48 protein-coding genes (1 of these 48 only partly in view) are annotated in these 57671 nt (G+C 64.8%); 19 read left to right on the top strand and 29 right to left on the bottom strand.

Annotated elements, in window-relative coordinates; genetic code table 11:
- Positions 1 to 618: 618 nt before the first annotated feature.
- From IF809_RS03580 to IF809_RS03590, 3 genes are all read right to left on the bottom strand, one after another.
- A complete protein-coding gene (locus IF809_RS03580) occupies positions 619 to 834 on the bottom strand; it encodes a hypothetical protein (RefSeq protein WP_462836833.1) in 216 nt (71 codons plus the stop codon).
- A gap of 136 nt (positions 835 to 970) precedes the next feature.
- Complete coding sequence (locus IF809_RS03585; protein ID WP_462836834.1) at positions 971 to 1186, bottom strand: hypothetical protein; 216 nt, start codon at positions 1184 to 1186, stop codon at positions 971 to 973.
- A 185-nt stretch (positions 1187 to 1371) separates the two neighbouring features.
- Complete coding sequence (locus IF809_RS03590) at positions 1372 to 2268, bottom strand: LysR family transcriptional regulator (protein ID WP_462836835.1); 897 nt, start codon at positions 2266 to 2268, stop codon at positions 1372 to 1374.
- A gap of 141 nt (positions 2269 to 2409) precedes the next feature.
- On the opposite strand from IF809_RS03590, the gene IF809_RS03595 reads away from it, so the two are divergent.
- Both IF809_RS03595 and IF809_RS03600 read left to right on the top strand, forming a co-directional pair.
- Positions 2410 to 2811, top strand: coding sequence for a (R)-mandelonitrile lyase (locus IF809_RS03595; RefSeq protein ID WP_462836836.1), 402 nt, complete (start codon positions 2410 to 2412; stop codon positions 2809 to 2811).
- 9 nt (positions 2812 to 2820) lie between these two features.
- The gene (locus tag IF809_RS03600) at positions 2821 to 3816 is read left to right on the top strand and encodes an aldo/keto reductase (RefSeq protein WP_462836837.1); all 996 of its coding nucleotides are present in this window, start codon (positions 2821 to 2823) and stop codon (positions 3814 to 3816) included.
- 148 nt (positions 3817 to 3964) lie between these two features.
- Here IF809_RS03600 and IF809_RS03605 read toward each other — a convergent pair whose 3' ends face one another.
- Positions 3965 to 7735: a vitamin B12-dependent ribonucleotide reductase gene (locus tag IF809_RS03605; RefSeq protein WP_462836838.1), complete on the bottom strand. Its 3771-nt coding sequence runs from the start codon at positions 7733 to 7735 to the stop codon at positions 3965 to 3967.
- A gap of 766 nt (positions 7736 to 8501) precedes the next feature.
- Between IF809_RS03605 and IF809_RS03610 the strand changes: the two genes are divergently transcribed.
- The gene (locus IF809_RS03610; protein WP_462836839.1) at positions 8502 to 9398 is read left to right on the top strand and encodes a DMT family transporter; all 897 of its coding nucleotides are present in this window, start codon (positions 8502 to 8504) and stop codon (positions 9396 to 9398) included.
- Here IF809_RS03610 and IF809_RS03615 read toward each other — a convergent pair.
- The 3 genes from IF809_RS03615 to IF809_RS03625 form a co-directional block, all read right to left on the bottom strand.
- Positions 9364 to 11640, bottom strand: coding sequence for a CHASE3 domain-containing protein (locus IF809_RS03615; RefSeq protein WP_462836840.1), 2277 nt, complete (start codon positions 11638 to 11640; stop codon positions 9364 to 9366). The genes IF809_RS03610 and IF809_RS03615 overlap by 35 nt on opposite strands.
- Complete coding sequence (locus tag IF809_RS03620) at positions 11637 to 12056, bottom strand: response regulator (protein WP_128965985.1); 420 nt, start codon at positions 12054 to 12056, stop codon at positions 11637 to 11639. Before IF809_RS03620 ends, IF809_RS03615 begins: the two co-directional genes overlap by 4 nt.
- Before the next feature lie 338 nt (positions 12057 to 12394).
- Positions 12395 to 13000 (bottom strand): BA14K family protein, encoded by a 606-nt coding sequence (locus IF809_RS03625; protein WP_462836841.1) that lies wholly within the window; start codon positions 12998 to 13000, stop codon positions 12395 to 12397.
- 249 nt (positions 13001 to 13249) lie between these two features.
- On the opposite strand from IF809_RS03625, the gene IF809_RS03630 reads away from it, so the two are divergent.
- Positions 13250 to 13657 carry an NADH:ubiquinone oxidoreductase subunit NDUFA12 gene (locus IF809_RS03630; protein ID WP_128965987.1) on the top strand — a complete coding sequence of 136 codons (408 nt, stop codon included), beginning with the start codon at positions 13250 to 13252 and terminating at the stop codon, positions 13655 to 13657.
- A 512-nt stretch (positions 13658 to 14169) separates the two neighbouring features.
- Here the strand turns inward: IF809_RS03630 and IF809_RS03635 are convergent.
- Positions 14170 to 14856: a DJ-1/PfpI family protein gene (locus IF809_RS03635; RefSeq protein WP_128965988.1), complete on the bottom strand. Its 687-nt coding sequence runs from the start codon at positions 14854 to 14856 to the stop codon at positions 14170 to 14172.
- Between the two features lie 91 nt (positions 14857 to 14947).
- Here IF809_RS03635 and IF809_RS03640 point away from each other — a divergent pair, with 91 nt between their 5' ends.
- Positions 14948 to 15886, top strand: coding sequence for a GlxA family transcriptional regulator (locus IF809_RS03640; RefSeq protein ID WP_453979122.1), 939 nt, complete (start codon positions 14948 to 14950; stop codon positions 15884 to 15886).
- A 15-nt stretch (positions 15887 to 15901) separates the two neighbouring features.
- On the opposite strand, the gene bla is transcribed toward IF809_RS03640, so the two are convergent.
- The gene (bla, locus tag IF809_RS03645; RefSeq protein WP_462836842.1) at positions 15902 to 16786 is read right to left on the bottom strand and encodes a class A beta-lactamase; all 885 of its coding nucleotides are present in this window, start codon (positions 16784 to 16786) and stop codon (positions 15902 to 15904) included.
- A gap of 101 nt (positions 16787 to 16887) precedes the next feature.
- On the opposite strand from bla, the gene IF809_RS03650 reads away from it, so the two are divergent.
- Entirely contained in the window at positions 16888 to 17790 is a 903-nt protein-coding gene (locus IF809_RS03650; RefSeq protein ID WP_462836843.1) for a LysR substrate-binding domain-containing protein, read from the top strand.
- A 42-nt stretch (positions 17791 to 17832) separates the two neighbouring features.
- Here IF809_RS03650 and IF809_RS03655 read toward each other — a convergent pair whose 3' ends face one another.
- Complete coding sequence (locus tag IF809_RS03655) at positions 17833 to 18846, bottom strand: Na+-dependent transporter (RefSeq protein WP_462836844.1); 1014 nt, start codon at positions 18844 to 18846, stop codon at positions 17833 to 17835.
- Between the two features lie 191 nt (positions 18847 to 19037).
- Here IF809_RS03655 and IF809_RS03660 point away from each other — a divergent pair, with 191 nt between their 5' ends.
- Positions 19038 to 20087: a DUF2155 domain-containing protein gene (locus IF809_RS03660; RefSeq protein WP_462836845.1), complete on the top strand. Its 1050-nt coding sequence runs from the start codon at positions 19038 to 19040 to the stop codon at positions 20085 to 20087.
- Positions 20088 to 20122: 35 nt separating this feature from the next.
- Here IF809_RS03660 and aat read toward each other — a convergent pair whose 3' ends face one another.
- The 10 genes from aat to IF809_RS03710 all read right to left on the bottom strand — a co-directional run bounded on the left by aat (position 20123) and on the right by IF809_RS03710 (position 29990).
- Complete coding sequence (gene aat / locus IF809_RS03665) at positions 20123 to 20803, bottom strand: leucyl/phenylalanyl-tRNA--protein transferase (protein ID WP_453979119.1); 681 nt, start codon at positions 20801 to 20803, stop codon at positions 20123 to 20125.
- A gap of 60 nt (positions 20804 to 20863) precedes the next feature.
- The gene (locus IF809_RS03670) at positions 20864 to 21967 is read right to left on the bottom strand and encodes a sensor histidine kinase (protein WP_462836846.1); all 1104 of its coding nucleotides are present in this window, start codon (positions 21965 to 21967) and stop codon (positions 20864 to 20866) included.
- A complete protein-coding gene (locus tag IF809_RS03675) occupies positions 21964 to 22404 on the bottom strand; it encodes a response regulator (protein WP_462836847.1) in 441 nt (146 codons plus the stop codon). Before IF809_RS03675 ends, IF809_RS03670 begins: the two co-directional genes overlap by 4 nt.
- The gene (locus IF809_RS03680; RefSeq protein WP_453979117.1) at positions 22401 to 23927 is read right to left on the bottom strand and encodes a sensor histidine kinase; all 1527 of its coding nucleotides are present in this window, start codon (positions 23925 to 23927) and stop codon (positions 22401 to 22403) included. Before IF809_RS03680 ends, IF809_RS03675 begins: the two co-directional genes overlap by 4 nt.
- Before the next feature lie 105 nt (positions 23928 to 24032).
- Positions 24033 to 25391, bottom strand: coding sequence for an acetyl-CoA carboxylase biotin carboxylase subunit (gene accC, locus IF809_RS03685; protein ID WP_128965998.1), 1359 nt, complete (start codon positions 25389 to 25391; stop codon positions 24033 to 24035).
- 31 nt (positions 25392 to 25422) lie between these two features.
- A complete protein-coding gene (gene accB, locus IF809_RS03690) occupies positions 25423 to 25905 on the bottom strand; it encodes an acetyl-CoA carboxylase biotin carboxyl carrier protein (protein WP_128965999.1) in 483 nt (160 codons plus the stop codon).
- 38 nt (positions 25906 to 25943) lie between these two features.
- Positions 25944 to 26411: a type II 3-dehydroquinate dehydratase gene (gene aroQ / locus IF809_RS03695; RefSeq protein ID WP_128966000.1), complete on the bottom strand. Its 468-nt coding sequence runs from the start codon at positions 26409 to 26411 to the stop codon at positions 25944 to 25946.
- A 224-nt stretch (positions 26412 to 26635) separates the two neighbouring features.
- Complete coding sequence (locus IF809_RS03700; RefSeq protein WP_128966001.1) at positions 26636 to 27484, bottom strand: DUF1236 domain-containing protein; 849 nt, start codon at positions 27482 to 27484, stop codon at positions 26636 to 26638.
- A 238-nt stretch (positions 27485 to 27722) separates the two neighbouring features.
- Positions 27723 to 28490, bottom strand: coding sequence for a DsbA family protein (locus IF809_RS03705; protein WP_453979116.1), 768 nt, complete (start codon positions 28488 to 28490; stop codon positions 27723 to 27725).
- A 96-nt stretch (positions 28491 to 28586) separates the two neighbouring features.
- On the bottom strand, positions 28587 to 29990 hold the full coding sequence (locus IF809_RS03710; RefSeq protein ID WP_453991172.1) for a M48 family metalloprotease: 1404 nt from the start codon (positions 29988 to 29990) through the stop codon (positions 28587 to 28589).
- A gap of 174 nt (positions 29991 to 30164) precedes the next feature.
- On the opposite strand from IF809_RS03710, the gene IF809_RS03715 reads away from it, so the two are divergent.
- From IF809_RS03715 to IF809_RS03725, 3 genes are all read left to right on the top strand, one after another.
- The gene (locus IF809_RS03715) at positions 30165 to 31352 is read left to right on the top strand and encodes a pyridoxal phosphate-dependent aminotransferase (RefSeq protein ID WP_462836848.1); all 1188 of its coding nucleotides are present in this window, start codon (positions 30165 to 30167) and stop codon (positions 31350 to 31352) included.
- A 90-nt stretch (positions 31353 to 31442) separates the two neighbouring features.
- Positions 31443 to 32000 carry a biotin transporter BioY gene (locus IF809_RS03720; RefSeq protein ID WP_462836888.1) on the top strand — a complete coding sequence of 186 codons (558 nt, stop codon included), beginning with the start codon at positions 31443 to 31445 and terminating at the stop codon, positions 31998 to 32000.
- 83 nt (positions 32001 to 32083) lie between these two features.
- Positions 32084 to 33418, top strand: a complete 1335-nt coding sequence (locus tag IF809_RS03725; protein WP_128966005.1) for a dicarboxylate/amino acid:cation symporter — start codon at positions 32084 to 32086, stop codon at positions 33416 to 33418.
- A gap of 28 nt (positions 33419 to 33446) precedes the next feature.
- On the opposite strand, the gene IF809_RS03730 is transcribed toward IF809_RS03725, so the two are convergent.
- On the bottom strand, positions 33447 to 34331 hold the full coding sequence (locus tag IF809_RS03730) for an SDR family oxidoreductase (RefSeq protein ID WP_462836849.1): 885 nt from the start codon (positions 34329 to 34331) through the stop codon (positions 33447 to 33449).
- Between the two features lie 91 nt (positions 34332 to 34422).
- Here IF809_RS03730 and IF809_RS03735 point away from each other — a divergent pair, with 91 nt between their 5' ends.
- Together IF809_RS03735 and IF809_RS03740 are read left to right on the top strand one after the other, a co-directional pair.
- Positions 34423 to 35250, top strand: a complete 828-nt coding sequence (locus tag IF809_RS03735) for a helix-turn-helix transcriptional regulator (RefSeq protein WP_453979113.1) — start codon at positions 34423 to 34425, stop codon at positions 35248 to 35250.
- A gap of 65 nt (positions 35251 to 35315) precedes the next feature.
- The gene (locus tag IF809_RS03740) at positions 35316 to 37400 is read left to right on the top strand and encodes a tetratricopeptide repeat protein (protein WP_462836850.1); all 2085 of its coding nucleotides are present in this window, start codon (positions 35316 to 35318) and stop codon (positions 37398 to 37400) included.
- Here the strand turns inward: IF809_RS03740 and IF809_RS03745 are convergent.
- Genes IF809_RS03745 through IF809_RS03755 form a run of 3 tightly spaced genes read right to left on the bottom strand, consistent with a single transcriptional unit; the run spans position 37397 to position 41412 of the window.
- On the bottom strand, positions 37397 to 38629 hold the full coding sequence (locus tag IF809_RS03745) for an NAD(P)/FAD-dependent oxidoreductase (protein ID WP_462836851.1): 1233 nt from the start codon (positions 38627 to 38629) through the stop codon (positions 37397 to 37399). The genes IF809_RS03740 and IF809_RS03745 overlap by 4 nt on opposite strands.
- Positions 38630 to 38644: 15 nt before the next feature.
- A complete protein-coding gene (locus IF809_RS03750) occupies positions 38645 to 39859 on the bottom strand; it encodes an MFS transporter (protein WP_453979110.1) in 1215 nt (404 codons plus the stop codon).
- Positions 39860 to 39915: 56 nt separating this feature from the next.
- A complete protein-coding gene (locus IF809_RS03755; RefSeq protein WP_462836852.1) occupies positions 39916 to 41412 on the bottom strand; it encodes an amidase in 1497 nt (498 codons plus the stop codon).
- Positions 41413 to 41619: 207 nt separating this feature from the next.
- On the opposite strand from IF809_RS03755, the gene IF809_RS03760 reads away from it, so the two are divergent.
- Positions 41620 to 42300, top strand: coding sequence for a helix-turn-helix domain-containing protein (locus IF809_RS03760; protein ID WP_453991168.1), 681 nt, complete (start codon positions 41620 to 41622; stop codon positions 42298 to 42300).
- Positions 42301 to 42366: 66 nt separating this feature from the next.
- On the opposite strand, the gene IF809_RS03765 is transcribed toward IF809_RS03760, so the two are convergent.
- Positions 42367 to 44667, bottom strand: coding sequence for an Rne/Rng family ribonuclease (locus IF809_RS03765; protein WP_462836853.1), 2301 nt, complete (start codon positions 44665 to 44667; stop codon positions 42367 to 42369).
- Between the two features lie 21 nt (positions 44668 to 44688).
- Here IF809_RS03765 and IF809_RS03770 point away from each other — a divergent pair, with 21 nt between their 5' ends.
- The 6 genes from IF809_RS03770 (at position 44689) to IF809_RS03795 (ending at position 53976) form a co-directional block, all read left to right on the top strand.
- Complete coding sequence (locus IF809_RS03770; RefSeq protein ID WP_462836854.1) at positions 44689 to 45561, top strand: hypothetical protein; 873 nt, start codon at positions 44689 to 44691, stop codon at positions 45559 to 45561.
- Positions 45562 to 46173: 612 nt separating this feature from the next.
- Positions 46174 to 47469, top strand: coding sequence for an N-acetylmuramoyl-L-alanine amidase (locus tag IF809_RS03775; protein ID WP_462836855.1), 1296 nt, complete (start codon positions 46174 to 46176; stop codon positions 47467 to 47469).
- 227 nt (positions 47470 to 47696) lie between these two features.
- Positions 47697 to 50207, top strand: a complete 2511-nt coding sequence (locus IF809_RS03780) for a penicillin-binding protein 1A (RefSeq protein WP_128966014.1) — start codon at positions 47697 to 47699, stop codon at positions 50205 to 50207.
- Positions 50208 to 50316: 109 nt separating this feature from the next.
- Positions 50317 to 51448, top strand: a protein-coding gene (gene prfB / locus IF809_RS03785; RefSeq protein WP_453979105.1) for a peptide chain release factor 2 whose coding sequence is annotated in 2 segments (ribosomal slippage) — positions 50317 to 50385 and positions 50387 to 51448 — 1131 coding nt in all. Because the reading frame shifts where the segments join, the coding sequence is not laid out codon by codon here.
- 1 nt (position 51449) lies between these two features.
- Positions 51450 to 52331 carry an NAD(P)-dependent oxidoreductase gene (locus IF809_RS03790; protein WP_462836856.1) on the top strand — a complete coding sequence of 294 codons (882 nt, stop codon included), beginning with the start codon at positions 51450 to 51452 and terminating at the stop codon, positions 52329 to 52331.
- Between the two features lie 412 nt (positions 52332 to 52743).
- Positions 52744 to 53976 (top strand): ABC transporter substrate-binding protein, encoded by a 1233-nt coding sequence (locus IF809_RS03795; RefSeq protein WP_453979103.1) that lies wholly within the window; start codon positions 52744 to 52746, stop codon positions 53974 to 53976.
- On the opposite strand, the gene IF809_RS03800 is transcribed toward IF809_RS03795, so the two are convergent.
- The 4 genes from IF809_RS03800 to IF809_RS03815 form a co-directional block, all read right to left on the bottom strand.
- The gene (locus tag IF809_RS03800; protein WP_462836857.1) at positions 53970 to 55160 is read right to left on the bottom strand and encodes an O-antigen ligase family protein; all 1191 of its coding nucleotides are present in this window, start codon (positions 55158 to 55160) and stop codon (positions 53970 to 53972) included. The genes IF809_RS03795 and IF809_RS03800 overlap by 7 nt on opposite strands.
- A gap of 80 nt (positions 55161 to 55240) precedes the next feature.
- Positions 55241 to 56620: a glycosyltransferase family 4 protein gene (locus IF809_RS03805; protein ID WP_462836858.1), complete on the bottom strand. Its 1380-nt coding sequence runs from the start codon at positions 56618 to 56620 to the stop codon at positions 55241 to 55243.
- A complete protein-coding gene (locus tag IF809_RS03810; protein ID WP_462836859.1) occupies positions 56617 to 57357 on the bottom strand; it encodes an ABC transporter ATP-binding protein in 741 nt (246 codons plus the stop codon). The genes IF809_RS03805 and IF809_RS03810 overlap by 4 nt, the downstream gene beginning before the upstream one ends.
- A 3-nt stretch (positions 57358 to 57360) precedes the next feature.
- Positions 57361 to 57671: the 3' portion of a glycosyltransferase gene (locus IF809_RS03815; RefSeq protein WP_462836860.1), read on the bottom strand. Its footprint extends 1612 nt past the window's final position; the window shows 311 of its 1923 coding nt (coding positions 1613-1923); the start codon falls outside the window, past its right edge; the stop codon is at positions 57361 to 57363.

Genomic DNA, 57671 nt, shown 5'->3' on the forward strand with positions numbered 1-57671 from the left:
TGCGCATCGGACGCCATCGCATTTCGAAATTTTGGAGTGATCGCTATGGGCGTTTTGCATCGCACGATCAGCATTTGCAGCTGGTTCATCGAGACCACCATGAGCGGGGGTACCGAGAGATTTCGCCTGCGCTGAACAAAGCGCATAGAGATTTTCCGGAAGGCCCCGCCGGTGACGGACGGGGCTTTTTCATGTTCGCAAGTCAGCCCATTGCCGCCCGGCGGAGCCTTCGCGAGAAGGAGGCAGGGTCATGTGGGAATACTTTGGACCCGATTTCGCTTTCGACGTGATGAAAGGAATGGTTGCTGGAATAGCCTCTTTGGCATTCCAAGTCGTCGCGCCACGAACCTTTCGTGCCGCAAAGCAGTTTCGCGCGCGCTGGGCTGCGAGGCGGGCGGCGAGACGGGCTGCACGACAAGCGCGACGAAATGCGGTGGCGAATGATGAGCCTTCAGGAACTGATGGCTCGGATGCAACGGGTAGGGTGGGCTAGCGCAGCGTAACCCACCTCTTTGTTCTTCGCAGGCAAAGTGGTGGGTTACGCCTTCGGTTAACCCACCCTATGCACTGGCTCAATGACGAGGGCACTGAATCCGGCCCCGGCCATGCGGTAGAAGGTCATCGTTTGGCTGGCAGGCGCGTCCGGCTCGCGGATTTGGGAGCGATCAGCCGCAACGCGATGCCATGCTGCCATGCGCGTGCCCTCACGGCCTTTTCGCTTCGCTTCAGCTTGCTGGCGATCTCGTCGGGGCGCAGGCTGGCCTCCGCCATCGACTTCAGCCGTTCGTGGTCCTCGGCCGTCCAAAGTCTGACCAACGGCCAGTTCGACTGCATCAGCCCGTCTCTAACCCAATCGATCGCTTCGAATCGCGGTGCTGAAGAAGGGGATAGCGGCCGGCGGCCGGAGCGTATGTGCACTTGTGAACAGGATCTATCGGCAGCGCAAGTTCTCGGCGACCGTCGCCGGAATTCACTTCTGCACCATGGCTTGCGTACCTGAGGAGGCCGGGGCGGGCTCCCAGGGAGCCGGGAGGATCACGCGGACCGGGCGGGCCTCGTCGGCACGGTCGGTCGTGCCGGCCGCAATCTTCGCAGGCTGATCCGGCGCGCCCTCGGCCGCGGCCACCGCGACGGATGCCAGAACGAAGCTCGCTGCAATCACCACGGCCCGCAAATCAAAGGTCATTTTCGCAAGTCCTCCATTGGCACAGAGAACGAACGAGCGTCGAAAAAGTTCAGGGGAGCGCGGGCTAGAGTGCGAGCGATAGCGAAACCCATCATGCTTCCGTCCAGCAGGAGAGTTGATGGGTTTCGCAAGAGCTCAACCCATCCTACGGGCTGGCCGGCACCTACAAGCTGAAGTGAGCGACCTTATCCCGCCCGGTAGCGTAGAGTTTCAGCTAAAATCGAGAAGGCTGAGGCCGGTTGGCGGCGGCTCGGGTAATACAGGTGATAGCCCGAAAACGGTGCGCACCAGTCGTCCAGCACCTGGACGAGCTTGCCTCGGGCTACATCCGCTTTCACCTGGTCTTCGGGCATGTAGGCAAGTCCCAGACCCGCACGGACGGCATTCATCCGCATCGTCATGTTGTTGAAGACCAATTGCCCGTCGACGCGGACCCTCAGGGCGCGGCCGCGCTTCTCGAATTCCCACGCGTAGATCCCGCCACGGGTCGGCAGCCGTATGTTGATGCAGTTGTGGTCGGTGAGGTCCTGCGGCTTCCTCGGCTGGGGTCGCTTCGCGAAGTAGGATGGTGCGCCGACCACGGCCATCCGGAAGTCAGGGCCGATGCGCACCGCGATCATGTCCTTGGCGATCTGCTCGCCCAGGCGAACGCCGGCGTCGTACCGCTCGGCGACGATGTCGATCAGACCGTAATCCGTGACCAGTTCGACGTTGATCTCGGGATAAGCAGGCAGCAGCTTCTCGATCGCCGGCCACAGCACGGTTTCGGCCGCGTGTTCGCCCGCCGTGATCCGGATCGTGCCGGCCGGCTTGTCGCGTAGCTCGCTCAACCCCGCCAGTTCGGTCTCGAGCTCGTCGAAGCGGGGGCCGATGGTCTGCAGGAGCCTTTCTCCGGCCGCGGTCGGAGCGACGCTGCGCGTCGTCCGCGCAAGCAGGCGCACGCCGAGGCGGGCCTCGAGCCCACGGACGGCATGACTGAGGGCGGACTGGGAGACGCCGAGCTTGGCTGCGGCCCGGGTGAAGTTCCGCTCACGGGCGACGGCCAAAAAGCCGAGGAAGTCGTTGAGATTCTCGCGCAGCATTCATGAGCACCATTCATAGAAGCGTGCATGTTCTAGCATCTAATCGGAGGGATGACAGGGGATTAGGTTCTGACCATCGACGGCATTTGGAGCCTCTTTTGGCGCCATCCGTTGGGCGCCATGCCAACAGAGGAGCATCTCATGGACATCAAGCGCAGCGGCTCCCGACCCTCCGGAAAGGCGCCTGCAGAATACTTCACCGGCGCGGTCCGCGTGGATCCGCTGTTCGAAGCCCCCGAGCCGGCGCGAGCGTGCGGCGCTCACGTCACCTTCGAACCCGGCGCCCGGACCGCTTGGCACACCCATCCGCTAGGCCAGACCCTGATCGTCACGTCGGGGCTCGGCTGGGTGCAGCGGGACGGCGGCCCGGTGGAGGAGATCCGGCCTGGTGACGTCGTCTGGTTCGAGCCCGGCGAGAAGCACTGGCACGGCGCGACCAGCACCGTCGGCATGAGCCATATCGCGATCCAGGAAGCGCTGAACGGCAGCCCCGTCACGTGGCTGCAGAAGGTCAGCGACGAGCAATATCCATCGCGTTCATAGGAGACGAACATGAAGACACGAACACTGGGTAAGAGCGGCCTCGAAGTATCGGCCATCGGCTTCGGCTGCATGGGTCTGAACTTCGGCTATGGACACGCGCTGGCGAAGCAGGACGCCGTGGACATGATCCGCGCCGCCTACGACCGCGGCGTCACGTTCTTCGACACGGCTGAGGTCTACGGCCCTTTCACCAACGAGGAGCTGGTCGGCGAAGCGCTGGCATCCGTCCGCGACAAGGTCGTCATCGCGACCAAGTTCGGCTTCGACATCGACCCGGCGACCGGCAAGCAGTCCGGGATGAACAGCAAGCCGGCGCACATCCGCGAGGTCGCCGAGGCGTCTCTGAAGCGGCTGAAGAGCGATCGCATCGACCTGTTCTACCAGCACCGCGTGGACCCGAACGTGCCGATCGAGGACGTCGCCGGCGCCGTCAAGGATCTGATCAAGGAAGGGAAGGTCAAGCACTTCGGCCTCTCCGAGCCGGGCGCCCAGACGGTCCGGAAGGCGCACGCCGTGCAGCCGGTCGCTGCGCTCCAGAACGAATATTCGCTCTGGACCCGCGGTCCCGAGACCAACGGGATCCTGCGGGCCTGCGAGGAGCTCGGCATCGGCTTCGTGCCGTACAGCCCGCTGGGCAAGGGCTTCCTGACCGGTGCGATGAACCAGAACACCAAGCTCGCCGAAAACGACTTCCGCAGCCTCCTGCCGCGCTTCACGCCGGAGGCGATGGCTGCCAACCAGGCGCTGGTCGACCTCCTCAAGCGGATCGGCGAAGCCAAGAAGGCGACGCCGGCGCAGGTCGCGCTGGCTTGGCTGTTGGCTCAAAAGCCGTGGATCGTCCCGATCCCGGGAACGACGAAGCTTGGCCGCCTGGAAGAGAACCTCAAGGCCGCGGACGTCGAGCTGGGCGCCGCCGACCTCGATCAGATAGAAGAGGCCGCCGCGGCTATCTCGGTTGAGGGCGAGCGGTACCCGCCGCACCTGATGGCGACCACGGGGCGATAGTCGTCCTCGACGCGCCGAAACGAAAGAACCCCGCCGGCGACGGCGGGGTTCTTTGTGCCCTACGAAAGGAGAGGGCGTTTAATTAGGGGGCGCGATATGCTCGTCACCGCATCCCTTTAAGTTATTATTATGCCGAGTGCGCAATAGCTCACGAACACCCCGTCGTGCTTCCACACGTATCGCACTTCATGCAGGTGCCATTCCGCACCAGCGTGAAGTTGCCGCACTCGCTGCACATCTCACCCTCGTAGCCCTTGGCCTTGGCTTCGGCGCGGCGCTCGGCCTTGCTGGGGGCGGCAACCGCGGCGCTGCCGGCCTTGCTCCACTGCAGGGCTTCGAGCTTCTCGGTCGGCGAGAGGTCGTGCTGGGCTTCCTGCTTCAGGGCGACGGCGCCCTCCAGGGCGTCGCCGACGCGGGCACTGGCGCCGTGGGAGGCGAGCGCGGTGACCTTGCTGCCGCCTGATGGCGCGCTGTCGTTACCTTGGGCAACCGCGGTGGTGCCGCCGCGCATCACGACGAGGTTGTCGGTGCGCGAGCGGGTGAGGCCGCGCGAGACCAGCTTGGTCGCGTGGTGGCTCGGCTCGTCTTCCGGCTCCTTGCCTTCCTCGACGCCCTTGCCGAGCGCATCGAAACCCGTCTCGTTGGGATCGACATGGGCGAGGTCGAAGCGGGAGAGGTAGCTGACCGCCAGCTCGCGGAAGACGTAGTCGAGGATCGAGGTCGCATACTTGATGCTGTCGTTGCCCTGCACGGGGCCCGCCGGCTCGAAGCGGGTGAAGGTGAAGGCATCGACATATTCGTCCAGCGGCACGCCGTATTGCAGGCCGAGCGACACCGCGATGGCGAAGTTGTTGATGAAGGAGCGGAGCGCGGCGCCTTCCTTGTGCATGTCGATGAAGATCTCGCCGAGACGGCCGTCATCATATTCGCCGGTGCGCAAGTACACCTTGTGGCCGCCGACCACCGCCTTCTGGGTGTAGCCCTTGCGCCGATCCGGCATCTTCTCGCGCTCGCGCATCACGATGATGCGCTCGACCAGCTTCTCAACGATCTTCTCCGAGACCTGGGCGGCGCGCGCCGCCATCGGCTTCTCGTAGAGATGGTCGACCGCATCGTCCTCGTCCTCATCGTCGCTGATGAGCTGCGAGTTGAGCGGCTGGCTGAGCTTCGAGCCGTCGCGATAGAGCGCGTTGGCTTTCAATGCGAGCTTCCACGACAGCATGTAGGCGGACTTGCAGTCCTCCACCGTGGCGTCGTTCGGCATGTTGATGGTCTTGGAGATCGCACCCGAGATGAAGGGCTGCGCCGCCGCCATCATGCGGATGTGGCTCTCGACCGACAGATAGCGCTTGCCGATCTTGCCGCAGGGATTGGCGCAGTCGAACACCGGATAGTGCTCGGCCTTGAGGTGCGGGGCACCTTCCACCGTCATCGCGCCGCAGATGTGGACGTTGGCCGCCTCGATCTCGCGCTTGGTGAAGCCGACGGCCTGGAGCAGGTCGAAGCCGGGGGCTGCGATCGCTTCGGCGCCGATGCCGAGCTGGTCGCGGATGAAGTCTTCGCCAAAGGTCCACTTGTTGAAGGCGAACTTGATGTCGAAGGCGGTCGGCAGGGCCTTCTCGACCTTGGCGATGGCTTCATCGGTGAAGCCTTTTGCCTTGAGGGTCGAGGCGTTGATGCCGGGCGCGTTGGACAGCGAGCCGTGGCCGACGGCGTAGGCCTCGATCTCGGCGATCTCGCTCTCGCGATAGCCGAGTGCGCGCAACGCCGCGGGCACCGCACGGTTGATGATCTTGAAGTAGCCGCCGCCGGCGAGCTTCTTGAACTTCACCAGCGCGAAGTCGGGCTCGATGCCTGTGGTGTCGCAATCCATGACGAGGCCGATCGTGCCTGTCGGCGCGATGACGGTGGTCTGGGCGTTGCGATAGCCGTGCTTCTCGCCGAGCGCGAGCGCGGCGTCCCACGCCAGCTTGGCACGCTCGACGATGTCGGCCTGCGGGCAGGAGGCGTGGTCGAGCGGCACCGGGTTGACGGAGAGCGCCTCGTAGCCGCCAGGCTCGCCATGCGCGGCACGGCGGTGGTTGCGGATGACGCGCAGCATGTGCTGGGCGTTCTTCTTGTAGCCGGGGAAGGTGCCGAGCTCGGCCGCGATCTCGGCCGAGGTCTTGTAGGTGATGCCGGTCATCACGGCGGTCAGCGCGCCGCAGAGCGCGCGGCCTTCCTTGCTGTCATAGGAAAGGCCCATGGTCATCAAGAGGCCGCCGATATTGGCGTAGCCGAGGCCAAGCGTGCGGAACTCGTAGGAGAGCTCGGCGATCGCCTTCGACGGGAACTGGGCCATCATCACGGAGATTTCGAGCACGATGGTCCAGAGCTGGCAGAGGTGCTCATAGCCCCTGACGTCGAACTGCTTGGTCTCGGTGTTGTAGAAGGTCAGCAGGTTCGCCGAGGCGAGGTTGCACGCCGTGTCGTCCAGGAACATGTATTCCGAGCACGGATTGGAGGCGCGGATGTCGCCTGATGCCTTGCAGGTGTGCCAGTCGTTCATGGTGGTGTTGAAGTGCAGGCCCGGGTCGGCCGACGCCCAGGCGGCGTAGCCGATCTTTTCCCAGAGGTCGCGCGCCTTCAGCGTCTTCGTCACCTTCTTGGAGGTGCGGGCGTTCAGATTCCAGTCGCCGTCGGTCTCGACGGCGCGCAGGAAGTCGTCCTTCAGCGAGACCGAGTTGTTGGAGTTCTGCCCCGAAACCGTGAGATAGGCTTCGCTGTCCCAGTCGGTGTCGTAGGTGTCGAACTGGATGTCCTTGTAGCCTTGCTTGGCGAACTGGATGACGCGCTTGATGTAGTTGTCAGGCACGAGGCTGCGGCGCGCGAGCTTGATCTCGCGGCGGAGCGCCGGGTTCTTCTCGGGGTCGAAGCAATCGTCGCCCGAGCCTTCGCAGTTCACGCAGGCCTTCAGCACCGCCTTGAGGTGCTTCTGGTTGATCTTGGAGCCGGTGACGAGAGCGGCGACCTTCTGCTCCTCCTTCACCTTCCAGTCGATATAGGTCTCGATGTCGGGGTGGTCGACGTCGACCACGACCATCTTGGCGGCGCGGCGCGTGGTGCCGCCGCTCTTGATGGCGCCGGCCGCGCGGTCGCCGATCTTCAGGAAGCTCATCAGGCCGGACGAGCGGCCGCCGCCGGAGAGCTTTTCGCCTTCGCCGCGCAGGCGCGAGAAGTTGGAGCCGGTGCCGGAGCCGTACTTGAACAGGCGGGCTTCGCGGACCCAGAGGTCCATGATGCCGCCTTCGTTGACGAGGTCGTCACCGACGCCCTGGATGAAGCAGGCGTGCGGCTGCGGATGCTCGTAGGCGGACTTCGACTTGGTCAGCTTGCCGGTGAACGGGTCGACGTAATAGTGGCCCTGGCCGGGGCCGTCGATGCCATAGGCCCAGTGCAGGCCGGTGTTGAACCATTGCGGCGAGTTCGGCGCGACCATCTGCATGGCGAGCATGTAGCGGAGCTCGTCATAGAAGGCCTGGGCGTCTTCGTCCGACGTAAAGTAGCCGCCCTTCCAGCCCCAATAGGTCCAGCAGCCGGCGAGACGGTCGAACACCTGCTTGGAGGAGAGCTCGCTGACATAGCGCTCCTTCTCAGGGAGCGCGGCGAGCGCCTCGGTGTCGGGCACGGAGCGCCACAGGAAGGAGGGGACGGATTCCTCCTCGACCTTCTTCAGGCGCGCGGCAACGCCGGCCTTGCGGAAATACTTTTGCGCGAGCACGTCGGAGGCGACCTGCGACCATTCGGCCGGGACCTCGACGCCGTCCATTTTGAACACGACCGAGCCGTCGGGATTCCTGATCTCCGACGTGGTCAGGCGGAATTCGATTCCCGCATAAGGTGACTGTCCCGAAGTGGTGTGGCGCCGCTCAATCCGCATGGTCTTGCCCCGTCCTTATCTTTGACCGGACTGCCTCCGTTCAGGCATCCGGGTCGTCATTTCATTTCGCGTTTCCCACCCAGGCCCTCATCAGGCCCTTGGGCACCGCAGTTCAGCCGGTGGATCCGGCCCAGTTTCTCCCGACGTGATCCATCGATGCGCGCACCGATCATCCGCCGGCATGTCCCTGGCACCATCCGCCCCCAAGGGGATGAGCCCGACATGCGTTCAACGCCCCACTGTCACAACGCCTAGCGATGCCATCCGAGCCTGTTGCCGGCCCGTTCTGGCGCCCGAAAAGTCCGCTTATCGCGGGCAGACAAGCCCTTATTCCGCTACCTCGGTCGGTTGGCGGAGTTAAGATTTGCGAGACCCTTTGGGGGAGTGCCGGCGGGACGCAAACTCACTCGCGCCGAACGGATCGAAAGCTAGGACTCTCCAAAGCGCCCGTCAAGAACTAGTGCGAGTTCCTGAATCAAATACTAAATATGGTGGATTGCGGGGGATAACAGGGGGCAAGCCCACACCTGTTGTGGAGGCAAGTATCAGTGAGTCCTCAGGGATTCCCAACCGAAAAAATTTGCATCCCGCGGTGATGGCGACCCTTCATCCCGCTGTTCACAGGGCAGGTATATTTTTCGGGACCGGGATTGCGTCAGGCAGACTCACGTAGTGGTACGGAAGGTGAGGGCAGGCATGCCCGCCGAGGTGGTGGTCGTATCGGCGAATCCGCGCCAAGCTGACCCCGATTTTGCCGGATACCCCCATGCTTGATTCGACCAGGCCGGTGCAGCGCCCACGCATCGCCCCGGCCGGCCTGATGTTCCTCGCGATCACCTCGATCGGGTGGGGCTTCAACTGGCCGGTGACGAAATTCCTCCTCGGCGAGCTGCCGCCGCTCACCCTTCGCGGCGTCACCGGCGTGCTCGGGGCCGTGCTGCTGGCCGCGCTCGCGCTGCTGCGCGGCGACAGCCTGAAAATCCCCGGCGCGATCTGGCCGCGGCTGATCACGGCCGCCGTGCTCAACGTCACCGGCTGGATGGTGCTGATGGGGCTGGCGCTGCTCTGGCTGCCGGCGAGCGAGGCGGCGTTGATCGCCTACACCATGCCGGTGTGGGCCTCGATCATCGCCTGGCCTGTTCTGGGGGAGCGGCCGACCGTGCTGCGCACGCTGGGTCTGGTGATGGCCTTTGCCGGTCTTGCCTCGATCATGGGCGGCAACGGCATTGCCGCCAGTGCCGAGAAGCTGCCCGGCATCATCATGGCGCTGTGCGGCGCGCTCGGCTTTGCGATCGGCACGGTATTCTCGAAGAAGTACCCGATCCATCTGCCGCCGATCACCGCCGCAGCCTGGCAGATCGGGATCGGCTGCCTGCCGATCTCGATCATCGGCCTCCTCGTCGAGACCTCGCATCTGGACAAGGTGACGCCAACGGGCTGGTGGCTGCTGGTCTATTCGACCGTGGTGCAGTTCTGCATCGCCTATGTCAGCTGGTTCGCCGCGCTCGCCCGGCTGCCGGCCTCGGTCGCGGCGATCGGCACCATGGCGGTGCCTGTGATCGGCGTCGTGGCGTCCGCGATCGCGCTGCACGAGCCGCTCGGGGCAGGGCAGATCGCCGCGCTGATCTTCACGCTGGCGGCGGTGGTGCTGGCGACGCGGTAGCCCCGCCGCCCAGCGCCTTCCTGATCATCTCGGCGAGCTGGTTGCGGCGGTAGGGCTTGGTCAGCAGCATCACGCCGTCGTCGAGCTTGCCGTGATGGACGATGGCGTTGTCGGTGTAGCCGGAGGTGTAGAGCACCTTGACGCCCGGCCGGCGCTTGGCGATCTCGTCGGCGAGCTCGCGCCCGCTCATGCCGCCGGGGATGACGATGTCGGTGAAGAGCAGGTCGAAGGCCTGCCCGGCGTCGATCAATTCGAGTGCAGCCTTGCTGTCGGCGGCAGCGACGGTCTTGTAGCCGAGACTCTGGAGCTGCGCGGTGACGAAGTTGCGCACCAGCGCATCGTCCTCGACGATGAAGATGGTCTCGGCGCCGCCTTCGGCCTGGGGCGCTGCGATGGCCGTGGCCGCGCCGGTGCCTTCGCCCGGCGGCAGATAGAGCTTGATCGTGGTGCCGTGGCCTTCCTCGCTGTAGATCTTGATGTGGCCGCCCGACTGCTTGACGAAGCCGTAGACCATGGAGAGGCCGAGACCGGAGCCCTTGCCGACCTCCTTGGTGGTGAAGAACGGCTCGAAGGCCTTTTCCTGGACGCTCTGCTCCATGCCGGTGCCGGTATCGCTGACAGCGAGCATCACGTAAGGGCCCGGCCGCACGTCGACATTGGCCTGCGCGTAGGCCTCGTCCAGCACGACCCGGTGAGTCTCGAGCAGGAGCTTGCCGCCGTTCGGCATCGCATCGCGGGCGTTGATCGCCATGTTGAGCACGGCATTGGCGAGGCGGGATGGATCGATATGCGCGGTCATCGGTCCCTGTTCCAGGACCGTCTCGATCTGGATCTGCTCGCCGAGGGTGGGGCGCAGGAGCTTTGCGATGTCGGCGATGGCGGCGTTGATCTCGACGTCGTGCGGCTGCAGCGGCTGTTTTCGCGCGAAGGCGAGCAGGTGCTGAATCAGTTCCGCGCAGCGTTCGGCGGCATCGTCGATCAGGCGCGCCGTGCGCTGCAGCTCGGGCTGCTCCTTCAGGCTCGCCACCAGCGTCTCGGTGTTGCCCGAGATCACCGTCAGCATGTTGTTGAAATCATGCGCGACGCCGCCGGTCAGCTTGCCGATCGCATCGAGCTTCTGCGACTGCTGCAGCTGGCGCTCGGTTTCGCGCGAGGCGGTCGCATCGTGATAGACCAGCACGGCACCGGAGATGTGGCCTTGCCCGTCGCGCATCGGCCGGCCGCTGACCATCAGATGGCGCACGTCGTTGCCGCTGTGCGGGCGGACGATCATCTCCAGGTCCTCGAACTCATCGCCGCGCAGCACCCTGACGGATGGCAGCTCGTCGGCCTTGAGCGGCGTGACGCCGTCGCCGTGGAAGACGTCGGACAGCGCGCTGAGATTGCGCAGGTTCATGCCGGCGCGGTGCAGCAGCATGCGCTCCGCAGCCGGATTGGACAGCAGGACGTTGCCGTCGTCGTCGATCACCAGCACCGCTTCGGCCATGCTGCGGAACGTGCTCTGGAGCACGTTGATCGACAGCCGCAGCTCGTCATGGGCGGCAACGAGATGCTCGGTGCGTTCAGCGACGGCGGCTTCCAGGGCTTCCTTGGCGGCCCGCGTCTCATGCAGCGAACTCGTGAGTGCGACCTGGGCGCGCTGGCTTTCGCGCATCAACATCACGACCAGCAGCAGGATCACCAGGGCACCGACCACATCGATGCCCAGCAGCACGATGCCGGTCCGGCGGGAGTCCGATGTCCGCGCAGCCAGCAGGCTCTGCTCTTCCGCGGCCAGACGATCGAGATTGACCATCACCGTGTCCATGAGGCCGCGGCCTTCGGCCTTGCCCTGGAGCGCGGTGATGCCGGCCGGGTCTTTCTCGGCGCTTAGCCGCATCGCTTCGGCCGCGATCTCGATCCGGCGCATCGCCAGGGGTTCTGTGCCCTCCATGAGCGCGATCTGATCGGGGTTGTCGCGAACGGATCGCTTGAGATCGGCGAGCGCGGGCGCAAGCTCGGCGCGGGCCGTCTGGAACTCGTCGGTGAAGTTCTGGCTGCGATAGAGCTCGAACCCGCGCGCGGCGCTTTCGGCGCGGCGCATCAGAACGCGCAGATCCGAGATCTTCTTCAGCACTTCGACCGTGTGATTGACCCAGGCCGTATCCGACCGCGACTTCACATCGAGGCCGATCGAGGCGGCGGTGATGATCAGGAGGATTGCAAGTCCAGCACCGAGAATGACGCGCTGCGAGGGGATCAAGGGGCCTCTTTCTTGTCCTTCTCTGCGCTCTCGCCGGAACCGGCGAGGCATTCCCGGATCGTCGTCAACAGTGCCTCGGGCGTGAACGGCTTGCGCAGGCAGCGCGTCGCACCGAGTTCGAGTGCCATGCGAAGGAAGTCGGGAGAAGGCGAGGCGGCTGAGGCGAAGGCGTAACCCGACATGGCGATCAGCGGAATCGCCGGCGCGCGCTCGTGAAAGATGCGGATGGATTCGAAGCCGCGCATATGCGGCATGAAGATATCAACCAGCATCACGTCGAAGGTCTGCGCTTCAAGCGCAGCAAGCCCCGCTTCGCCGCCGTCAGTCAACGTGACGTCAAAGCCCTGACGCTGGAGGAGGACCTCGATAGTCGCGCCGACCATCGGATCGTCGTCTACCACGAGGATGCGCGGCATGACATTTCCCAGTAAATCGAAGTCCCCACAGTAGTTGGTGATATAGGCGAATCGTGTGCCGGGTCAATTTTGGATTGGGCCGGAAGAGATATGCACGGCGCAATGCATAGCGACCCCGTGAGTTCCCAACGTCGGGGGCGGAGTCGGGGCGGTAATTTCCTCCGGGTTTCAATGACAGGTTGAGACAAATCCGTGCGACCTGCGAAATCCTCGCCAAGCCGTGCACGACCGCCGAGCAAGGCCATTCCCGTCCGACACCGACAGCAAACCCGAGGCAGCCAAATGAAAGGCGGCGCCCCTGGTCGGGCGCCGCCCAAGAAGATGGTCTTCAGGCCGCGTTACGGGCAGGGATGGCGCAAGCCGTCATAGCCGAGATAGGTGCCGGACGCCGGGTCGTAGGACCGGTAGCGCTGGGCACAATAGGCCGACGAATCGCCGCCAGAGTCGGGCACCACGGCGACGGCTGCACCATCGTCGTAATAGCCGTCGTCGTAATAGGAATCGTCGTAGTACGGACCGCCGTAATAGGCATAGGAGCCGAGCCCGCCGATCGCGGCGCCCGCCGCGAATCCCGGCCAGAATCCGCCATGGTGATGGTGGTGCCAGCCGCCGTGCCAATTGCCGCCGTTCCAGGTGCCGGATGAGGCGGTCGAGAAGCTGCGGGTGCCGGGACCGAAGGTCGGAGAGCTGCCCAAGGTGCGCGTGCCGCTAAAGGTCGGTGCCGTGCCGCCGGGGCGCATGGCTGCGCTGGAGGTGAAACTGCCGCCGCCCATGCGGGCGCCACCAAAGCTGCCGCCGCCGAAGTGGGCACCGCCTCCGCCGCCGAAGTGGGCTCCGCCGCCACCGCCGGCATGGCCGGCGCCAGGCTGGGCAAAGCTCGGCGTCGCCATGGGCAGAGCCAATGCGAGTGCTGCAGCCGTGCTCAAAATTTTCAGACTTGTCATGATCAAACTCCTTTCCCGCGAGCCAACCCCAGGATGATGCGGTGGTTCCTGGGATCACGCCGGTTTGCGCATGAGGTGCAGACTTCCTCGCCGACGCTGTACCCGTCATGAATGGATCACGTCGGATTTGGGGCGGCAGCTTCACATGCCCTTGGATCGTCGTTTGGGCGGGGCACCACCGCGCCCGCCGAACTGGACATTTGGCCGTCCGGATGGCATCAGGACCCCACGAAGCAGGGCCCTTGCCGCATGAAACAATTCTTCCTGAAGCTCTTCACCTGGTGGAATGGCCAGACCTTTGGCACCCAACTCTGGACCTCCAGGTTCGGCGAGCTGGTCGGCCAGGACGAGCAGGGCAACCGCTACTACCGCACCGCCGGCGGCAAGATCGACCCGACGCTCGGTTTCGAGCGGCGCTGGGTGATCTATAACGGCTATGCGGAAGCCAGCCGCATTCCGCCGGCCTGGCATGGCTGGATCCACCACGTTGTCGACGTGCCGCCGACCGAGCTCAACTATCAGCCGCGCGAGTGGGAGAAGCCGCACCAGCCCAACCTCACCGGCACGGCGAAGGCCTACAGGCCCTCCGGCTCGACGCTCGCCAGCGGCAAGCGGCCGAAGGCGACCGGCGATTACCAGCCCTGGACGCCGGGTTAGTCGCGCACTTCGATCACCGGATTGGATGCATACGCATCTGCATCACGTCGCTGTGGACAACGGGAACAGCGGGGATGCCGGCTGCGTGGACGTTGCGCTTGCGCCAGCGATGCGGCTCAATGAACCCATCTTACGGAGATGGGAGACCATCGCGTTCGGTTCGGGCAACAGTTCGCGACTGTCCCGAAGTGCAGCGGCTGCCGAGGAAGGACTCGATCGGGAGATAGGCCCCCGGTCTGGAGCTCCGAAATCGCCCGATGAGAATGTGCGCCGCCGTGAGACAGGAAAGGCCGCTCGGGAAACCGAGCGGCCTTTTTCTGCTGGAGGCTCGATGAGCCGGAGGCTCCGTCATTGCGAGGAGCCCTTGCGACGAAGCAATCCAGATATGTATCCGTGGAAAGATTCCTGGATTGTTTCGTTGCGCTCGCAATGACGCGCTGGATGGGGTTGTGCACCGAACTTCTGGCTCGTGTCTCGCACCCTGCAGCGCGTCCGGGACACGAGCGCCGCGTTTACATCACCCGCTCGGCCGCCAGCTTGGCGGCATCCAGGCGCCGGGCTTGCGATGGTGCGACCCGCTCTTTCATGAGCGCGAGCACCTCGGCTGGGGCGGTCTCCGGCGAGCCGGCATTGAAGGGCGGCGCGGGATTGTATTCGAGGCGGAGCTGAATGGCCTCTGCTGTGGTGCGATCGACCAGCAGCGAGACCAGCGTAAGTGCGAAATCGATTCCCGCGGTGACGCCGCCGCCGGTCACACGGTTGCGATCGATGCAGACGCGCGTCTTCGTCGGCGTCGCCCCGAACAGCGGCAGCATCTCCATCGCGCTCCAATGGGTGGCGGCATTGTAGCCCTTCAACAGCCCCGCCGCCCCCAGCACCAGCGATCCCGTGCAGACGGACGTGATGAACTTGGCGCCAGCAGCCTGCTTGCGCACGAAGTCGAGAGTCTCCTCATCGTTGAGGAGGGCATCGGTGCCAAAGCCGCCGGGAATGCAGATCACATCCAGCTGCGGGCAATCGGTAAAGGTCACGGTCGGCGTCAGCATCAGGACGGAATCGCTCGGCACCGGTTCCAGCGTCTTCCAAATCAGGTGCACCGTCGCGCCCGGGACGGATGAAAACACCTGCAGCGGCCCAGTGAAGTCGAGTTGGGTGACGCGCGGGAACACCAAAAGTCCGATCTGGAGCGATGCCGGCATGAGAGCCTCCGATGAAGAGCTTGACGGACGCAAGATGGCATGATGGCATCCTGTCCAAAATGGCGTATTTCCCTCACTTTCGGACATGAGCATGATCGGCATCCTGATCTTCCCCGACTTCCAGTTGCTCGATGCGGCGGGCCCGATCTCGGTGTTCGAGATCGCCGCACGCGCCAGCGGCAAGCCGCTTGCGCTGCGGGTGCTGGCATTGAACGCGGGCGCCGTGCCCTCGTCGTCGGGCGTCGAGATGATGGCGCGCGATTTCAAATCGGCGAAAGCGATCACGACGCTGGTCGTGGCGGGCGGCGCGGGCGTATCGGCATCGGCGAGCTGTCCTGCGACGCTCGCCTTCGTGCAGCGGCTGGCGAGGCGCGGCGTGCGGATCGCCAGCGTCTGCTCGGGCGCCTATGTGCTTGCGGAGGCCGGCCTGCTCGATGGCCGCCGCGCCACCACGCATTGGGGCCGGACGCGCGATTTTGTCGCGCGCTATCCGCAGATCAAGTTCGAGCCGGACCAGATCTTCACCCGCGACGGCAATGTCTGGACGTCGGCCGGGATCAGTGCCGGCATCGACCTCGCGCTCGCGATGGTCACCGAGGACCATGGCGAGGAGATCGCGCAGGCGACCGCGCGCCAGCTCGTGCTCTACCACCGCCGCAGCGGCGGTCAGTCGCAGTTCTCGTCGTTGCTGGAATTGAAGACGCCGAACGGCCGCTTCGGTGCGCTGCTGTCATGGGCGCGGGAGAATCTCGACGCACGGCTGACGGTGGAAGACCTCGCCGATCGCGCCGGCATGAGCGCGCGGCACTTTGCCCGCGCCTTCGCCGCCGAGACCGGCACGACGCCGTCAAAGGCGATCGAGCGATTGCGGATCGAAGTTGCCCGCGAGCGCGTGCAGTCATCTCGGGAAGCCATCGAGCTCGTCGCCGAAACCACCGGCTTCGGCGATCCCGAGCGCATGCGCCGCGCCTTCATCCGCGCCTTCGGCCAACCGCCGCAGGCGCTGCGGCGCGCGGCAAGGGCGGGGTAGGACGGGCTACGATTGTTAGGAGAAGGCCTTGCCGACTTCCCGGCCGACCGATGCGATCACATCATTTCGTCCATTCGGGTCGAGCGTTGCGCCGGTGAGGTAGACCGCGATGATGAGCGGCGAGCGCTCGCGCGGCCATACGATGGCGACGTCATTGCAGGTTCCATGCTCACCTGCTCCGGTCTTGTCGCCGACACGCCAGCCTTGAGGCAGGCCGGCGCGCAAACGCGTATCCCCGGTCTTGTTGGCAATGAGCCATTTGCCGAGTTGATCGCGCCCTTCCGGGGGCAGGACGTCGCCGAACAGCAAGCGCCGATAATTGGCTGCCATCGCATTCGGGGTCGTCGTGTCGCGGGGATCGTCCGGCGTGGCTTCGTTCAGCTCGGTTTCGGTCCGGTCCAATCTGGTGATGTCGTCGCCAAGGCTCCGCGCGAAGCTGGTCAAGCCGGCCGGACCGCCGATGTTTTTCAGAAGCGCGTTACCGGCGGTGTTGTCGCTCATGGTGATGGCGGCATCGCAAAGCTCGCGAAGCGTCATTCCGTCGCCGCCGACATGCTTGCTCGTGACGGGCGAGGAGGCGACGAGATCGGCCTGCTCGATACGAACGCGCCGTTCAAGGCCTTCCAACTTGCCGCCTACGTCTTTGAGGATTACTGCCGCCGCAAGCACCTTGAATGTGCTGCACATGGGAAAGCGTTCGTCTCCCTTGTGATGGATCGGAATGCCCGTCGTCGTGTCGAGCACGGAGACGCCCAGCCGGCCTCCGCTCTTCGATTCCAACTGTTTGATGGCTTCAATGAGCGGTACAGTTCCGCCCGAGGCAGCACGCGAAACGTTCGGCAGGACGAGACTTCCCGCGACCGCAAGGGCAGATGAACCGAATTGACGTCGTGTGAGCATGGAGCACTCCCGTGAATTGCGGGATGATTTTTGCGTCGCGCTCCGGCAATTGACAAACGATGCTTCGTAAGGCCATCCATAAGTAAAACTTGGATCGGGAAATGGCCCGCCGCCCTGCCAATATTTCGAATCTGCCGCTGAACGCGCTCCGCTCGTTCGAAGCGGCCGCGCGCCATCTCAGCTTCACCAAGGCCGGTCTGGAGCTTCGGGTGTCGCAGGCCGCCGTAAGCCAGCAGGTGCGGACTCTGGAAGAGAGTCTGCGCGTCAAGCTCTTCAAGCGGCTGACCCGCGGGCTTGCTCTCACGGAAGAGGGTGAGACGCTCCAGCCCGTCATATCGAGCGCCTTCAGCCAGATCAGTCAGGTCCTCGATCGGTTCGAGAATGGCCGCATGCGCGAGAGTCTGGCCATCGGCGTGGTCGGAACGTTCGCCTCCGGCTGGCTGCTGCCGCGCCTCGGCAGCTTCACCTCGAGCCATCCGCATATCGACGTCAGGATCTTCGCGAACAACAACCGCGTGGATCTCGGCGGCGAAGGATTGGACTACGCCATTCGATTTGGCGACGGCGCGTGGCACGGAACGAGCGCCGAGCCCTTGGTCGAGGCCCACTTCACACCGATGTGCGCGCCCCACGTCGCCAAGCGCCTTAAAGCTCCAATCGATCTCCACAAGGAGGTGCTGTTGCGCTCGTATCGGCCGGGCGAATGGGCGCATTGGTTCGACGAGGTCAAGTGCAGGCAACCGCGGATGACGGGCCCGACCTTCGATTCATCGGTTTCCCTGGCGCATGCGGCGGCGCAAGGCGCTGGCGTGGCGCTGCTGCCCGTCGCGTTGTTTGCTGACGATCTGTCGCGCAAGCGGCTGGTTTGCCCCTATGACCGTCAGGTCTTTCTGGGATCCTATTGGCTCACGTCTCTGAAATCAAAACGGCTCTCGCATGCGATGAAAGCGTTTCGCGACTGGATTTTGGAAGAGTGCAAGAAGAAGAGATCGCGCAACGCGTAGCCTGCGTCTGCTCGCCGACGGGTATTGGCGAGGTCCATGCGGCTAGCCTGGACTGGCCCTGCCAGCGGTCGCTTTGGTGGAGGTTTCCGCCCGCGCCGTCAGGCGCCGTGCGATCGGCGTCAGCAGGTATGGCGACAGATGGATCGGAAACTGCGTCATCGCGAAGTACAGCCAGGTGGTGGGTGGCAGCGCGCCTGATGTCGCGGCCAGCATCAGCCCGAGATTGCGTTGCGACACCATCAGCCCGAGCGCCAGCGCGCGCTCGGTGCCGATGCGGCGAAACAGCAAGGTGGTGACGGCGAGCAGTGTGAAATAGACCGCAAAGGCAAGGAGGGCGAGGCTGATGGTGAAGACCGGCTGTGCCATCAGATCGGTTACGACGTCGCCCATGATGGCCGATGCGAAGATGAAGAGGATGACGATGTTAAAGCCGTCGATCGGCTGCTTGTGGCGCTGGATGGCGTCCGCGCCGCACAGCCAGCGGATGGCCGTTGCAACCAGCAGCGACGCGGCGAGGATGCCTGATAGCTTCAGGCCGAGCGTAAGCGGCGATATGCTGAGCATGCCATCGAGAAAAAAGCTCGCGAACAGCGACGCGGTAAAGGGTACGATCGCGGTTGCGGTGACCAGCGTGACCAACACGAGCGTGGCGTCGAGACCCATCAGCGCCGCGAGAGCGGGCGAGGCCATCATCGGCGAGGCCATGCTCTGGAGCATCAGCGCCAGCATCAGGCCGGGCGCGCGGTCGGTCAGCCCGGTCGCGTGCGCGATCAGTCCGACGATGACGGGCACGCCGATCGTGGTCCAGGCCGTCGCCGTTGCCACCAGCGCCGGCCGGCGCAAATGGCCGTACAGCGCCACGAGGTCCACCCGCATGAAGGAGATGCAGAGCAGAACGAGGATCGCCTCGGTGACATAGGGACGCAAGAGCGCACCAAGGGGCGGCACGGCGGCAGCGATGAAAACCACCGATGCCACCGCACGCGTGCCCTGGCCGCCAAGCCAGGTCAGGCCGCGGAGCGGAAGGGCGAACATGGTTCGGAGAGCGGGCGGCATTGGGATAGGGGCGACGCTAAACAGGGCGGCCGGCGTCCTGGAACGCCTTGGGAGGGAGAAGAACCCCTGGGACTATTCCATCCGCGGCCCGCTCTGGCCAGCCGGCGCCGGGCAGGGCAGGAATGCCGCCCTTTCCCCGCCGTATTCGGCGTGTTAACCGGGGGCCTGCGAGCGGCGGTATCCCCTGTAGAATGTCCAACAAGCCCGATTCGCTGTTGAAGCCGCGCGAGATGTTCAAAACCTTTACCCTGACAGGCCTTGCGGCGCTGCTGGCCGCCACCGCGCTGACGGTTGCGACGCCCGCGCAGGCGCAGATCGGGACGATCTTCTCCGATCCGCCGCCGCTGCGGCCGCCGGGGACCATCCCCCGTGGCGGGCAGCCGATGCCCCAGCCGACGCCCGACGACGACGAAGAGGTGCCCGAGCTGCCGCCGCAGGGACGGGTGCTGCCGTCACGTCCGATGCCGCCGCCAGGTCGCCAGGGCAATGTCATGCCGGGGCCGGTCGAGAGCCAGCCGCTGGCGCCGCCGCCGGGCTCCACCGTTGCGCCGCAGAACCAGCCGCCGGCCGTCGCCGTTGCGCCGCCGGGTGGGCCCGCCCAACCTGGTGCTGTCCCTGGCCAGCGCCAGCCCCAACAGAAGGGCGCCCCGCAGCCGGGCGCCGTGCCGCAGGCCCCCGCGAGCCTCCAACCCGGCGATGAGGTCGTCACCGAGCCGCCGGCGCAGAAGATCGTGAACAAGAAGGCGACCTTCTCCGGCCTCGACAAGATCACCGGGCGCATCATCAATTTCGACGAGGATATCGGCGAGACAGTGCAGTTCGGCGCGCTGCGGGTGAAGACCGACGCCTGCTACACGCGGCCGGCGACGGAAGCGGCCAACACCGATGCTTTCGTCGAAGTCGACGAGATCACCTTGCAGGGCGAGGTGAAGCGGATCTTCTCCGGCTGGATGTTTGCCGCGAGCCCCGGTCTGCACGGCGTCGAGCACCCGATCTACGACATCTGGCTCACCGACTGCAAAGAGCCGCAGCAGACCATTGCGACCGCAGCTCCGGATCCTGCGACCAAGCCCGCGCCGCCACCGCCGCCTCCGGCGCAGAAGAAGGCTGCGCCCAAGCAGGTCCAGCAGCGTCCGCCGCAGCCTCTGCCGCCGCCGCCACAGCCGCAGGCCGCCCCGCCGCCACCTCCGCCGCCCGAGCAGCGGCCGGGTCTGTTCGGTATCCCCGGGTTTGGCCGCTAGGCCAAATCCCGCGGGATTTGGCAGCCGTAACCCGGCTATTGCCGCGAGGCGATGATCTCGAGCGCGCGTGCGCCGGGGATCGCTTCACCATTGGACAGGCGCAGGAAATCGCCGGGCTCGCCGGCGAGCGCCTTGTCGAGCAGCGCGGTGTAGCGCCGCCGCGAGATCTCGGTCGCACCAAAGCTCTTCAGATGCTCGGTGACATATTGCGTGTCGAGCAGCTCGAAGCCGCCATGGATCAACCGGGCGACCAGATGCACCAGCGCCACCTTGGATGCATCGCGCGCGGTGTGAAACATGCTCTCGCCGAAGAAGGCGCGCCCCAAGCTGACGCCATAGAGGCCGCCGACGAGGTCGTCGCCCTGCCAGGCCTCGACGCTGTGGCAATGGCCGAGCTCGTAGAGGCCGCCATAGAGGTCGCGGATGCGCTTGTTGATCCAGGTGTCCTCGCGTCCCGGCTGCGGCGCCGCGCAGCCGGCGATGGTGGCCTTGAACGCGGTGTTGACGGTGACGCGAAACACGTCCGAGCGCACGGTGCGGGCCAGCCGCGAAGCGACGCGAAAACCGTCAAGTGGAATCACGCCGCGCATTTCCGGCTCGACCCAGAACAGGGTCGGGTCGTCGGCGCTCTCGGCCATCGGAAAGATGCCGCAGGCGTAAGCGCGCAGCAGCACGGCCGGTGTGATTTCAGATGAAGCGGAGTCGCGCGCAGTCATGGCGTTCGATCATAGCAGGATCGCAATGCGCGTGCGATGGGGGCAATTCCGGATGCCGGATCAACCCGCTGCAGCGCTGTTCGCCTTGCCGGGCGCGGCCGGAGTGCAGGGGAACCGCAGGATGATGCGGGTTCCGGAATGCGCGGGATCGCGCTCCACAGAGGCTTCGAGCTTGGAGGCCATGGCCGCGACGATACGCTGGCCCATGCCGGTGGAGCGCGGATCGGCCTTGGCGTTGTCGCCGACGCCGTTATCGGTGATCGACAGCAGCAGATCGTCTCCCTTCGAGATCAGCTCGACGTGAATGGGGCCGGCACCATCAGGATAGGCGTACTTCACCGCGTTCATCACCAGCTCGTTGACGATGATACCGACGGCGACGGCCCGGTCCGGGTCGATCTCGATCGGTTCGGCTTTCACCGTCAGGCGCGACATCCGGTTGCCTTCGGCGGAGCGGCGCAGATCCTCGAGCAGGGAGTCCAGATATTGGTTGAGCACCACGCTCTTCAGGTCCTGCGAGGTATAGAGGCGGCGGTGCACCTGCGCGACGGCGGCGACGCGGCCCATCGCGTTGGTCAGTGCGGCCTTGACCTCCTCCTGGGCGGCTGAGCTCGCCTGCAAATGCAGGAGCGAAGCGATGATCTGGAGCGAATTGCCGACGCGGTGATTGACCTCGCGCAGCAACAGCTCGCGTTCGGCGGCAAGCGCGGCGTAGCGATCGCGCGAGGCATGGATCTCGGCCTCGGCTTCCTCGCGCGCCCGCTGCAATTCGGCCTGGCGCAGCGCGCCTTCGGCCGCGACGTGCAGCAGCGGGATGAAGTCGCCCTTGACGTCCTTGACCAGGTAGTCGGCTGCGCCTGCCTTCAGCGCGGTGACGGCAATGCTGGAATCCTGCGAGGCCGTGACGAAGACCACCGGCGGCGCGTCCGGAATCGCCATGATCTGCTCGAGCGTCTCGAGCCCGTCGAGGCCCGGCATATATTGGTCGAGCGCCACCACATCGATGCAGCCCGCAGCTCCGGCATTGCGGATGCGCTCGAGGCCTTCCTCGCCGCTCGCGGCGTGAATGACCTTGTAGCCGCGCCGCGTCAGGCCGCGGTCGACAAGGCGCGCCAGCGCATCGTCGTCATCGATGTAGAGCAATGTCGGCGTGTGCTGTGTCATGGGGCGGCGGGCGGGACCTGAATGACGGAGAAGAACAGGCCGAGTTGCCGGATGGCGTTGGCGAAATTCTCGTAGTTGACCGGCTTGGTGATGTAGACGTTGCAGCCGAGCTCGTAGCAGCGCTTGATTTCCTGGCTGTCGTCGGTGGTCGTCAGCACGACCACCGGCGAAGCCTTCAGATATTTGTTTTCCTTGATCTGCTTCAGAATGTCGATGCCGGTCATGTCGGGCAGATTGAGGTCGAGCAGGATCAGGAGCGCATTGCCCTTCTGCACGAGGCCGCTGCCGTCGGCGCCGAACAGGTGCTTCATCGCATCGGTGCCGTTGGCGAAGGCGACGATCTCGTTGTTGACGCCCGACCTGCGGATATTGCGCTCGATCAGGCGGGCGTGGCCCTCGTCGTCCTCGATCATGATGATGCTGACAGGGTGGGTCATTTGTCCGCGTTCCGGTTGCTCACATTCCAGGCGATCGGCAGCGTGATGGTGAAGGTGCTGCCCGCGTTCAGTTCCGATGATACCGACATGGTGCCGCCGAGGCGACGCACAAGTGCGCGCACGTGCGCAAGACCGATGCCCTGGCCGGGCTTGTCCTGGGTTCCCGCGCGGCGAAACAGGTCGAAAATGCGCTGATGGTCCTTGGGATCGATGCCACGGCCATTGTCGCTGACCTCGAAAATGGCGTAGCCGAGCTTGGTGCGCCCGCGAATTCTGATTTCGCCGGCGACGCCGTTCTTCAGATATTTGATCGCGTTATCGATCAGATTGGAGAAAATCTGTTCCAGCGCAAGGCGGTCGCTGACGATATCGGGCAGCGCCTCGACATGGATCTCCGCCTGAGCCTCGACGGCCTGATGCGCCAGCGTCGAGACGATGGCCTCGACGAAGGCGCGGGTGTCGATCTTCTCCGGCTGAAATTCGCGGCGGCCTTCGCGGGTGAGGTTGAGGATCGCCGAGATCAGGCGGTCCATCTTCGCGATCGAAGACTTGATGAAGCCGAGCGCCTCGGAAAAATCGGCTGACAATTGCCGGTCGGCGTCTTCCAACGCGATCTCGCCGGGGGGGCCGGGCACCAAAGAGGGCCCGTCGGCCGGAACGTGGGTGAGGCTGCCGATGCGGCGGAAGATGTCGCCGCCAAGCTCTTCGAGTTCGCTGGTGAAGCCCATGATGTTGACGAGCGGCGAGCGCAGATCGTGGCTTACGATATAGGCAAAGCGCTGGATTTCGTCGTTGGCTTCGCGCAGGTCTGAGGTACGTTCGTCGACCAAGGCCTCCAGATTGACGTTGGTATCGCGCAGGCGCGCTTCGGCCTCGTCGCGGGCCAGCGATGAGCGCCGCACCAGCCAGATCGAGATCAGGGCCAGCAGCACGACGAAGCCTGAGCCGATGCCGGTCATCGACGCCGACAGGGTCTGGCTGCGGTCGGAGTTCTCGGAGCGGATCCGGAACAGCCGCTCCTCTTCGCGCATCATCGCGTTGGCGAAATTGCTGATCGTCGTCGTGGTGTTGCCGGCGGCCGCCTCGCGGACGAGCGCCTTCGCCTGGTCGAGCTCGTTTTGCTTGACGAAGTTCATCTCGCGCGAGAACTGGTCGAGCCGGGCCTCGATCGCCGCGCTCAGTTTCTCGATGTTCTCACGTTGCGCCGGATTGTCGCCGATCTGGCGCGTGAGCTTGTCGAGCGCCGGGATGATCGCCGCGACGGCCTTCTCGTGATCCGATTGAAAATCGGGGCCCCCCGTCAGCAGAAAGCCCCGGGCGCTGCTCTCGGCCCGTCGGATTTCGAGGAGGAGAGAGTTGATCTCGTTCTCCGTCTCGATTGTATGGACGACCCATTTGCTGTCGTCCCGCGCCTTGTTGACGAGGTAGACCGAGCCTGCGCTGATCACGGTCAGCACCAGCAGACCCGCTGAAAGCAGCAGGATCTGCCAAAATACGCGCCGCCGCTGCGACACGGCCGTCACCACGGTCTCGCGCTGTCAGGCTGAGTGGAATTCAAAACGCCCCCTTGGAACTGGCCCCATCGGGCAGAACGCGACTGGGGCCAACGGGTTCCGCAGGCGAAACGATTATTTTGCGCCGGGTTCCGCCTTGCCGGCCAGGTACTGCTCCAGCCAGTGGATGTGGTAGTCGCCGTTGATGATGTCGTCCTGGCGCACCAGGTCGCGGAACAACGGCAGCGTGGTCTCGATGCCCTCGACCACCATCTCGTCCAGCGCCCGGCGCAGCCGCATCAGGCATTCGGCGCGGGTCTTGCCGTGGACGATCAGCTTGCCGACCAGGGAATCGTAATAGGGCGGGATCTGGTAGCCCTGATAGACCGCGGAATCGATGCGCACGCCGAGGCCGCCGGGCGGGTGGTATTGCTGGATGCGACCGGGCGAGGGGCGGAAGGTCTGCGGGTTCTCCGCATTGATGCGGCACTCGATCGCGTGCCCGATGATCTGGACCTCGTTCTGCTTCGCCGGCAATTCGCCACCGGCGGCGATACGGATCTGCTCCAGCACGAGGTCGATGTCGGTGATGCTCTCCGTGACGGGATGCTCGACCTGGATTCGAGTGTTCATCTCGATGAAGTAGAACTCGCCGTCCTCGTAGAGGAATTCGATGGTGCCGACGCCGAGATATTTCATCTCGCGCATCGCCTTCGCGCAGGTCTCGCCGATCTTGGCACGCGCAGCGGCGGCCAGCACGGGCGAGGGGCCTTCCTCCCAGACCTTCTGGTGGCGGCGCTGCAGCGAGCAGTCGCGCTCGCCGAGATGGATCGCGCCGCCCCGGCCGTCGCCGAGGATCTGGATCTCGATATGGCGCGGCTTCTGAAGGTACTTTTCCAAATAGACGGAGGCGTCGCCGAATGCCGACTTCGCCTCGTTGGCCGCCGTCGACAGCGCCACCTGGAGATCCGCCTCGCTTTGCGCGACCTTCATGCCGCGGCCGCCGCCGCCGGCCGCCGCCTTCACCAGCACGGGGAAGCCGATCTTCTTCGCGATCGCCATCGCGTCGTCATTGGGGCCGACCGCGCCGTCCGAGCCGGGCACCACGGGGATGCCGAGTCGCTTGGCGGTCTTCTTGGCCTCGATCTTGTCGCCCATCAGGCGGATGTGCTCGGCCTTGGGGCCGATGAATTGCAGATTGTGCTCGCTGAGGATCTCGGCGAAGCGTGCGTTCTCCGACAGGAAGCCGTAGCCGGGATGAACGGCATCGGCGCCGGTGATCTCGCAGGCCGCGAGCAGCGCCGGAATGTTGAGATAGCTGTCCTTGGACGGCGGCGGTCCGATGCAGACGCTCTCGTCCGACAGGCGCACGTGCATGGCGTCGGCGTCGGCGGTGGAGTGTACGGCGACGGTCGCGATGCCGAGCTCCTTGCAGGCGCGCAGAATGCGAAGGGCGATCTCGCCGCGATTGGCTATGAGGATCTTGTCGAACATGTTGCCTCAGCGGGCGAAATTCGCCACTCGCTTATTCAATGATGACCAGCGGCTCGCCGAACTCGACCGGCTGGCCGTCTTCGACCAGGATCTGCGTCACCGTGCCTGCGCGAGGCGAGGGGATCTGGTTCATCGTCTTCATGGCTTCGATGATCAGGAGGGTCTGGCCGACCGAGACCTTCGCGCCGACTTCGATGAACGGCTTGGCGCCAGGCTCCGGCGCCCAATACGCGGTGCCGACCATCGGAGAGGTCACCGCGCCCGGATGCTTGGAGACGTCCGACGCGGCTGCGGCCGCGGGGGCTGCGACCACCGGGGGGGCTGCGGTTGCGACCGGCATGGGCATGGTTGCGGCGACGCTGACGTTGCGGGCTACGCGAAGACGCAGGCCGGCGCGTTCGATCTCGATCTCGGTGAGGCTGGTCTCGTCGAGCAGCAGAGCGAGCTCGCGGACGAGCGCGGAATCGTCGCTGGAAAATTTTGCGGCTGCTTTGTCGTCTGGCTGGCGCGCCATTGTTCTTTGATCCGAATGTTCTGGGTGAAGAGGGAGCGTCAGGCTTTGGGCTTGATGCCGAGCTTGGCGGCAAGGCCCTGGATGGCGAGGCGGTAGCCCTCGATGCCGAAACCGCAGAGCGAGGCGAAGGCCGCGCGCGCGGTGTAGGAATGGTGGCGGAAGCTCTCGCGGGCGTGGATGTTGGTCACGTGCACTTCGACGGTCGGGATCTGCACCGCGAGTAGCGCGTCGTGCAGGGCAATCGAGGTATGCGAATAGCCGCCAGCATTGATGATGATGCCCTTCATCTTGCGGGCATGCGCCTCGTGGATGAAATCGATCAGCTCGCCCTCGCGGTTGGACTGGCGGCAGTCAGCCTTGAGGCCAAAAGTCGCCGCCGCGTCCCGGCACAGCGCCTCGACGTCGGCCAGCGTCGCATGGCCATACTTCTCGGGCTCGCGCGTCCCCAGCATGTTGAGGTTCGGTCCGTTGAGAACGAGGATCGTGTCGGTTGCTGGTTCGGCCATTCCTGTCCCGGAAGGTGTTTCGGCGTGGCGGGGTTATAGGTAACAAAGCGCGTAAGGGGAAGCCTGAAGGACCTCCGGGTGGGCTTCAGGTACCTCATCCGGTGTGCAAAAACCTGTGCGGAAGCTACGGAAATTGCTTGTTAACCAGTCCAAATCATGGCTTCCGGCTCAACGCGAAGGGGCGGGCATCGCTGCCCGCCCCCTGAAGCCTGCCGGATATCGCCTTAGGTGTTCAGGACAGCCACGATCTCATAGGTGTCCGGATTGATGATCACGATCTCGTCCTTGACCAGGACGTAGCGGTAGGTCCGCCATTCCGGATAGATCGTAACGACCCGGGACGGCAGGGCGTGCAGCTCGATACCTTCGCGCGGAATACGGGTACCGACCGCGATCGAGAAGTTCACGTTGGTCACCGGACGCACGTGCTCCTCGCGGATCACCGAGGTGATCTGGGTGCGCTGCTCGGTCGAGAGCTTGGCGCCGGCGCCGGCCTGTCCGACGGTCGTGTTGGTGTTGGTCTGACCCTGCGCACTCTGGTTGGTGCTGGTTCCGGGCTGGCCCTGCGCGTTCTGGTTGGTGCGCGTCTCGGTGCCCTTCTGGTTCTCGGCATTGTTGGTCGGGGCGCCGTTCTTGCTGCCCTCAGCCTTCATGTCCTTCTGGTCCTTGGCGCCGGACTTGCTGGTGTCCTGGCTCATGCTCTTGGACTTGTCCTGCTGACCCTGCGCGCGTTCGTCAGTGCGCTGGCCCTTGGTGGCGCCGGACTTCTCCTCAGCCGCGTTCTTGTTCATCTCGCGGCCGGAATGTTCGTCCTTGCCCGAGGACTTTTCCTCGGCCGACGTGCCGGACTTCATGGTGCTGGAGCCGCCGGCCTGGCCAACGGTGCCCTTCTCACGGGTGGATTCCTTGCCCATCGCGCCGCCGCGCTCGGCAGCGCCGCCGGAGGACTGCGAGTGCTGCGTCGGCTGCGCGCCGGCGCCGCTCTCGTTCTTCATCGTGCCTTGTGCGTTGGCCAGACCGGTGCCTGCGACGAGTGCGAGTGCGGCAACCGAGACCATAAAGCGGTTCAACATCGTATTCTCCTCACGTGTTTCTTTGCGTCATTGCCCGCGCCACCAACGAAAGGAGATTTGAGTTGTTCCGGAACATCTGATGTTCCCCGGCATTTGTTTCTTAAACGCGCGATGAACGCGCGCGCCGGATTCGCGCCAGTTTTTGGCCAACGAAAAAGGCCGGCTTTTCAGCCGGCCCTGTTGCGAGTGTGAGTTGCAAAAGTCCGATCAGCAAGGGGGCTTGTCGGCAAGTCGCCTGTCAGCAGGTCGCCTTGCCGCAGCGGGCAACGCCGATCTTTTCCTTCAGGCCGTCGAGACCAACGGCGCCGACCACGATCTGTTTGCCGATCACGTAGCTCGGCGTGCCGTTCATGCCCATCGCTTCGGCGAGCTTGAAGTTTTCCTCGATGGTGGCGCGGACCTCCGGGCTTCCGATGTCCTTCTCGATCTTCGCGACGTCGAGCCCGGCTTCCTTGGCCGCCTGGAGCGCGCGTGCCTTGTCGGCGGCGCCACGGCCGCCGAGCAGCCTCTGGTGGAAGTCGAGATATTTCTTCCCGGAGGGATCCTGCATGCGCACGGCGACCGCCACCTGGGCGGCCTCGACCGAGCCCTGGCTCAGCACCGGAAACTCCTTCAGCACGACCTTCAGCTTGGGATCGGATTTCAGGAGGTCGAGCATGTCGCTCATGGCGCGCTTGCAGTAGCCGCAATTGTAATCGAAGAACTCGACGAAGGTGACGTCGCCGTCCTTGTTGCCGAGCACGACCTGGCGCGGCGAATTGAAGATCGCATCCGAGTTCTGCGTAACGCTGGCTTCGTGCTTCTTCGCTTCCGCATCAGCCTGGCGCTTGCTGAGCTCGGTCATGGCTTCCTCGAGCACCTCGGGATGGGTGACGAGGTAGTTCTTGATGATCGCCTCGATATCGGTGCGCTGGGCATCCGAGAAGCTGTCGGCCGAAGCCGGTCCCGTTGCGCCGAAAATGGCGAGCGCAAACAGCGCGGGAGCAAGCAGGCGCAGCGAAGGCATTGGCAAATCCTCTATCCAGAGCAAGTTTCAAAAAACGTCGCGGCGGACTTAAGCAGGTGTCGTGACGTCAAAGTGGCGGTCGTCAAGTTCAGGCGTCTAGTTGCGCGGCGGCTTGGACGCCACGATGTCGTCGGCCTTGACCCATCCGGGCGTGCCGACGGCGAAACGGGTTTTCGCGCGCGTGGCGAGCTCGCGAGCGGTCTTGTTGTCGCCGCGCAGATACGCGGCCTGGGCGGAGGCGAGATCCGCCTCGGCATAGTCTCCCTTCCGGCCATAGGCCATCGCGAGCTGGGTGTAGCCGATCGGCGCCTCGGGCTCGCGTGCCACTGCGGCACGGAGAATCTTGATCGCGTCGTCCGTGTAGGCCTTATTATCGGTTCCAACCAGAGCCTGCCCAAGTAACATCTCGATGAGGGCGGCATTGTTCGAGAGTGCGACAGCCTTGCGCAGGGGAGCGATCGCCTCGGCAGGCTTGCCGCTCTCGAGCAGGGCCTGGCCGCGGACCTCGTAGAAATACGGGTTGTTCGGCTGGACCGCGATCAGCGCGTCGATCTGGGCCAGCGCGCTGCGCAAATCGCCGTGCAGATAGGTGCTGATGGCGCGGGCATAGCGTGCCGGTAGGCTGTCATTGGTCAGGGGATAGCGGCGGTAGACCGTCTCCGGCCGCTCCATGAAGGCCGAGATCTTGGCGCGGACCATGTCGTGACGGAGCTGGAGCGCGGGATCGTCTTTCTTGTCCCAATAGGGACTGGTGCTGGCGAATTCCTGAAGCGCGGCGACGCGCTCGGCGGGCATCGGGTGCGATTGGAGATAGGGATCGGCGCCGCGCGAGGCGAACAGGCTCTCGCTGGTGAAGCGCTTGAAGGTCTCGTACATGCCCTTCGGCGACTGCTGGGTCGCGGTCAGGAATTTCACGCCGGCACGGTCGGCGTTTTCCTCCTGCTGGCGCTGGTAGGAGAGCAGCGAACGACGGATCATCTCCTGCGGCCCGGTGAGCGCCGCCGCACCGGCATTGGCGAGGCCGTTGTTGCCGCTGTTGCCGCCGCGGCTGGCACCCGCGGCGAGCGCGCCTGCGCCGAGCAGCATGGCGATGATCATCTGGGTCTGGGCGTTGGCGAGCTGCTCGCGCAGCTTGGACAGATGGCCACCGGCGAGATGCCCGGTCTCGTGCGCGAGCACGCCGATCAGCTGGTTCGGCGTCTCCGACTGCAGGATCGCGCCGTAATTGACGAAGATGCGGCGGCCATCGGCGACGAACGCGTTGAACGAGCTGTCGTTGATGATGACCATGTTGATGTTCTGCTTCTCCAGACCGGCGACGCGCAGGATCGGGCGCGTATATTCGCGCAAGAGCTGCTCGGTTTCGGTGTCGCGCAGGATCGGCGGCCCTTTGCCCTCCTGCGCCCGTGCCGTGGAGAACGGTGCCAGCGCCATCGCCGCTGCCGTGACGAGGGCGGTCAGCGCCGAGGCTTTCTTGCGCAATGCGATCTGGAGCGACATCAAACGGTCTGGGTCAAACGGGCTTTGAAGCAGTGTTGTGATTGGTTTTGGCGATTGGCGGCGGACCGGATAAGCGATATGCCCTTATGAGCCGTATATTGCGGCTAGTCTGGGGCGCAAGCGCCCTGTTTCCGGACCGCACAGGCCGGTCCACCAGCGAAATAGCAGAAATCGATGCACGATGCGACATTGAGGAACCGGGTAGGGCAGTGGCTCGAGCCCTCCCGCCGCAGCGATGTTCCCCCGTTCATGGTGATGGACGTCATGGCGGCGGCGGCCCGAATCGAGGCGGCCGGCGGCCATGTCATTCACATGGAGGTCGGCCAGCCCGCGGCCGGGGCGCCGAAGACCGCGATTGCTGCGGCGCAGGCCGCGCTTTCTGCGAGCCGGATCGACTACACCTCGGCGCTGGGCATTCCGTCCTTGCGCGAGCGCATCGCACGGCATTATCGCGATGCGTATGGCTGCGCCGTCAGCCCGGACAGGATCGTGGTGACCACGGGCTCCTCCGGCGGGTTCGTCCTGGCGTTCCTGTCGATGTTCGAGCCGGGCGCTCGCGTTGCCGTCACGGTGCCCGGCTATCCGCCATACCGTCACATCCTCACCGCGCTCGGCTGCGAGCCGGTGCTGATCGAGACCAGCAACGAGACGCGCCATGCGCTGACCGGGGAAGCGCTGCTCGCCGCCCACCGCAAGGCGCCGCTGAAGGGCGTGCTGGTCGGCAGCCCGGCCAATCCGACCGGAACGATGATGTCCCGCGAAGCGCTCGCCGGCCTCATCACGGCTGCGGAAGATGCGGGCATCCGCTTCATCTCCGACGAGATCTATCACGGGCTCGACTACGCGTTTCCGGCGGTGACGGCGGCGGCGTTGTCCGAGCACGCAGTCGTGATCAACTCGTTCTCCAAGTATTTTTGCATGACGGGCTGGCGCGTCGGATGGATGGTGGTGCCCGAGATTTTGGTGCGGCCCATCGAACGGCTGCAACAGAATCTCTCCATCTCCGTGCCGTCGCTGTCGCAGATCGCTGCAGAGGCCGCGTTCGACGGTGTGGCCGAGATGGAGGAGATCAAGCACGGCTATCAGGAGAACCGGCGCATCCTGATCGAGGGATTGCCTCGGGCGGGCCTGGGCAAGTTCTTGCCTGCGGACGGTGCATTTTATCTCTATGCCGACGTCTCGGATTTCACCGCCGACAGTTACGACTTCGCCAAGCAAATGCTGGAGCAGGCCCATGTTGCGGCAACGCCGGGTGTCGATTTCGATCCGATCCATGGCCGCTCGTTCATCCGATTCTCCTATGCGCGATCGGCCGCGGAGATGCGGGAGGCAGTTGACCGGATCGCTCACTGGCTTAAATAGCCGCCAGTTTTCGCCAGCCTTCCGGAGTGCATCTTGTCTGACCCAATCGTCCAGTCTGCCGCCACATCGCGTTCTCCTCTTGCCGCAGTGATGTGGCCGACCCGGCCGGGCGAAGCCGTCGGCGCGTTGCGCGCGTTCGTGCTCATCGCGCTCGGCTCCGCGTTGATGGCGCTATCAGCCAAGGTGAACCTGCCGCTGCCTTACGTGCCCATGACGTTGCAGACACTGTTCGTGCTGACGATCGGCGCGGCCTACGGCTGGCGCCTTGGCAGCGCAACCATGATTGCCTACCTCGCCGAAGGCGCGATGGGGCTTCCGGTTTTCGCCAGCCCTGTCGGTGGAATTGCACCGCTGGTCGGGCCGACCGCCGGCTATCTCTATGGCTTCGTGGCGGCTGCCTTCATCACCGGCTGGCTGGCGGAGCGCGGCTGGGATCGCAACGTCGTGCTGCTGTTTGCGGCCATGGCGTTCGGCCATGTCGTCATTTTCATCGCCGGCTTCGGCTGGCTGGCGTACGGCATCGGGCTTGGTGGAACCAAGGCTTGGGCGGTCGGCGTCGCACCGTTCATCGCGGCCTCCGTCATCAAGAACGCACTCGGCGCCGCCCTGATGCCGGCGATGCGCCGGATCGTCGACCGGCGCGGCTAGATTTCACTGTACGGAATGTTCCAATTGACAGAGCCGGCCAAGTTGCTCTTGGCTGGCTCTGAGTTTTGAGGGGGAGTGAAACAATGACGACGACAACGATGGCCGGGGTGCCGGCTGCACCGGCTGCGGCCAAGCCTTGGTATAAAATTCTCTACGTCCAGGTGCTGATCGCCATCGTGCTCGGTGCAATCGTCGGCTCGTTCTGGCCGTCCGTTGCCACCAACGATTGGATCAAGGCGCTCGGCGACGGCTTCGTCAAGCTGATCAAGATGGTGATCGCCCCGATCATCTTCTGCACCGTGGTCTCCGGCATCGCCCACATCCAGGATGCCAAGAAGGTCGGACGCATCGGCGTCAAGGCTCTGGTCTATTTCGAGATCGTCTCCACCTTCGCGCTCGTCATCGGTCTCATCATCGGCAACGTCGTGAAGCCGGGCGCGGGCTTCGGCAGCGCGGCTGCCAACGCGCAGGCCGTCGCCAACTATGCCAAGCAGGCCGAAGGCCAGAAGTCGGTCGACTTCATCCTGCACATTATTCCCGACACCGTGGTCGGCGCGTTCGCCCAGGGCGAGATCCTGCAGGTGCTGTTGTTCTCAGTGCTGTTCGGCTTCGCCATCATGAGCTTGGGCGAGCGCGGCCACACCATCCGCAGCTTCATCGACGATGCCGCCCATGCCGTGTTCGGCGTCATTTCCATCGTGATGCGCGCGGCGCCGGTTGGTGCGTTCGGCGCGATGGCCTTTACGATCGGCAAGTTCGGCACCGGCGCGATTCTCAATCTGATGGGTCTGATCGCGACGTTCTACCTCACCGCGGCGCTGTTCGTCTTCGTCGTGCTCGGCATCATCGCGCGCCTCGCCGGCTTCTCGATCTTCAAGTTCCTGGCCTATATCAAGGACGAACTGCTGATCGTGCTCGGCACCTCGTCCTCCGAGAGCGCGCTGCCGTCCTTGATGGAAAAGCTGGAACGGCTCGGCTGCTCCAAATCGGTGGTCGGCCTCGTGGTGCCCACGGGTTATTCCTTCAACCTCGACGGCACCAACATCTACATGACCCTGGCGACGCTCTTCATCGCCCAGGCGCTTGGCTTCGATCTCACCTTCGGCCAGCAGCTCACCATTCTGGTGGTGGCGATGCTGACCTCGAAGGGCGCCTCCGGCATCACCGGCGCCGGCTTCATCACGCTGGCGGCGACCCTTGCGGTGGTCGATCCGCGACTCGTGCCGGGCATGGCGATCGTGCTCGGCATCGACAAGTTCATGAGCGAGTGCCGCGCCCTGACCAACCTCTGCGGCAACGGCGTCGCCTGCGTGATCGTCGCCTGGTGGGAGGGCGAGCTCGATCGTGACAAGCTCAACGCGCGGCTGAGCCGGCAGATCGATCCGACCGACATGGAAACGGCGATCACGACGGACTGATCAGGATTTGACAGCGCGACGCGCGCTGTCAAACCTTGAAGTAATAGGGCTGGTCGAGATCCTCGATCAGCCCTTTTTCTTTCGGCTCCCAGCCGAGCAGGGCGCGGGTCTTCGCGCTCGATGTCGGCACGTCGATGCCGGTAAATTGCGCGAACCAGCCGAAATGGCCGGCCGCTTCCTCCGGTGATTTCGAGACCACGGGCACGCCGAGCCTTTTGCCGATCACCTCGGCAATGGCCTTGAACGGCACGCCTTCCTCGGCGATCGCATGATAGCGCGGTGCATTTGCGCCTTGCTCGAGCGCCAGCCGATAGACACGCGCGGCATCGAAGCGGTGCCCGGCAGGCCAGCGGTTCATCCCGTCGCCGACATAGGCCGACACGCCTTTCTCGCGCGCGATGTTGATCAGGATGGGGACGAAGCCGTGGTCGCCTTCACCGTGGGTCGACGGCGGCAGACGCACCACCGCCGTGCGCAGGCCCTGCGCAGCCAGGTCCTCCGCGACGGCTTCCGATACGCGCGGAAAGCGACGCGCGGATGGGTCGTCTTCGGTCGCAAGGCGTCCGGGCGCGAGCAGCGCGACGCCGCCTGTAACGATCAACGGACGGTCGGATCCCCTAAGCTCCTCGCCGAGCGCGAGAATGGCGCGGCGGTCGAGCTCGCAATTCTCCAGGAATTTCGAGAAATCGTGGTTGAAGCCGAGATGCAGCACGCCATCGGAGCCGGCCGCGCCGCTGCGCAAGGACGCGTGGTCCTCGAGCGAGCCGCGCTGAACCTCGGCACCCATGGCAGCGAGTGCTGCAGCGCCTGACTCGGAGCGGGCAAGTCCGAGCACGCTGTGGCCGGCCGCGATCAGATCCCGAACGACGGCGGAGCCGACGAAGCCGGTGGCGCCAGTGACGAAGACACGCATGAGCAATTCTCCAGGGTTGGTGGAGACGACCATCTGCGCTAGGATTATCCGGGTAAAGTAGTGAGTTTATCAGGGTATAATGGCTAACAGGATGGCTGCCACCGCCAGCGAGAATCCGCTCGGGACCTATTTGAAAGACCGCAGAACCCGGCTTGACGCGGCCGCGTTCGGCTTTGGCGGCAGCCGCAGGCGCACGCCGGGGCTGCGACGCGAGGAGGTGGCGCAGCGGGCCAATATCAGCCCGACTTGGTACACTTGGCTTGAGCAGGGGCGGGGCGGTGCGCCCTCGGCCGACGTGCTCGACCGGATCGCGCGCGCACTGATGCTCACCGACGTCGAGCGCGAGCATCTGTTCCTGATCGGTCTCGGCCGTCTGCCCGAGGTCCGTTACCAGGCAAGCGAGGGCGTCTCGCCGCGCCTCCAGCGCGTGCTCGACGCGCTCGAGACCAGTCCGGCCATCATCAGGACCATGACGTGGGATGTCGTGGCGTGGAATCGTGCGGCCACGATCGTGCTGACCGACTATTCGAAACTACCGCCGGAACGGCGCAACATCCTGCGTTTGATGTTCTGCGAGCCGCATGTGCGGGCCGCGCAACATGATTGGAACAGCGTGGCTCGCTTCGTCGTGGCAGCCTTTCGCGCGGACGCGGCGCGTGCCGGCGCGGTCTCGCACGTCGCTGAATTTGTCGACGAGCTCTGTCGCCTCAGCCCGGAGTTCGCGAAGCTGTGGGCCGACAACGACGTCCGCTCCCATGGCGAAGGCGTCAAGCATCTGCGCCATCCCGTGCTCGGCCCGATCGCGTTCGAATATTCGGCCTTCGCGGTCGACGGCCGGCCCGATCTCGGCATGGTCGTCTACAACCCGGCGACACCCGAGGACGCTCAGCGCATCAAGGCTGTGCTCGCCAAAGGCTGACTGACGGATTTCGCAGCTTCGCCCGTTTAACCCGCATCTCTGACGTTGAAGAGCGGGGCGCTATCTTGGGCAATGCGGCAGTAGATCGGATCGTACGGGAGGCGGCGGAGCATTTTGCGGCGGGTCGGCCGGATCAGGCGGAGGTCCTCTGCACGGAGGTCTTGAAGGCAAAGCCGGATCATGTGCCGGCGCTGCATCTGGCCGCCGTTGCGGCTTTCGTCAGCGACCGTGCCTCCGACGGCGCGGCGCTGCTCAATCGGGTCTTCAACATCGATCCCGACCACGCGCCTGCGCTGATGACGCTCGGCGATGCGCTTGCCGTGAAAGGCGAGCACGAGGGCGCCGTGGCCGCGTTCCGGCGCGCGCTATGCGGGCGGCCCGATGATGCCGGCCTGTACAACAAGCTCGGCGTGGCCCTGGGCGAGCTTGCGCGTTTCGGCGAAGCCGAGACGGCCTATCGCCGCGCGATCGCGCTCGACGCTCATCTGACGCGCGCGTGCTTCAATCTCGCCGTCGCGCTTGCGGAGCAGGGACGGCTGATCGAGGCTGAGGAGGCGTATCGCGCGGTGCTCGCGCGCGACCCCGTCTTTCGAGGGGCCTGGCTCAATCTCGGCAACGTCCTTGCGGACCAGAACAGGCTCGACGAAGCCGCGGCCGCGTACCGCCGCGGGCTCCAGCTGGATCCTGACGATGTCGGTTTGATCTGCAATCTCGGCGCGGTGCTGTATCGGCAAGGATTGCCCGAGGGAGCCATCGCACAATACCGCTGCGCCATCGCGCTCGCGCCCGGCAATGCCGCGACGCTGCGCCTGCTTGGTCTGGTCCTGCATGAAGCCGGTCATTTGCAGGAGGCCGCGGAGATCTACCGGCAGACATTCGCGCTTCAGCCTGGCGATCACATGATTGCCACCAATCTCGGCGCCTGCCTCTCAGATCTCGGCGAACTCGACGACGCCGTTGCGGCCTGCGAGCACGCCTTGCGGCTCAAGCCCGATCACGCGCCGGCCCATACCAACCTCGGCATCATCTTCGAGAAGCAGCAGCGCATCGCCGATGCGGTGGCCGCGCATCGCCGTGCGGTCGCAGCCGATCCATCCTATGCCAAGGGGCACGCCAATCTCGCGGTCGCTTTGCGCAATGCCGGCGAGATCGACGAGGCGCTTGCAGTCTCGGCCCATGCGGTCGCGCTCGATCCGGAGCAGCCGCTCGCGCAATATAATCACGCGCATTTCCTGCTGATGAACGGCCATTTTGCCGAGGGTTTCGAAGCCTACAAATGGCGCCGCAAATGCAGGACGCTGTCGGACGGCGATCCCAGTTTCAGCGAGCCGGAATGGCAGGGCGAGCCGCTCGATGGCCGCACCTTGCTGGTGTTCGCCGAATACGGCCTCGGCGATGCCCTGCATTTCGCGCGTTATCTGCCGATGGTGACGGCCATGGGCGGCACGATCATTCTCCAGGTGCAGCCTGCGCTCGCCTCGCTGCTGCGGCACTTGCCCGATGTCACCGTGATGTCGCGCGGTGAAGCGTTGCCGCCATTTGATTTGCAAGTGCCGTTGATGAGCCTGCCGCGCCTGTTCGGCACCACGCTCGCTAATTTGCCCGCTGACGTTCCTTATCTGCATCCGGATCCCGAGAGAGTGTCGCGCTGGCAGGCCGCACTCGGTCGCGAGACGCGGCTGAAGGTCGGCGTGGTCTGGGCCGGCAATCCCAGGCACAAGGGCGACGGGCAGCGTTCGCTGTCAGCCGAGGCCTTGCTGCCGCGGCTCGTGATGCCCGATGTGCAGCTCTATAGCCTGCAAAAGGAACCACGAACGGAGGACGGCGCCGTGCTCGCGGCACTTGGCGACGCGGTCATCGACCTCGCGCCTGCACTCGGTGATTTCGCCGATACTGCGGCGGCGGTGGTGGCGCTTGATCTCGTCATCGCCGTCGACACGTCGGTCGCGCATCTTGCCGGCGCTCTTGGCCGCCCGGTATGGATGCTCACGCCATACGCGCTCGACTGGCGTTGGCTGCGCGACCGCGAGGACAGCCCGTGGTATCCGACCATGCGGTTGTTTCGTCAGCGTAGGCCCCGCGAATGGAGCGACCCGCTGACGCGCTTGACCGCAGCGCTTGCGGTTCTCGCGGCGAAGAGCACGAGCTAGAACCGTTCCGGCCGGTACGGCGTCGGGTCGATCGACGGCGTATCGCCGTTCATCATCTCCGCGAGCAGTCGTCCGGTGGCGGGGCCGAGCGTAAAGCCCTGGTGACCGTGGCCGAAATTCATCCAGAGGCCGGGATGGCGCGGGGCGCGGCCGAGCACAGGCACCATGTCGGGCGTGCAGGGCCGGGTGCCGAACCACGGTTCCGGTTCGGCGCGCTTGCCGAGATCAATCAATTCGCGCGCGGAGGCTTCGGCGCTGGCGAGCTGCACCGGCGTTGCCAGCGCATCCGGCCCCGTCAGCTCGGCGCCGGTGGTGATGCGGATCCCCTTGGCCATCGGACCCATGGCGTAGCCGCCGCCCTTGTCGACCAGCGGCAGATCGAGCGAGGCGCCTCCGGTGTAGTGCATGTGGTAGCCGCGCTTGCGCACCAGCGGAATCCGATAGCCGAACTTGTGCAACAGATCCGGCGACCACGGCCCGAGCGTGACGACGGCGTTGGCGGCATCGATGCGGCCATTGTCGGTCTCGACCGACCATCCGGTCGCGGTCTGCTGAAGCGACTGCGCATCGCCGAGCACGATTCTGCCGCCCGATCGTTCGAACAGATCGGCGTAGGCCGTGACCAGGGCGCCGGGATCCGACACCGTCCAGGTGTCGAGCCAGTGGATCGCGCCGGGAAGGTCGTCGCGCAGGATCGGCTCGGCCTTGGTCAGCTCGCTGCCGGAGAGCACGCGAAAATTCACGCCGAACTCGCGGCGGTCGTCCTCCGCCGTCTTGATCGCCTGGTCGAAGGAGGCGGCGTCACGATGCAGCACGCGATAACCGGCGCGGCGGATCAGATTGTCGGCATGGGCCTCGCGGATGAGGATATCGTGCTCGGGCGTCGCATAGGCGATCAGGCGCGCCCAGGCCTCGATCGCTTCGCGATGCCGCTTCGGCGCCGAATGCCACCAATAGCGGAGCAGGGGCTCGACGTGACGATGCAGCGACGAAAGGCTGTATCGCACGTCGTTGGTGCGGCCGGTCGCGATATTCACGAGCGACGTGAGGTCGCGCGGCATCGGGTAGGGCCGCACCGCCTCCGCCTGGATCATGCCGGCGTTGCCGTAGCTGGTCTCGCGGCCCGGCTCCCTGCGGTCGACGAGCGTCACGCTCCAGCCGCGCTGCTTCAGATGCAAGGCGGCGCTCACGCCCACCATGCCACCGCCGAGAACGATTGCGCTTTGCATCGCAGATCTCTCCTGTCAGGCCGGCTCTAGCGCGAGCTTGGGCTGCGCCGTGTTGATGGTCGTCGCGACAACCACGGACAGCGCCGTCATCGCGACCAGGAATCCGAAGGCCGCGTCGAATGATCCGGTTCCGGTCACGATGAATCCCATGATGGCCGGCGCAACGAAGCCCGCGCTCTGGCCGCCGAGATTGACCATGCCGACGCCCGATCCGATCTGATCGTCGCGGAGCAGCTTGGTCGGGAGCGCAACCACCGCGGCCAGCACGAAGGATTTGAAGAAATAGACCAGCGACTGAAACACGATCAGCACTGTGATCGTCTCCGCCTTGTACATGGCGTAGAGGAAGATGCCGGTCAATGTCGAGCTGCCGATCAGCAGATATTTTTCGCGTTCGGCAAAGAAGGTCGTCATCACCCAGCCGCCGATCGCGGTCGCGATCGTCGCCATCACGAACGGGATCGGCGCCACGATGCCGACGGTCTTGAGGTCAAGTCCGCGCTGCTGCAGCAGATAGAGCGGCATCCAGGAATCCAGGCCCTTGTTGACGCAGCTCAGGCCGAACCACACCACCATCAATTGCCAGAGCAGCGGATTCTTCATCAGCTCGCGCATCGGCGCCCGCGGCTTCGCCGTCACCGGTCCGACGCCGATACGCGAAAGATGCGGAACGAAGACGAAGTAGACCACCGCGAACACGACGCCGGCGATGCCGATGGTATTGAAGGCATGACGCCAACCCAGCCAGAGGATCAGGGGCGCCATGATCAGCGGCGCGATCATGCTGCCGGCATAGTTCGACGACAGCAGCAGCGCCGACATCTTTGGCCGGCTGTCCTTCTTGAACAGTTCCGCGATGGCGCGGATGCTCGCCGGCGGAAAGCCGCCCTCGGCGATGCCGAAGATGAAGCGGATCGCGATCAGCGAGGTCAGCGACCAGGCCAGGCTGGTGAAGGCCGTGAAAATCGACCACATCACGATCGTGATGATCACCACATATTTCGAACCGAAGCGATCGGACAGCCATCCGCCCGGCACTTGCATCGCGGCATAGCCCAGGAAGAACGCGCTGATGACGATGCCGAGGTCGGCGGCCTGGAGGTTGAAATCCTTCCCGATCTGCGCCAGCGCCAGCGAGATCGCCGCGCGATCGACGTAGGAGATGCAGTAGGCAATGTAGAGCAGGACGAACGCGACGATTCCGGTTTTCCGCTGCGACAGTTCAGTCATGCTCGTCTCCGGTTTGCCGGCGATCACGCCTGCTCGTGGTGGTCTGATTCCGAGGTCTATTCCCAGGTCAGGAAGCCGGGGGTCGACGACAGCGGCGGCGCCATTGCAAGTTTGGCCAAATCAGGCACCGGCCGGCACATCTGCGGGTCGCCCGCAAATGCAGCCTCGAGGCTCGCTGCGACCGAAAGCACGATCGCGTCGCCGCCGCGGGGGCCGACGATCTGGAGGCCGAAGGGCAGGCCGGCTTCGTCGCGCCCGAGGGGAATGCTGATCGCGGGATGCCCGGGGAGTGTCACGGCGTAAGCGAGCGCGAGCCAGTGGAAGTAGGATTTCGTCGGCACGCCATCGATCTCGGCAGGATAGAGCTCTGACCACGGCCGCGGGCTGAGCGTGATGGTCGGGCTGATCAACACGTCGCAATTTTCGAAGAAGCTTTGATAGGCGCGATAGATCCGCGTCTGCGTCGTCGCCGCGCGGGCGTGGTCTTCGAGCGAATAGGTGAGTCCTTCCTCGACATTGGCGCGGACATTGGGGCCGAGCATCTCGGGCCGTTCCTTGTAGTTCTTGCCGTGCATCGCCAGGAAGAGGCCGGCGCGCAGCACGGCGAAGGCATCGTCCGCACCGGTGCAGTCGGGGGTCGCCTCGCGACATTCGGCGAACAGCGGCGCAAGCCTCGCTACACGATCGCGGAACACGCGGCGGATAGCCTGCTCCGTCGGCGCAAAGCCGAAGTCCTCGGTGAAAGCGAGGCGCAGCTTGCCGAGCTTCGCCGGGCGCGGCGCGGCCCAACGCTCGGCGCGTGCGCGCACGGGCTCGCTTGGCAGCGTGTAGGCGAGCGGATCGCGGGCATCGTCGCTCGCCATCACCGACAGCATCAGTGCGGTATCGGCGACGTTGCGCGCCATCGGCCCGTCGGTCGACAGGTTGGACCAGCCGAAGGCGCGCTTCTCGCTCGCAATGAGGCCATAGGAGGGTCGCATGCCGACGATGCCGGCATAGCCCGCGGGATTGCGCAGAGATCCTCCGGTGTCCGAGCCCGAGGCAAGCGGAGCCATGCCGCAAGCGAGCGCGACCGCCGACCCGCCGGACGAGCCGGCCGCGGAGCGCGAGGGATCAAAGGGATTGCCGGTTGCGCCGAAAACAGGGTTGCGGGTGTTACCGCCGGCGGCCCATTCCGGCGTGTTGGTCTTGCCGAAGATGATGGCGCCGGCCGCGCGCAACCGGGCGACCGAGCCCTGGTCCGCGACCGGTACATGGTCGCGCAACAGCGGGCTGCCATAGGTGGAGCGCATCCCGGCGGTGTCCTGGGTATCCTTGATCAAGACGGGAAGTCCGTGCAGCGCGCCACGATCCTCTCCGCGCAGGATAGCGGCCTCCGCCTCGTTCGCAGCGGCGCGCGCCCCGGCCTCGTCAAGTGTCACGACGGCGTTGACGGCGGCATTGGTGATGGTGATGCGTGACAGGCAGGCATCGAGCAGTTCGACAGGGGAGATCGCCCGCGCGGCCAGCAGCCGGCGCAGCTCGACGGCATCAGTGTCACAAAGCTCGGGCAACGCGGTCCCTTTCAGATTATGAAAACGATTTAGCATATCGGAAACTAAGGCCCGCGCACCAATATTCGTCAGACAGGACGATTCTTGCACAAATCTTGGCTTTTTTGACCCGGGAAGATCCCTGAGAGGCGATCCTCGGGCGCCTTTCGCCGAAAAGATTAGATGGATAGGCCAACAACTTTTCTGCAGTCATGGTAGGATTGCTGCATGAGCGAAACCACCACGCCCGAAGGCGCCAACTCCCAGCTCGGCCAATGTCTCAAGGCCGCGCGCCAGGCGCGTGGCCTGACGCTCAAGCAGGTAGCGGAACGGACCGGCATGGCGCTGTCGACCCTCTCGAAGGTCGAAAACGGCCTGATGTCGCTCACCTACGACAAGCTGCTTCAGCTCACCTCGGGTCTGAAGATGGAAATCGCGGAGCTGTTCAATCCGGCGGTCGCGGCACCCTCGCAGGGCCGTCCGGTCACCGCGCGGCGGAGCATCAGCCGGGCCGGGCAGGGGCAGCTGATCAACACGAAATTCTACACCTATACCTATCAATGCACCGATCTGATCGGCAAACGGATGGTGCCGATCGTGGCCGAAGTCCGCGCGCGCTCGCTGGATGAATTCGGTCCGCTGCTGCGCCACGCCGGCGAAGAGTACTTCCTGGTGACGAGCGGGCGCGTCGCTGTCCACACGGAGTTCTACGCGCCGGAGATCCTTGGCGAGGGCGACGGCATCTATCTCGACAGCACCATGGGCCATGCCTACCTCAACGCCGGCGAGGCAGCATCGGCGAAGGGCGTCTGCCTCTGCACCAGCGAGGCGCCGGATCTCTACGACCAACTTCGCCAGATCGCATCGCGCGAGGAGGCGCCGCTCGGCGCTGACGAGCCGCCGCCGTAACATTCGGCAAGGCATGAAACGAAAAACGCCTGGCTTTTTGCCGGGCGTTTTCATTTGTGCGTTTGCTTATTCGCCGCCGCCGAAACGGCGGGACCACCAGCCGGCCCGACGCGGGGCTGCCGGCGTCTCCGCTGCCGCGTCCGGCGCGGGTTCCGGCGCAGGCGCGGGCGCTGCAACGGGTTCAGCTGCAACCGGGGGCGCAGGCTCGCTCGGGCTGCTCGTCAGGAAGCTCACCTTCTCGCGAACGGTCGAGCGACGGCGTGTGGCCCTGTCGTCGGCCGCGGGCTCTTCTTCCGCGACAGCAACGGGCGCAGGCTGAACCGGCGTTTGAACGGGTGCCTGAGGCTCGGCCTGCGACGTTTCAGCGGAGGGCATGTGCTCCGCATGCGCAATCGACGGAGCGGGCTCGCTGGCAGACGAGCCGTCGAAGTCGGCCACTGCCTCGGTTGCTTCCGGCGGTGGATTGCTGCCGCCAATTTCGTCGCCGATGGATCCGGCGAGGCCTTCCTCATTGCCACCGCGCCGACGACGTCCACCCCTGCGACCGCGCCGGCGCCGGCGCTCGCCGCCACCCTGCTGCTCGCCACGGGCGGCCTGTTCCTCGCCTTCCTCACCGTCTTGCTCGGACTCGGCATCCTCGTCGCCTTCGCCGGCGGTCATTGCCGGCTCGGGAAGCGTGGCTGGGCTGTCCTCGCGAAGCTCGCCGTCGCGCTGACCGCCGCGACCGCGACGACGGCGGCGGCGCTTGCGGCGCTGCCCGTCACCTTCGGACGCGGCTTCACCTGAGGCCTGCTCATCGCCGAGACCCTCAGTTTCGTCGGTCTCGACCTCGGATTCGGTCTCGAGGTCGAAACCGTCCTCGTCGTCATAGGCCTCTTCGGGCAGTGGCGGCGGGCTTGCGGCAGCCTGGGCTGCGAGCAGCGCCTTGGCGGCTTCCAGCGTGTGGACCTGCTCGCCGCGGTCGATGACGTAGGCCTGCGGGCCGCTGACGGACTGATCGGCGATGACCGACAGCGTGACCTTGAAGCCGTTTTCGAGGTCGCGCAAATGGCCGCGCTTGTGGTTCAGCACATAGAGCGCGACGTCGGTGCGGGTACGGACCACGAGATTGTGGGTCGCGCCCTTCATCAGGATCTCTTCGAGCCCGCGCAGCAGCTGCAGCGCCACCGAGGACACCGACCGGACATGACCGGTGCCGCCGCAATGCGGGCAGGGGTCGGTCGAACTCTCCAGCACGCTGGCGCGGATACGCTGGCGCGACATCTCCAAGAGGCCGAAATGCGAGATGCGCCCGACCTGGATGCGCGCGCGATCCTGCCGCAGGCAATCGGACAGCTTGCGCTCGACCGAACGGTTGTTGCGCTTCTCGTCCATGTCGATGAAGTCGATGACGATCAGGCCAGCGAGGTCGCGCAGGCGAAGCTGGCGGGCGACCTCTTCGGCCGCTTCCAGATTGGTCTTGAGCGCGGTGTCCTCGATGTGGTGCTCGCGGGTCGATCGTCCGGAGTTGACGTCGATCGAGACCAGCGCCTCCGTCTGATTGATGACGATATAACCGCCCGACCGCAGCTGCACGGTCGGCGAGAACATCGCATCGAGCTGGCTTTCGACGCCCATCCGCGAGAACAGCGGCTGGCCGTCCCGATATTGCTTCACCGCGCTGACATTGGCGGGCATCAGCATCTTCATGAAATCGCGTGCTTCGCGGTAGCCGGCTTCGCCGGCAACCTGGATCTCGTCGATCTCCTTGTTGTAGAGGTCGCGCAGCGAGCGCTTGATCAGCGAGCCCTCTTCGTAGACCAGGGTCGGAGCCTGCGACTTCAGCGTCAGGTCGCGCACCGTCTCCCACATCCGGATCAGGTATTCGAAGTCGCGCTTGATCTCGGGCTTGGTGCGGGCCGCGCCCGCGGTGCGCAGGATGATGCCCATGCCCTCGGGCACGTCGAGATCCTGCACCACTTCCTTCAGGCGCGAACGATCCTGCGCCGAGGTGATCTTGCGGCTGATGCCGCCGCCGCGCGCGGTGTTCGGCATCAAGACGGCGTAGCGGCCGGCGAGCGACAGATAGGTCGTCAGCGCCGCGCCCTTGTTGCCGCGCTCTTCCTTGACCACCTGCACCAGCATCACCTGGCGGCGCTTGATGACTTCCTGGATCTTGTACTGGCGGCGCGGCCGGAAGGTGCGCTCCGGCACTTCTTCCAGCACGTCATCACCGCCCACGGATTCGACGACTTCCTCTTCGGCTTCCTCGCCGTCTTCTTCGTCCTCGTCGTCTTCACCGGCAGCTTGCGCGGCCTCGCCATGTGGCGCCTCCGTCGGCTCCCCAGCGGCGTAGACGGCATCGGCCGGCTCGGCGGCCGAGGTCACGACTTCGGCAAAGTCCTCGCCATGCGCTTCAACGGACGGAGCCTCCTGAGGCTCGGCAACGGTCTCGGCCGCAACTACGGGCTCCGCGCCGATCGCCGCGACGGGCGCGGGCGCCTCGTCGGCGTGATGATCATCGCCATGATGATCGTGTTCGTGATCATCGCCATGGTCGTCATGATCATGATCGTGCGCGTGCTCGTCATGGGTGCGAGGATGATCATCGTGCTCATGATTGTCATGGCCGTGATCGTCGTGGTCGTGATGATCGTGGTCTTCGTGCTCGCCGTGGTGTTCGGCGTCGGCGTGCAGGTGCTCGCCCTCATGCGACGTGGCGTCGGCGAACTCCGGCTGAACGTCGCCCTCGACCGGCTGGGCCGCGGGATCGGCGCCGGCCTCGAGACCTTCGACGATGTCGCTGCGGACGCGCTCGCCATGGCCACGCCGGCGGGCGTTGCGGTGGCGCGAGCGACGACGGCCGTGGGAGCGGTTCTCGCTCTCTTCCTCGGCTTCGCGATGGGCCTGCTCCTCGGCCTCGATCAGCGCCTGCCGGTCGGCGACCGGGATCTGGTAGTAGTCGGGATGGATTTCGCTGAAGGCGAGGAAGCCGTGGCGGTTGCCGCCATATTCGACGAAGGCGGCCTGGAGCGAGGGTTCGACCCTGGTGACCTTGGCGAGGTAGATATTCCCGCGCAGTTGCTTGCGTTGCGCGGTCTCGAAGTCAAACTCTTCGACGCGATTGCCGCGGACCACGACGACCCGGGTCTCTTCCGGGTGGGTGGCATCGATCAACATCTTGTTGGGCATGTCTTAACTCTTGGCGGCGGCGGGCGCGGTTCACCGTGGGCGGGAAGAGCGCTGCCGGGTGACGCGACGGTCCACCTGATTCGGGGGTGAGGGGAAGGCCGAAACGCCGTCTCTCGCGCCTTGCCGGACCGGAAGCTTCAGGACCGAAGCGGCGTGCGGGATTTTCACTCCGCAGCGTCGCGAATGATCCTTCAGAATTGGTCGGCACAGTCTGGCGCATCAAGCGTCGGCCCGTATGAAACATTGGGCGGCGGGGCCGCCCCTAATCAGTTGCTGCTGGCCAGGCATGGCGCGTGTGCGCTCGCCCTGGATCGAACCGCCCCCTTTGGATTTAAGGGGATGGGTAACTGGCTGCGTCGCTGTCAAAAACTGTCCCGGAAACAGTGTGGTAACCGGAAACCGTCCGCCGCCGGGGCTTGCCCCGTTCCGCCTCGCTGCCGCGCACCGCGCTGGCCGTTGGGGGAACGGAAAAACGCTGGAATTCCCAAACCTTGGGAGCTCCGGCGCTGCACCGGGAGGCTGAATGCGACACAACCGGAAATCATTGGCCGTCAGCAATCCGTACATACGAGGAATGGGCCACCGGTGCAAGGGAGCGTCGCACGCCGGTCACAGTCGGAGAGTTTCGCGACCCTGTCATTAAGGATCGATTAACCCTGTGGTTCTATTGCGTTAAAGAGGCTGCTCGGAGGCACGGATTCGGTGGCGAGCCGCACAAATCAACGGGTTCTGCTGGGATTTGCGCTGCTGTGCGCTGCAGCATTGCCGTGCGCCGATTCCTCGCGCCTGATCGCGGCCGAAAGCCCATCGCCACCAGCTGCTGCAGCGGCGAGTTTCCCGGTGGCCACCGCCGCGCGCCTAGCCGGTGACAGCAAGCAGACCCGCTTCATTCTCGATCTCGACCAGACCGTCAGCTTCCGCACCACGACGCTTGCCGATCCCTATCGGGTCGTGGTCGATGTGCCCCAGGTGAATTTTCAACTGGCGCCGGGCACCGGGGCCGGGCGAGGGCTGGTCAAGGCCTTCCGCTACGGGCTGGTGATGCCCGGCGGCTCGCGAATCGTGTTCGATCTCACCGGACCGGCCAAGGTCGCCAATTCCTACGTGCTCGAGGCGGCCAATGGTCAGCCGGCCCGGCTGGTGCTCGAGCTGGAGGAAGTCGATCGCGCGGCGTTCGCGCAGACGCCCGCGCCGGAGAATCGCCCCGAGCTGCGCTCGACGATTGCGGCAGTGCCGCCGGCAACGGTTCCTGCCTCCGAACCGGCGGCCCCAAAGCCGGGAACGCCGTCCGATGGTCGTCCGGTCGTGGTGATCGATCCCGGCCATGGCGGTATCGACAATGGCACCCAGTCGAGCGGCGAGAGCGAGAAGAACCTGGTTTTGGCCTTTGGCCTGGCGCTGCGCGATCGGCTGGAAAAATCAGGCAAATACCGGGTGGTCATGACCCGCGACGACGATACCTTCATTCCGCTCAACGATCGCGCCAAGGTCGCCCGCAATCTGAACGCCGCGCTGTTCATCTCCATCCATGCCGATGCACTGCCGAAGGCCGAGGGCGATGCGCAGGGGGCGACCATCTACACGCTCTCGGACAAGGCCTCCGACGCCGAGGCCCAGCGCCTGGCCGATGCCGAAAACCGTGCGGACGCCATTGCCGGCTTTAATTTGTCGGAGGAGCCGACCGATGTGGCCGATATCCTGATCGACCTGACGCAGCGGGAAACTCGCACCTTTTCAAACCGTTTCGCCCATCTGCTGATGGGCGAAATGAAGTCGACGGTGCGGATGCACAAGCATCCCCTGAAGTCGGCCGGGTTCAGGGTGCTGAAGGCGCCCGATGTGCCCTCGGTGCTGGTCGAGATCGGCTACGTCTCCAACAAGGGCGACCTCGAGCATCTCGTCTCCGAGGGCTGGCGGTCCAAGGCTGTGGGCTCGATGGCCCAGGCGATCGACACGTTCCTGGCCAAGCGGATGGCGACGGCGGGACCTGGGAATTGAGAAGGGAATGCCGTATCGGCTGTTAAGCCCTAGTTTGGCCACAGCGGGCGCTTTATAAAACCTCCGCAGGGGGTTCCGGAATCGACGAGAATCCCGTTCGGCAAGCGTCTTTTGGTCCGGCATTGATGGTATTGAGTAGGCCGGTGAATTCGCGACGTGAGGACGGCGCCTCTTTTTCTGGTTTGGGCGCCTTGGGCTGATCCTGGGATTGAACGGATAAATACATAATGCGCTTGCTTGTGCGGTTCATGGGCTTCCTGTTCGCCGCGGGAACGGTGGTGTTCCTTGTCGGTGTCGGCGCCGTGGCAGGCCTGATCTGGCATTTCTCCAAGGACTTGCCCGATTACTCTCAGCTTCAGGATTACGAGCCGCCGGTGATGACCCGCGTGCACGCGGTCGACGGCTCGCTGCTCGGCGAATACGCCAAGGAGCGCCGGCTCTATCTGCCGATCCAGGCGGTGCCGAAGCTCGTGATCAACGCGTTCCTGGCTGCCGAAGACAAGAACTTCTACGAGCATGGCGGCATCGACTACACCGGCATGGCCCGCGCGGGTCTGCTCTACCTGCAGAACTACGGCTCCAACCGCCGTCCGCAAGGCGCCTCCACCATCACCCAGCAGGTTGCCAAGAACTTCCTCTTGACCAACGAAGTCTCGTTCGCGCGCAAGATCAAGGAAGCCTTGCTGGCGATGCGCATCGAGAAGACCTATTCGAAGGACAAGATCCTCGAACTGTATCTGAACGAAATCTACCTCGGCCTCGGCGCCTACGGCATCGCCGCCGCTTCGCTGGTCTATTTCGACAAGTCGGTGAACGAGCTCACCGTGGCGGAAGCCGCCTATCTGGCGGCGCTGCCGAAGATGCCGGCGACGCTGCATCCGGTGCGCAACCGCGACCGTGCCATCGAGCGCCGCAACTATGTGATCGACCGTCTCCAGGAGAACGGCTGGATCAAGCAGGCCGACGCCGAGAAGGCGCGCAAAGAGCCGCTGGTCGTCACCAACCGGTCCAACGGTGCCCACACCTTCGCCGGCGAATATTTCGCCGAGGAAGTCCGCCGCGACATCTTCGAGCGCTATGGCGAGAAGAAGCTGTACGAGGGCGGTCTTTCGGTTCGCACCACGCTCGATCCGAAGATCCAGGTCATGGCGCGCAAGACCATGGTCGCAGGCCTCGTGAACTATGACGAGCAGCAGGGCTATCGCGGCGCCATCAGCAAGCTCGATATTTCGGGCGATTGGGGCGTGAAGCTCGCCGAGATCAAGTCGCTCTCGGACATCTCGCCGTGGCGCATGGCGGTGGTGCTGGAGACCAGTGACCAGTCGGCACGGATCGGCTTCCAGCCGAACCGCGAGCTCGGCGGCGCCGTCAGCAAGCAGCGTGAGACCGGCCTCGTCACGCTCGACGGCGTGCGCTGGGCGAGGGCGGCGCAGGGCAACGCCAAGGGCAAGACGCCGACGTCGGTAGCGCAGGTGCTGCAGCCCGGCGACGTGATCTATGCCGACCCGCTCTACACCAAGGAGGGACAACCGGTCGAAGGTCAGTACCGGCTGCGCCAGATTCCCGAAGTGTCGGGCGCGATGGTGGTGATGGACCCCTGGACCGGCCGCGTGCTGGCGATGGTCGGCGGCTTCTCGTTCGATCAGAGCCAGTTCAACCGCGCCACGCAGGCCTACCGGCAGCCGGGATCGTCTTTCAAGCCGATCGTCTACTCGGCCGCGCTCGACAACGGCTATACGCCCTCGACCGTCGTACTCGACGCACCGATCGAAATCGACCAGGGCCAGGGCGCCGGCGTATGGCGGCCTGAAAACTTCTCGGCGAACAAATATCAGGGTCCGGTGACGCTGCGGAACGCGCTGCGGCAGTCGCTCAACACGGTGACGGTGCGCCTGGCGCAGGACATCGGCATGCCCCTGATCGGCGAATATGCGCGCCGCTTCGGCGTCTATGATGAGCTGCCGAACTATCTCTCCTATGCACTCGGCGCCGGCGAAACCACGGCGATGCGCATGGTCACGGCCTATTCGATGCTCGCCAATGGCGGGCGCCGGGTGAAGCCGACCTTGATCGACCGTATCCAGGACCGCTACGGCCACACCATCTTCAAGCACGACCAGCGCGAATGCCGCGGCTGCGACGCGCCCGGCGGCTGGAAGAACCAGCCCGAGCCGCAGCTGATCGACCGCCGCGAGCAGGTGCTGGATTCCATGACCGCCTATCAGATCACCGAACTGATGGAAGGTGTGGTCCAGGCCGGTACCGCGACCGTGGTGAGGGAAGTCGGCAAGCCGATCGCCGGCAAGACCGGCACGACCAACGAGGCCAAGGACGCCTGGTTCGTCGGCTTCTCGCCTGACATCGCCGTCGCCATCTACATGGGCTACGACAAGCCGCGCCCGCTCGGCAAAGGCAACGCCGCGACGGGCGGCCATCTGGCCGCGCCCATCGCGCGCGATTTCCTCAAGCTCGCGCTCGCCGACAAACCCGCCGTTCCGTTCAAGGTGCCTGCTGGCATCAAGCTGATCCGCGTCGTCGCCAAGACCGGCATGCGGGCCGGCCCGGGCGAGACCGGTGGAACCATCTTGGAAGCCTTCAAGCCGGGCACCGCACCGCCTGATAATTACTCCGTGATCGGCGTCGCCGATGCCGACGGGCGCATGGGTGTGCCGGCCTCGCAGCAGCAGCAGCCGGATTCGGGCTTCTTCATGCGGCCGGGCACCGGCGGGCTGTACTAAGGTTTAGGACAGGACAGACGTTCTTCGCGGCGGCGGTTGCGCTTTGCAGCCGCCGCCGCTACATCCCCATCACAATCGCACGCGGGATTCCGCGAGATCAGAGAACGACATGCGCGCCGAAATCGAACGGTTGGTAGAAGAGATCAAGCAGTCAGTCGGGCTGCTGAGGAGGCATCTTTGACGTCGAGAAATCGACAGCGCGCCTCGCCGAGCTGAACAAGCTCGCAGAAGATCCCAATCTCTGGAACGATCCCCAGAAAGCCCAGAAGCTGATGCAGGAGCGAACCTCGCTGGAGGATTCGCTCTCGGGCATCGGCAAGGTCGAGCAGGAGCTCGAAGACGATATCGGCATGATCGAGCTCGGCGAGGCCGAGGGCGATACCGGTGTCGTGGCCGAGGCTGAAGCCGCGCTGAAGAACCTCAAGAAGGAAGTGGCGCGGCGCGAGCTTGAGGCGCTGCTGTCGGGTGAAGCCGATCGCTTCGATTCCTATCTCGAGGTCCATGCCGGCGCCGGCGGCACCGAGAGCCAGGATTGGGCGCAGATGCTGCTGCGCATGTACACGCGCTGGGCCGAAACGCACGGTTTCAAGGTCGAATTCCTCGAAGAGTCCGAGGGCGAAGAGGCCGGCATCAAGTCCGCAACCATCCAGGTCTCCGGGCACAATGCCTATGGCTGGCTGAAGACGGAGGCCGGCGTGCACCGCCTCGTGCGCATCTCGCCGTTCGATTCCAACGCGCGGCGACACACCTCGTTCTCGAGTGTGCAGGTGTTTCCCGTCATCGACGACAGCATCAAGATCGACATCAAGGAATCCGACGTCCGCACCGACACCATGCGGTCGGGCGGCGCCGGCGGCCAGCACGTCAACAAGACCGAATCCGCGGTTCGCCTGACGCACATTCCGACCGGCGTTGCGGTGGTCTGCCAGGCCGGCCGTTCCCAGCATAAGAACCGGGCGCAGGCCTGGGACATGCTGCGCGCGCGGCTGTACGAGATCGAACTGAAGAAGCGCGAGGAAAAGGCTGCCGCCGACCAGGCCGCCAAGACCGATATCGGCTGGGGCCACCAGATCCGCTCCTACGTGCTGCAGCCCTATCAGATGGTGAAGGACCTGCGCACGGGCGTGCAGACCTCCGATACATCGGGCGTGCTCAACGGCGAACTCGACGAGTTCATGGCGGCGACCCTGGCGCAGCGCGCCTTCGGCACCACCGCCGGTGACGTCGAGGACGTCGACTAGCATGCCCCGCGTTGCCTTCATCGGATTGGGGCGCATGGGCCATGGCATGGCCGGCCGTTACCTCGATGCCGGCTTTACGTTGATGCTGTGGAATCGCAGCAAGGCGAAAGCGGAAGACCTGATCGCGCGCGGCGCGCATTGGGCGACCTCGCCTGAGGATGCGGCGATCGATGCCGACGCCGTGGTGACCATGGTCGCCGATGACGAGGCCTCGCGCGCGGTCTGGCTCGGTCCCAAAGGGGCGGCCAAGACGGCGAAAGCAGGCACGATCGCGATCGAATGCTCGACCGTCTCCTATGACCACGTCCGCGAGATGGGGCGCGAGCTCAATGCACGCGGGCTCATCTATATCGATTGCCCCGTGACGGGATTGCCGGATGCAGCGGCCGCCGGGAAGCTGACGCTGCTCGCCGGCGCGGATCCGGCCGACCTCGAGCGCGCACGGCCGTTCCTCGAACCGATCGGTTCGACCATCCGCCATTTCGGCGCGGTCGGCTCCGGCACGGTCTACAAGCTCATCAACAACCTCATGGGCGCAATCCAGATCGCAGGTCTCGCCGAGGGCCTCGCCATCGCGGAGCAGGCCGGGCTCGACATGAAGCTGGTGCTGGAATCCATCCAGACCGGCGTGGCCGCAAGCCCGCAGGTGCTACGGCACTCCAAGCGCATGGTCGCCCGCGATTTCAGCGGTGCGACGTTTACGACGGCGCTTCGGCACAAGGATGCCGCCTATGCCGTGAGGCTCGCGGAGAGCCTGCTGACGGAGAAGCCGCGGGTCTCGCGCGCCGCCGTCGATGCTTATGCGCAGGCCAAGGCCGCGATGCCCGACGAGGACGAAGGTCGGATGATCGAGCTGGTTTCGCGGCCGAAGACGCCGTCTTAGCCGGGAAGTTCGACTTAACCAGAATTTTCATGGGGCGGCCTCGATCGGGACGCGGTCTCGGCATTGCCCTCGTTGCTGCAGCGGCGAGCTAGCACGGCGCCGTTCGTCACGCGTCTCTTGCCGTCAGGGCAAGCCTCCCTGATCGCCACGCTGGAGACGCCGCTGATGGCGTTCTGGATCTGGGTGGGTTTTGGCGAAGTGCCGCCCGTGGATGCGCTGTTTGGTGGGGCGCTGGTGATTGGGGCAGTCGCAGCCGTGTTGTCGGGGAGGCCAGGTCGCGCGAGCGGTCGTGATCCTGCCTATCCTGCCTTGGTTCCGTTTCACTTCGCGGAAAATCCTGCCGCTTGCCAGCGACCGGCGGCCGCGCGACACTCTCCTCAAAACAAGAACGACAAAGATAGGGGAGAGACCAATGCCGGGTCGTCGCGGACACCTTGCCCTCGCCATGCTTGCTGCCGGCGTGCTCGCCACGACACCGGCTTCGGCGCAGAAGAAATACGATCCCGGCGCCAGCGACACTGAAATCAAGATCGGCAACATCATGCCCTATAGCGGACCGGCATCGTCCTACGGCGTGATCGGCAGGACCGAAGCCGCATTCTTCAAAATGATCAACGACCAGGGCGGCATCAACGGGCGCAAGATCAATTTCATCAGCTATGACGATGCCTATTCGCCGCCGAAGGCGATCGAGCAGGCGCGCAAGCTGGTGGAGAGCGACGAGGTGCTGTTGATCTTCCAGTCGCTCGGCACGCCCTCGAATTCCGCGATCATGAAGTACATGAACGCCAAGAAGGTGCCGCAGCTGTTCGTTGCCTCCGGCGGCACCAAGTTCGGCGACCCCAAGAACTTTCCCTGGACCATGGGTTTCCAGCCGAACTACCAGAGCGAGGGGCGGATCTACGCAAAATACATTCGCGATAATTTCCCTGATGGCAAGATCGCGGTGTTTTGGCAGAACGACGACGCCGGAAAAGACCAGTTCAAGGGCCTGAAGGACGGCCTCGGCGATAAGGCCAACATGATCATCGCCGACAAGTCCTACGAGGTCAGCGATCCCTCGATCGACTCGCAGATCGTCGCCTTGCATGATTCCGGCGCCGACATCTTCTTCTCATGGGCCGCGCCGAAAGGCTCGGCGCAGGCGATCCGCAAAGTGGGCGAGCTCGGCTGGAAGCCGAAATTCTTCCTGGCCAACACTGCGACCTCCATCGCCTCGGTGCTCAAGCCGGCTGGTCTCGACTACTCCAAGGATATCATCTCGACCGCGTATCTGAAGGATCCGACCGATCCGACCTGGGACAAGGATCCGGCGGTGATCGCGTGGCGCGCTTTCATGGACAAATATTACCCAGAGGGTGACAAGGCCAATGCCAACAATCTCTATGGCTATGTGCAGGCCGAAGCGATGGCGCAGGTCTTGAAGCAGTGCGGCGACAATCTTACGCGCGACAACGTCATGAAACAGGCCGCTAACCTGAAGAACTTCCACACGGACCTGATGCTGCCCGGCATCATGGTCAACACCTCGCCGGACGATTACTTTCCGATCGAGCAGATGCAGCTGATGCGCTTCAATGGACAGGCCTGGGAGCTGTTCGGCGACGTCATAACCGGCGAGGTCGGCCACGAGCACAGTCAGTAGTCGGCGCTGGCCTTGGTTTTCACAGCCATGCCGCCGGCGAGGCCGACGCCGAGCACATAGATCCAGCCCTCGTGGAAATCGGTGAGATGCGAGTTCAGGAGTGAACTCGCGATGTTCTGCAGGACGACCACGAGGCCGATCCAGGCGGCAAGACCATCGTCCATGAACAGGCGAAGGTGGGCGATCCACAGGGCGTAGAGCAGGGTGACGCCCAACAGTCCCCATTGCACCGCAACGTGCAGGGTCTGGTTATGCGGATTGCTAACGATCTCGGCGTCGAGACTGCTCTCCTGGGAAGCGGCGCGCTCGAACTGCCGCTTGATCGACCCGGTGCCGTGGCCGAACAGCGGCGCCTTGGCAAAGGCGGTCGCCGCTTTGCGCCAATACGTCAGGCGCTGTGCGGTCGAGGCGCGACTGATGTCCTCGCGCCCGTGCTGATATTCGACGACGATATCGGTGATGCGCTGGCGCAGATAGGGCGACGACGTCCAGGCCAGTGCGCTTGCGGCGATAACGCCTGCGAGCAACAGCAGCGCTGCGCGCCGGCTCAGGTGCCGCCAGGCGAACAGCGTCAGCAGGACGGCGATGCAGAGCAGCGCCGTCCGAGCGAAGGCGACGAAGACCATGTTGGTCAGGAACAGTCCGATCAGCGCGAGGCAAGCGATCGTCGCGATGGTGCTTCCGCCGCGCCAGAAGCTGAGCGCCGGCAATGCGAGCGCAAAGACGCACAGCGTGAACTCCTGGCTCTGGTCAATGTAGTTCTTGACGGGAACGCCTGACGATGCCGTCGCGGTCAGCTTGAGGGTGGGATCGAACAGCACGATCCAGGAGTACACCGCAAGCAGGGCGCAGGACACGAGAAAGGCGAGACAAACCTGATAGCCGCGTTCCGATCGACTGAAATGATAGAGGAGCGGCGGAATCAGCACGAGCTTTGCGACCGGCTTGACCGCATGCAGCCGGTCGGCCCAGTCACCGTCCGACCAGAGCATGCCCATAACCGCTAGCAGCAGCATGAGGAAGGGCAGGGCATAAGCCGGCTGCGTGAGGCGGCGCCCATAATCCCGCCAGTCGATGGTCGGCGTCACCGCGAGCAGCCAGAGCCCAACGAAGACCGAGGGCGCCGTGGTCGACCACGGCAGTGATGCTGCGATCAGTGCAGCGAGAACATCGGCGGCCCGCATCAAGATGGCCGAGCCTTGTCTCGCCGGAGCGGCGGGGGCACCTGCGCACGCGAGAGATTCGGTTTTCATGCTCACGCAGCCTATTGCGCCGCGACCAGCCGTTCCGGTGGTGCGGCCAGCCCGAGGAAATCGCGGGCCTGGGTCTGATAGCCGAAGCGCTCCGAAAGCTCTCGGCGGCGGGCGCGGATTTTGCCGCGGCATTCCTCCTGTCGCGCCAATACGCGCGTGACGGAGGCGACGATCGACTCTGGTGCGAAGGGGTCGAAATAATCCGCGAGCTCGCCGGCGACTTCGCGGAACACGGCGATGTCCGAGCACAGCACGGGCGTATTGGCGGCGAGCGCTTCGATGATCGGGATGCCGAACCCCTCCGCCAGGCTCGGCATGATCAGGCCGTGCGCCTCTGCGATCAGGGCGGCCTTCTCCTGCTCGTCGACATAGCCGGCGAAACGGACGTTCCCGGGAATGTCGCGCATCCGGCTGATCTGTCCGGCATAGCCGATCACCACCAGATCGGCCTGTGGGATGTTGCGGAAAGCGCGAAGGACGGTAGTGACGTTCTTGCGCGGTTCGTTCGACACGATGATGACGAAGTTCGGCCGCCCCGGAGGCCCTGACGGGCCTGGTAGGTGCAGGACATCCGGAGCGTCGAACCGGGTGCGGGGATATACGACCCGCGCCGGTAGGTGTGCAAATTGCGGCAGCAATTCCCTGAACCGCATCATGCTATAGTGTGAAACGAAGGCGAGTTCGTCGGCATGACGCAGACTGGTGCGCATTCGCGCCAGGAACTGCCGCGTGGAGATGTCGCTGAGCTTGAGATCGGTAAGCGGCAACAAATCGTGGATCACGCAGATCACCTTGGCGCCCGGCCTGCGCCTGACCGCCACCCTCGTCGGGGTATCCACGACGATGAGGTCGTAATCGCGGGCGTCGATCCGCGGCGGCGGCAGCAGAAAGAAGGCCGAGGAGTCCTGATAATTGAAAAAGCCGGGCTCGAGCTGAAAGTCGCGGAACAGTTCGAGATGGCGGAGATCCGGCGGAATGTATTCGAGTGCGGCGGTCCGGTTCTCGATTAGCTCGGCGCCAAGGCCGCGCAAGCCGATGGCACGCAGGAGGCAGAGGAGGTTATCGCGCGACAGCAACATGCTGCCCCTGCGGCGAAGCCAGTCGAGCTTCTGGCGAGTGCCGCTGAACGTCACCGGCCCGCCGACATTGACTTCGTCCAGAAAGCGATAAAGCGCGAGCAATCCGATGGTGCGTGACTGCGTCGGGAACAACTTTGTGCGCTGCTCGCGCCGGCACAGTTTGCGATAGCGTTTCGAGGTCTCCACGAGAAGCGTGAGCTGGTGGCCTTCCGAGGCGAGCGAACGCGTCAATTCCCGGGTGAAGTGGAAGATGCCCCGCTTGTGGTTGGGTTGTCCGAGCGACTCGGACACGACGAGGATGTTCAGCTTCATGCGCTGATCTCGCGGAGCTCGAAGGGAAGAGCCGGAGGTTGCTCGACGGTGACGGTCGAGGCGATGCGGCCGTGATCCAGATGGATGATGCTGGTGCAGGTGCGACGCAGGAGCGGCTGGTCGTGCGAGGCGATGATCACGATCGCGGCTTGCGAGACCAGATTTTGCAGCCTCCGCTCAGCCTTCTCTGCAAACTGTTCGTCGACCACGCTCAGCCATTCGTCGAGCAGGAGGATGTCGGCCGGAAAGGCGGTCGCGGTCGCGAACAGCACGCGCATCAACATGCCCGAGGAGAACATCCGCAACGGCAGCCGCTGCATGCGGGCTTCGAGCTCGGTAAAGGCCCAGATCTCGTCGATGACGGCACGGGTCGGCTTGCGGCCGCTGATCCGTAGCAGCAGCGCAATGTTGTCCTCGGCGACGAAGTCGAGGTTCACGCCGGCATTGAGGCCGAGCAGAGGGACGACTTTGCCACGGATCGAGAGCTGGCCGCTGCTTGGCGGGTAGACTCCTGCGATCAGCCGCAGCAGCGTCGACTTGCCGGATCCGTTGGGGCCGGCAAGCCCGATGCGCGCGCCGGCCTCGGCCATGATGGTGATGTCGTCGACGGCGCGGATGACCCGCCTCTCGCCCTTCTCGCGGATGAGGTGGCCAATCAGACGCCGCTTCAGCGAGAAGTCGTAGGCGCCGTAGAGGGGATAGTCGAGACAGACATTACGCAAGGAGATGCAGGCCATCGGTCAGATCCAGAAGGCGGCTTTGCGCAAATGGCCCAGGGTCAGCATGCTGGCACCAAGCAGCAGCGTCAGCGTCACCAGGACATAGATGATGCTGGTCGCCCCGACATGGCCGCCAGTCAGCGGCTCTCTCCAAACTGCAAACAGATGCGTCAGCGGATTGAGCCGCATCACGGTCGAGCGATGATTGACCATATCGGCGGACCAGATCACGGGCGAAGCGAGGAAGGCGAGCATCAGCGTGGATTCGATGATCGGCTTGAGGTCGCGATACCGGGTCGCCAGCGCGCCGAGGACGAGGCTGAGGGCGAAAG

This window comes from Bradyrhizobium sp. UFLA06-24, assembly GCF_054967145.1.

Bases quoted from the DNA above. Each gene is read 5' to 3' on its own strand.
- IF809_RS03745 (WP_462836851.1), bottom strand. From the start codon at position 38,629: ATGCAAAGCGCAATCGTTCTCGGCGGTGGCATGGTGGGCGTGAGCGCC.
- IF809_RS03620 (WP_128965985.1), bottom strand. From the start codon at position 12,056: ATGCCGCGCATCCTCGTGGTAGACGACGATCCGATGGTCGGCGCGACT.
- IF809_RS03625 (WP_462836841.1), bottom strand. From the start codon at position 13,000: ATGACAAGTCTGAAAATTTTGAGCACGGCTGCAGCACTCGCATTGGCT.
- IF809_RS03805 (WP_462836858.1), bottom strand. From the start codon at position 56,620: ATGAAGCTGAACATCCTCGTCGTGTCCGAGTCGCTCGGACAACCCAAC.
- IF809_RS03610 (WP_462836839.1), top strand. From the start codon at position 8,502: ATGCTTGATTCGACCAGGCCGGTGCAGCGCCCACGCATCGCCCCGGCC.
- IF809_RS03725 (WP_128966005.1), top strand. From the start codon at position 32,084: ATGACGACGACAACGATGGCCGGGGTGCCGGCTGCACCGGCTGCGGCC.
- IF809_RS03720 (WP_462836888.1), top strand. From the start codon at position 31,443: ATGTGGCCGACCCGGCCGGGCGAAGCCGTCGGCGCGTTGCGCGCGTTC.
- IF809_RS03585 (WP_462836834.1), bottom strand. From the start codon at position 1,186: ATGACCTTTGATTTGCGGGCCGTGGTGATTGCAGCGAGCTTCGTTCTG.
- IF809_RS03675 (WP_462836847.1), bottom strand. From the start codon at position 22,404: ATGACCCACCCTGTCAGCATCATCATGATCGAGGACGACGAGGGCCAC.
- IF809_RS03700 (WP_128966001.1), bottom strand. From the start codon at position 27,484: ATGTTGAACCGCTTTATGGTCTCGGTTGCCGCACTCGCACTCGTCGCA.
- IF809_RS03605 (WP_462836838.1), bottom strand. From the start codon at position 7,735: ATGCGGATTGAGCGGCGCCACACCACTTCGGGACAGTCACCTTATGCG.
- IF809_RS03790 (WP_462836856.1), top strand. From the start codon at position 51,450: ATGCCCCGCGTTGCCTTCATCGGATTGGGGCGCATGGGCCATGGCATG.
- IF809_RS03640 (WP_453979122.1), top strand. From the start codon at position 14,948: ATGATCGGCATCCTGATCTTCCCCGACTTCCAGTTGCTCGATGCGGCG.
- IF809_RS03590 (WP_462836835.1), bottom strand. From the start codon at position 2,268: ATGCTGCGCGAGAATCTCAACGACTTCCTCGGCTTTTTGGCCGTCGCC.
- aroQ (WP_128966000.1), bottom strand. From the start codon at position 26,411: ATGGCCGAACCAGCAACCGACACGATCCTCGTTCTCAACGGACCGAAC.
- accB (WP_128965999.1), bottom strand. From the start codon at position 25,905: ATGGCGCGCCAGCCAGACGACAAAGCAGCCGCAAAATTTTCCAGCGAC.
- accC (WP_128965998.1), bottom strand. From the start codon at position 25,391: ATGTTCGACAAGATCCTCATAGCCAATCGCGGCGAGATCGCCCTTCGC.
- IF809_RS03580 (WP_462836833.1), bottom strand. From the start codon at position 834: ATGCAGTCGAACTGGCCGTTGGTCAGACTTTGGACGGCCGAGGACCAC.
- IF809_RS03770 (WP_462836854.1), top strand. From the start codon at position 44,689: ATGCGCTTCAACGGACGGAGCCTCCTGAGGCTCGGCAACGGTCTCGGC.
- IF809_RS03670 (WP_462836846.1), bottom strand. From the start codon at position 21,967: ATGACACAGCACACGCCGACATTGCTCTACATCGATGACGACGATGCG.
- IF809_RS03760 (WP_453991168.1), top strand. From the start codon at position 41,620: ATGAGCGAAACCACCACGCCCGAAGGCGCCAACTCCCAGCTCGGCCAA.
- IF809_RS03630 (WP_128965987.1), top strand. From the start codon at position 13,250: ATGAAACAATTCTTCCTGAAGCTCTTCACCTGGTGGAATGGCCAGACC.
- IF809_RS03635 (WP_128965988.1), bottom strand. From the start codon at position 14,856: ATGCCGGCATCGCTCCAGATCGGACTTTTGGTGTTCCCGCGCGTCACC.
- IF809_RS03595 (WP_462836836.1), top strand. From the start codon at position 2,410: ATGGACATCAAGCGCAGCGGCTCCCGACCCTCCGGAAAGGCGCCTGCA.
- aat (WP_453979119.1), bottom strand. From the start codon at position 20,803: ATGACTGCGCGCGACTCCGCTTCATCTGAAATCACACCGGCCGTGCTG.
- IF809_RS03655 (WP_462836844.1), bottom strand. From the start codon at position 18,846: ATGCCGCCCGCTCTCCGAACCATGTTCGCCCTTCCGCTCCGCGGCCTG.
- IF809_RS03795 (WP_453979103.1), top strand. From the start codon at position 52,744: ATGCCGGGTCGTCGCGGACACCTTGCCCTCGCCATGCTTGCTGCCGGC.
- IF809_RS03810 (WP_462836859.1), bottom strand. From the start codon at position 57,357: ATGGCCTGCATCTCCTTGCGTAATGTCTGTCTCGACTATCCCCTCTAC.
- IF809_RS03660 (WP_462836845.1), top strand. From the start codon at position 19,038: ATGTCCAACAAGCCCGATTCGCTGTTGAAGCCGCGCGAGATGTTCAAA.
- IF809_RS03705 (WP_453979116.1), bottom strand. From the start codon at position 28,490: ATGCCTTCGCTGCGCCTGCTTGCTCCCGCGCTGTTTGCGCTCGCCATT.
- IF809_RS03600 (WP_462836837.1), top strand. From the start codon at position 2,821: ATGAAGACACGAACACTGGGTAAGAGCGGCCTCGAAGTATCGGCCATC.
- IF809_RS03800 (WP_462836857.1), bottom strand. From the start codon at position 55,160: ATGCGGGCCGCCGATGTTCTCGCTGCACTGATCGCAGCATCACTGCCG.
- IF809_RS03780 (WP_128966014.1), top strand. From the start codon at position 47,697: ATGCGCTTGCTTGTGCGGTTCATGGGCTTCCTGTTCGCCGCGGGAACG.
- IF809_RS03750 (WP_453979110.1), bottom strand. From the start codon at position 39,859: ATGACTGAACTGTCGCAGCGGAAAACCGGAATCGTCGCGTTCGTCCTG.
- IF809_RS03650 (WP_462836843.1), top strand. From the start codon at position 16,888: ATGGCCCGCCGCCCTGCCAATATTTCGAATCTGCCGCTGAACGCGCTC.
- bla (WP_462836842.1), bottom strand. From the start codon at position 16,786: ATGCTCACACGACGTCAATTCGGTTCATCTGCCCTTGCGGTCGCGGGA.
- IF809_RS03715 (WP_462836848.1), top strand. From the start codon at position 30,165: ATGCACGATGCGACATTGAGGAACCGGGTAGGGCAGTGGCTCGAGCCC.
- IF809_RS03710 (WP_453991172.1), bottom strand. From the start codon at position 29,990: ATGTCGCTCCAGATCGCATTGCGCAAGAAAGCCTCGGCGCTGACCGCC.
- IF809_RS03730 (WP_462836849.1), bottom strand. From the start codon at position 34,331: ATGCGTGTCTTCGTCACTGGCGCCACCGGCTTCGTCGGCTCCGCCGTC.
- IF809_RS03735 (WP_453979113.1), top strand. From the start codon at position 34,423: ATGGCTGCCACCGCCAGCGAGAATCCGCTCGGGACCTATTTGAAAGAC.